Origin of the sequence: Sphaerimonospora mesophila, from assembly GCF_001417795.1 — a bacterium.
Lineage (GTDB): Bacteria > Actinomycetota > Actinomycetes > Streptosporangiales > Streptosporangiaceae > Sphaerimonospora > Sphaerimonospora mesophila.
The window spans coordinates 201,752-258,715 of sequence record NZ_BCBX01000037.1; the positions used below are offsets into that span (position 1 = coordinate 201,752).

General features: G+C 68.4%; 52 protein-coding genes, 2 tRNA genes and 2 pseudogenes (2 of these 56 only partly in view). 27 read left to right on the forward strand and 29 right to left on the reverse strand.

The window, feature by feature from the left end; translation table 11 throughout:
• A protein-coding gene (locus AP234_RS18665; RefSeq protein WP_055480946.1) for a MarR family transcriptional regulator crosses the window boundary here: on the reverse strand, positions 1-376 show its 5' portion. Its footprint begins 107 nt before the window's first position; only the first 376 of its 483 coding nucleotides appear in the window; the start codon lies at positions 374-376; its stop codon lies beyond the left edge, outside the window.
• A gap of 98 nt (positions 377-474) precedes the next feature.
• Between AP234_RS18665 and AP234_RS18670 the strand changes: the two genes are divergently transcribed.
• On the forward strand, positions 475-1,038 hold the full coding sequence (locus tag AP234_RS18670) for a YceI family protein (RefSeq protein WP_055480947.1): 564 nt from the start codon (positions 475-477) through the stop codon (positions 1,036-1,038).
• A 249-nt stretch (positions 1,039-1,287) separates the two neighbouring features.
• Positions 1,288-1,377 (forward strand) — tRNA-Ser (locus tag AP234_RS18675).
• Positions 1,378-1,440: 63 nt separating this feature from the next.
• Here the strand turns inward: AP234_RS18675 and AP234_RS38720 are convergent.
• The 5 genes and pseudogenes from AP234_RS38720 to AP234_RS18695 form a co-directional block, all read right to left on the reverse strand.
• Positions 1,441-1,611: pseudogene (locus AP234_RS38720) on the reverse strand (cell division protein FtsK); the annotation flags it as partial.
• A gap of 153 nt (positions 1,612-1,764) precedes the next feature.
• Complete coding sequence (locus AP234_RS18680; protein ID WP_055481056.1) at positions 1,765-2,175, reverse strand: Rid family hydrolase; 411 nt, start codon at positions 2,173-2,175, stop codon at positions 1,765-1,767.
• 421 nt (positions 2,176-2,596) lie between these two features.
• Positions 2,597-2,977, reverse strand: a complete 381-nt coding sequence (locus tag AP234_RS18685; RefSeq protein WP_055480948.1) for a bleomycin resistance protein — start codon at positions 2,975-2,977, stop codon at positions 2,597-2,599.
• A gap of 191 nt (positions 2,978-3,168) precedes the next feature.
• Complete coding sequence (locus tag AP234_RS18690) at positions 3,169-4,500, reverse strand: glycosyltransferase (protein WP_055480949.1); 1,332 nt, start codon at positions 4,498-4,500, stop codon at positions 3,169-3,171.
• Positions 4,493-5,065, reverse strand: a complete 573-nt coding sequence (locus tag AP234_RS18695; RefSeq protein ID WP_055480950.1) for a TetR/AcrR family transcriptional regulator — start codon at positions 5,063-5,065, stop codon at positions 4,493-4,495. Before AP234_RS18695 ends, AP234_RS18690 begins: the two co-directional genes overlap by 8 nt.
• 285 nt (positions 5,066-5,350) lie before the next feature.
• Here AP234_RS18695 and AP234_RS18700 point away from each other — a divergent pair, with 285 nt between their 5' ends.
• The gene (locus tag AP234_RS18700) at positions 5,351-5,812 is read left to right on the forward strand and encodes a hypothetical protein (protein WP_055480951.1); all 462 of its coding nucleotides are present in this window, start codon (positions 5,351-5,353) and stop codon (positions 5,810-5,812) included.
• Between the two features lie 432 nt (positions 5,813-6,244).
• Here the strand turns inward: AP234_RS18700 and AP234_RS18705 are convergent, their stop codons facing one another.
• Together AP234_RS18705 and AP234_RS18710 are read right to left on the reverse strand one after the other, a co-directional pair.
• The gene (locus tag AP234_RS18705) at positions 6,245-6,727 is read right to left on the reverse strand and encodes a hypothetical protein (RefSeq protein ID WP_055480952.1); all 483 of its coding nucleotides are present in this window, start codon (positions 6,725-6,727) and stop codon (positions 6,245-6,247) included.
• 228 nt (positions 6,728-6,955) lie between these two features.
• The gene (locus AP234_RS18710) at positions 6,956-7,504 is read right to left on the reverse strand and encodes a DinB family protein (RefSeq protein ID WP_055480953.1); all 549 of its coding nucleotides are present in this window, start codon (positions 7,502-7,504) and stop codon (positions 6,956-6,958) included.
• 513 nt (positions 7,505-8,017) lie between these two features.
• Here AP234_RS18710 and AP234_RS18715 point away from each other — a divergent pair.
• Positions 8,018-8,893 carry a hypothetical protein gene (locus tag AP234_RS18715; protein WP_055480954.1) on the forward strand — a complete coding sequence of 292 codons (876 nt, stop codon included), beginning with the start codon at positions 8,018-8,020 and terminating at the stop codon, positions 8,891-8,893.
• Here the strand turns inward: AP234_RS18715 and AP234_RS18720 are convergent.
• On the reverse strand, positions 8,890-9,612 hold the full coding sequence (locus tag AP234_RS18720; RefSeq protein WP_055480955.1) for a response regulator: 723 nt from the start codon (positions 9,610-9,612) through the stop codon (positions 8,890-8,892). The genes AP234_RS18715 and AP234_RS18720 overlap by 4 nt on opposite strands.
• On the reverse strand, positions 9,609-10,589 hold the full coding sequence (locus tag AP234_RS18725; RefSeq protein WP_055480956.1) for a histidine kinase: 981 nt from the start codon (positions 10,587-10,589) through the stop codon (positions 9,609-9,611). Before AP234_RS18725 ends, AP234_RS18720 begins: the two co-directional genes overlap by 4 nt.
• A gap of 137 nt (positions 10,590-10,726) precedes the next feature.
• Between AP234_RS18725 and AP234_RS18730 the strand changes: the two genes are divergently transcribed.
• From AP234_RS18730 to AP234_RS18740, 3 genes are all read left to right on the forward strand, one after another.
• On the forward strand, positions 10,727-11,425 hold the full coding sequence (locus AP234_RS18730) for an ABC transporter ATP-binding protein (RefSeq protein ID WP_055480957.1): 699 nt from the start codon (positions 10,727-10,729) through the stop codon (positions 11,423-11,425).
• A complete protein-coding gene (locus AP234_RS18735; protein WP_055480958.1) occupies positions 11,422-13,743 on the forward strand; it encodes an FtsX-like permease family protein in 2,322 nt (773 codons plus the stop codon). Before AP234_RS18730 ends, AP234_RS18735 begins: the two co-directional genes overlap by 4 nt.
• A gap of 195 nt (positions 13,744-13,938) precedes the next feature.
• Positions 13,939-14,472: a DUF4142 domain-containing protein gene (locus AP234_RS18740; RefSeq protein WP_055480959.1), complete on the forward strand. Its 534-nt coding sequence runs from the start codon at positions 13,939-13,941 to the stop codon at positions 14,470-14,472.
• 81 nt (positions 14,473-14,553) lie between these two features.
• On the opposite strand, the gene AP234_RS39225 is transcribed toward AP234_RS18740, so the two are convergent.
• The 3 genes from AP234_RS39225 to AP234_RS18755 form a co-directional block, all read right to left on the reverse strand.
• The gene (locus AP234_RS39225; RefSeq protein ID WP_268778066.1) at positions 14,554-14,685 is read right to left on the reverse strand and encodes a hypothetical protein; all 132 of its coding nucleotides are present in this window, start codon (positions 14,683-14,685) and stop codon (positions 14,554-14,556) included.
• Between the two features lie 143 nt (positions 14,686-14,828).
• Positions 14,829-15,515: a response regulator gene (locus tag AP234_RS18750; protein WP_055481057.1), complete on the reverse strand. Its 687-nt coding sequence runs from the start codon at positions 15,513-15,515 to the stop codon at positions 14,829-14,831.
• Positions 15,512-16,720 (reverse strand): histidine kinase, encoded by a 1,209-nt coding sequence (locus tag AP234_RS18755; RefSeq protein ID WP_055480961.1) that lies wholly within the window; start codon positions 16,718-16,720, stop codon positions 15,512-15,514. The genes AP234_RS18750 and AP234_RS18755 overlap by 4 nt, the downstream gene beginning before the upstream one ends.
• Before the next feature lie 25 nt (positions 16,721-16,745).
• Here AP234_RS18755 and AP234_RS18760 point away from each other — a divergent pair, with 25 nt between their 5' ends.
• Complete coding sequence (locus AP234_RS18760) at positions 16,746-17,411, forward strand: hypothetical protein (RefSeq protein ID WP_235558239.1); 666 nt, start codon at positions 16,746-16,748, stop codon at positions 17,409-17,411.
• Positions 17,412-17,528: 117 nt separating this feature from the next.
• Positions 17,529-17,601, forward strand: a tRNA-Arg gene (locus AP234_RS18765).
• A gap of 61 nt (positions 17,602-17,662) precedes the next feature.
• Here AP234_RS18765 and AP234_RS18770 read toward each other — a convergent pair.
• Positions 17,663-18,001 (reverse strand): annotated as a pseudogene (locus tag AP234_RS18770) (tyrosine-type recombinase/integrase); the annotation flags it as partial.
• A 572-nt stretch (positions 18,002-18,573) separates the two neighbouring features.
• Between AP234_RS18770 and AP234_RS18775 the strand changes: the two are divergent.
• From AP234_RS18775 to AP234_RS38075, 5 genes are all read left to right on the forward strand, one after another.
• Complete coding sequence (locus tag AP234_RS18775; RefSeq protein WP_055480963.1) at positions 18,574-19,110, forward strand: hypothetical protein; 537 nt, start codon at positions 18,574-18,576, stop codon at positions 19,108-19,110.
• Between the two features lie 1,486 nt (positions 19,111-20,596).
• Positions 20,597-21,121, forward strand: a complete 525-nt coding sequence (locus AP234_RS18780) for an Imm21 family immunity protein (protein WP_063842982.1) — start codon at positions 20,597-20,599, stop codon at positions 21,119-21,121.
• Between the two features lie 174 nt (positions 21,122-21,295).
• Positions 21,296-21,538, forward strand: a complete 243-nt coding sequence (locus AP234_RS18785; protein ID WP_055480965.1) for a hypothetical protein — start codon at positions 21,296-21,298, stop codon at positions 21,536-21,538.
• 65 nt (positions 21,539-21,603) lie between these two features.
• A complete protein-coding gene (locus AP234_RS18790) occupies positions 21,604-21,969 on the forward strand; it encodes a hypothetical protein (RefSeq protein WP_152990494.1) in 366 nt (121 codons plus the stop codon).
• 318 nt (positions 21,970-22,287) lie between these two features.
• On the forward strand, positions 22,288-22,815 hold the full coding sequence (locus tag AP234_RS38075) for a GNAT family N-acetyltransferase (RefSeq protein ID WP_055480967.1): 528 nt from the start codon (positions 22,288-22,290) through the stop codon (positions 22,813-22,815).
• A 196-nt stretch (positions 22,816-23,011) separates the two neighbouring features.
• On the opposite strand, the gene AP234_RS18800 is transcribed toward AP234_RS38075, so the two are convergent.
• Together AP234_RS18800 and AP234_RS18805 are read right to left on the reverse strand one after the other, a co-directional pair.
• On the reverse strand, positions 23,012-23,608 hold the full coding sequence (locus AP234_RS18800; protein WP_055480968.1) for a hypothetical protein: 597 nt from the start codon (positions 23,606-23,608) through the stop codon (positions 23,012-23,014).
• 452 nt (positions 23,609-24,060) lie between these two features.
• Positions 24,061-24,639, reverse strand: coding sequence for a histidine phosphatase family protein (locus AP234_RS18805; protein WP_055480969.1), 579 nt, complete (start codon positions 24,637-24,639; stop codon positions 24,061-24,063).
• 107 nt (positions 24,640-24,746) lie between these two features.
• On the opposite strand from AP234_RS18805, the gene AP234_RS18810 reads away from it, so the two are divergent.
• Together AP234_RS18810 and AP234_RS18815 are read left to right on the forward strand one after the other, a co-directional pair.
• Complete coding sequence (locus AP234_RS18810) at positions 24,747-26,603, forward strand: WD40 repeat domain-containing protein (protein ID WP_055480970.1); 1,857 nt, start codon at positions 24,747-24,749, stop codon at positions 26,601-26,603.
• A 117-nt stretch (positions 26,604-26,720) separates the two neighbouring features.
• Positions 26,721-27,116: a nuclear transport factor 2 family protein gene (locus tag AP234_RS18815; protein WP_055480971.1), complete on the forward strand. Its 396-nt coding sequence runs from the start codon at positions 26,721-26,723 to the stop codon at positions 27,114-27,116.
• Between the two features lie 72 nt (positions 27,117-27,188).
• Here AP234_RS18815 and dapA read toward each other — a convergent pair whose 3' ends face one another.
• Positions 27,189-28,088, reverse strand: coding sequence for a 4-hydroxy-tetrahydrodipicolinate synthase (gene dapA / locus AP234_RS18820; protein WP_055480972.1), 900 nt, complete (start codon positions 28,086-28,088; stop codon positions 27,189-27,191).
• 72 nt (positions 28,089-28,160) lie between these two features.
• Here dapA and AP234_RS18825 point away from each other — a divergent pair, with 72 nt between their 5' ends.
• Positions 28,161-29,102: a LysR family transcriptional regulator gene (locus AP234_RS18825; protein WP_055480973.1), complete on the forward strand. Its 942-nt coding sequence runs from the start codon at positions 28,161-28,163 to the stop codon at positions 29,100-29,102.
• A gap of 4 nt (positions 29,103-29,106) precedes the next feature.
• Here the strand turns inward: AP234_RS18825 and AP234_RS18830 are convergent, their stop codons facing one another.
• From AP234_RS18830 to AP234_RS39230, 3 genes are all read right to left on the reverse strand, one after another.
• The gene (locus tag AP234_RS18830; RefSeq protein WP_235558241.1) at positions 29,107-29,493 is read right to left on the reverse strand and encodes a signal peptidase I; all 387 of its coding nucleotides are present in this window, start codon (positions 29,491-29,493) and stop codon (positions 29,107-29,109) included.
• Between the two features lie 126 nt (positions 29,494-29,619).
• Positions 29,620-30,543: a CDP-alcohol phosphatidyltransferase family protein gene (locus tag AP234_RS18835; RefSeq protein ID WP_055480975.1), complete on the reverse strand. Its 924-nt coding sequence runs from the start codon at positions 30,541-30,543 to the stop codon at positions 29,620-29,622.
• Positions 30,544-30,638: 95 nt separating this feature from the next.
• The gene (locus AP234_RS39230; RefSeq protein ID WP_268778067.1) at positions 30,639-30,767 is read right to left on the reverse strand and encodes a hypothetical protein; all 129 of its coding nucleotides are present in this window, start codon (positions 30,765-30,767) and stop codon (positions 30,639-30,641) included.
• A gap of 305 nt (positions 30,768-31,072) precedes the next feature.
• Here AP234_RS39230 and AP234_RS18840 point away from each other — a divergent pair, with 305 nt between their 5' ends.
• Entirely contained in the window at positions 31,073-31,693 is a 621-nt protein-coding gene (locus AP234_RS18840; RefSeq protein ID WP_055480976.1) for a hypothetical protein, read from the forward strand.
• A gap of 63 nt (positions 31,694-31,756) precedes the next feature.
• Here the strand turns inward: AP234_RS18840 and AP234_RS18845 are convergent, their stop codons facing one another.
• From AP234_RS18845 to AP234_RS18855, 3 genes are all read right to left on the reverse strand, one after another.
• Entirely contained in the window at positions 31,757-36,253 is a 4,497-nt protein-coding gene (locus tag AP234_RS18845; protein WP_055480977.1) for a cation-translocating P-type ATPase, read from the reverse strand.
• 413 nt (positions 36,254-36,666) lie between these two features.
• Positions 36,667-37,530: an SAM-dependent methyltransferase gene (locus AP234_RS18850; protein ID WP_063842983.1), complete on the reverse strand. Its 864-nt coding sequence runs from the start codon at positions 37,528-37,530 to the stop codon at positions 36,667-36,669.
• 156 nt (positions 37,531-37,686) lie between these two features.
• Positions 37,687-38,892 (reverse strand): ROK family protein, encoded by a 1,206-nt coding sequence (locus AP234_RS18855; RefSeq protein ID WP_055480978.1) that lies wholly within the window; start codon positions 38,890-38,892, stop codon positions 37,687-37,689.
• Between the two features lie 75 nt (positions 38,893-38,967).
• Between AP234_RS18855 and xylA the strand changes: the two genes are divergently transcribed.
• From xylA to AP234_RS18880, 5 genes are all read left to right on the forward strand, one after another.
• A complete protein-coding gene (gene xylA, locus AP234_RS18860) occupies positions 38,968-40,113 on the forward strand; it encodes a xylose isomerase (protein WP_055480979.1) in 1,146 nt (381 codons plus the stop codon).
• A gap of 11 nt (positions 40,114-40,124) precedes the next feature.
• Entirely contained in the window at positions 40,125-41,513 is a 1,389-nt protein-coding gene (gene xylB / locus AP234_RS18865; RefSeq protein WP_055480980.1) for a xylulokinase, read from the forward strand.
• A gap of 156 nt (positions 41,514-41,669) precedes the next feature.
• Complete coding sequence (locus AP234_RS18870; protein WP_063842984.1) at positions 41,670-42,497, forward strand: DUF998 domain-containing protein; 828 nt, start codon at positions 41,670-41,672, stop codon at positions 42,495-42,497.
• 127 nt (positions 42,498-42,624) lie between these two features.
• On the forward strand, positions 42,625-43,173 hold the full coding sequence (locus tag AP234_RS18875; RefSeq protein ID WP_055480981.1) for a TetR/AcrR family transcriptional regulator: 549 nt from the start codon (positions 42,625-42,627) through the stop codon (positions 43,171-43,173).
• A gap of 27 nt (positions 43,174-43,200) precedes the next feature.
• The gene (locus AP234_RS18880) at positions 43,201-45,360 is read left to right on the forward strand and encodes an MMPL family transporter (protein ID WP_055480982.1); all 2,160 of its coding nucleotides are present in this window, start codon (positions 43,201-43,203) and stop codon (positions 45,358-45,360) included.
• 54 nt (positions 45,361-45,414) lie between these two features.
• Here the strand turns inward: AP234_RS18880 and AP234_RS18885 are convergent, their stop codons facing one another.
• Together AP234_RS18885 and AP234_RS18890 are read right to left on the reverse strand one after the other, a co-directional pair.
• Positions 45,415-45,858: a hypothetical protein gene (locus AP234_RS18885; protein WP_055480983.1), complete on the reverse strand. Its 444-nt coding sequence runs from the start codon at positions 45,856-45,858 to the stop codon at positions 45,415-45,417.
• Entirely contained in the window at positions 45,855-47,597 is a 1,743-nt protein-coding gene (locus tag AP234_RS18890; RefSeq protein WP_055480984.1) for a DUF4407 domain-containing protein, read from the reverse strand. Before AP234_RS18890 ends, AP234_RS18885 begins: the two co-directional genes overlap by 4 nt.
• A 1,235-nt stretch (positions 47,598-48,832) precedes the next feature.
• On the opposite strand from AP234_RS18890, the gene AP234_RS18900 reads away from it, so the two are divergent.
• Positions 48,833-50,962, forward strand: a complete 2,130-nt coding sequence (locus AP234_RS18900; RefSeq protein ID WP_268778070.1) for an HNH endonuclease — start codon at positions 48,833-48,835, stop codon at positions 50,960-50,962.
• On the opposite strand, the gene AP234_RS18905 is transcribed toward AP234_RS18900, so the two are convergent.
• The 4 genes from AP234_RS18905 to AP234_RS18920 are packed head-to-tail and all read right to left on the reverse strand — an operon-like array spanning position 50,934 to position 54,867.
• Positions 50,934-51,509 (reverse strand): GTP-binding protein, encoded by a 576-nt coding sequence (locus AP234_RS18905; protein ID WP_055480987.1) that lies wholly within the window; start codon positions 51,507-51,509, stop codon positions 50,934-50,936. The two genes, AP234_RS18900 and AP234_RS18905, sit on opposite strands and share 29 nt — an antisense overlap.
• On the reverse strand, positions 51,490-51,858 hold the full coding sequence (locus AP234_RS18910) for a DUF742 domain-containing protein (protein ID WP_055480988.1): 369 nt from the start codon (positions 51,856-51,858) through the stop codon (positions 51,490-51,492). Before AP234_RS18910 ends, AP234_RS18905 begins: the two co-directional genes overlap by 20 nt.
• A 13-nt stretch (positions 51,859-51,871) precedes the next feature.
• Positions 51,872-52,279, reverse strand: a complete 408-nt coding sequence (locus AP234_RS18915; protein WP_055480989.1) for a roadblock/LC7 domain-containing protein — start codon at positions 52,277-52,279, stop codon at positions 51,872-51,874.
• Complete coding sequence (locus AP234_RS18920; RefSeq protein WP_160330468.1) at positions 52,276-54,867, reverse strand: nitrate- and nitrite sensing domain-containing protein; 2,592 nt, start codon at positions 54,865-54,867, stop codon at positions 52,276-52,278. The genes AP234_RS18915 and AP234_RS18920 overlap by 4 nt, the downstream gene beginning before the upstream one ends.
• Positions 54,868-55,051: 184 nt before the next feature.
• Here AP234_RS18920 and AP234_RS18925 point away from each other — a divergent pair, with 184 nt between their 5' ends.
• The 3 genes from AP234_RS18925 to AP234_RS18935 form a co-directional block, all read left to right on the forward strand.
• Positions 55,052-55,867 carry an SDR family NAD(P)-dependent oxidoreductase gene (locus tag AP234_RS18925; RefSeq protein WP_055480991.1) on the forward strand — a complete coding sequence of 272 codons (816 nt, stop codon included), beginning with the start codon at positions 55,052-55,054 and terminating at the stop codon, positions 55,865-55,867.
• Between the two features lie 237 nt (positions 55,868-56,104).
• On the forward strand, positions 56,105-56,305 hold the full coding sequence (locus AP234_RS18930) for a hypothetical protein (protein ID WP_055480992.1): 201 nt from the start codon (positions 56,105-56,107) through the stop codon (positions 56,303-56,305).
• Between the two features lie 41 nt (positions 56,306-56,346).
• Positions 56,347-56,964 carry the 5' end (the start) of an SPFH domain-containing protein gene (locus tag AP234_RS18935; protein ID WP_055480993.1) on the forward strand. 870 nt of this gene lie beyond the right edge of the window, so the window shows 618 of its 1,488 coding nt (coding positions 1-618); the start codon lies at positions 56,347-56,349; the stop codon falls past the right edge of the window.

Below are 56,964 nucleotides of genomic sequence, written 5' to 3' on the forward strand. Positions count from 1 at the left end.
ACAGGCCGGTGAACCAGGTCTCGATGTCATCGAGGTGCTGGGGGAGCAGCCGCTGCAGACGGGCCGCGCCGGCCTCGGTCAGGGCGGCGTACGACGCCCGGCGGTCGCTGGCGCACGCGTGGCGGGCGACCAGACCTTCGCGTTCGAGACGGTCGACCACGCGCGTGATGCCGCTGGTGGACAGGGACGTCTGCGCGGCGAGGTCGCTCATCCGCAGCCGCTGCTCGGGCGAGCGGGCCAGCCGGATGAGAGTCTCGAAGTCGACCTCGGAGATTCCGGCTTCGGCGAAGGTGCGGCTGGTCTTGCTGCTCAGCCCGGTGAACACCTCCGCCAGCAGGCCCATCGCCGTGAGGCGGGGGTCATCGAAAGGGTCCATGGTCGAAGTCTAGGACAGATAGTTGACGCGGGGAATAGTTGTGCTGTAGATATTTGTTGCAGAAGACATCCGCACGGCAACTACCCTGGAGGGCAGCCATGAGCGTTCGTGAGTGGGAAGGCATCAAGATCCCCGTTCCCGGTGAGTTCGAGCTGGACCTTGCCCACACGCGAGTCGGCTTCGTCGTCAAGCACATGATGGTCAGCAAGGTCCGCGGTCACTTCGGCGGGTTCGAAGGCAAGATCGTGATCGCGGAGAATCCGCTGGAGTCGACCGTCGAAGCCGTGCTCAAGACCGCCACCATCGACACCGGCGTCGCCGACCGCGACACGCACCTGCGGAGCGATGACTTCCTCTCGGCCGACAAGTTCCCCGAGATCACCTTCCGCGGCAAGCGGATCAAGGACCACTCCGGTGACGAGTTCACCATCGTCGGCGACCTGACCATTCGCGAGGTGACCAAGGAGGTCGAGCTCAAGGTCGAGTTCACCGGCGCCGCGACCAACCCCTGGGGTCAGGAGATCTTCGGTTTCTCCGCCGAGACCGACATCGACCGCGAGGAGTTCGGCCTGACCTGGAACCAGGCCCTGGAGGCCGGTGGTGTCCTGGTCGGCAAGAAGGTCAAAATCGAGATCGAGGGCGAGGCCGTCCGCAAGGCCTGAGCCGTACCGCAGGCATGGCTCGGCCGTCATTCACAGGTTGCACACAGCCCTTATCCACACCTTGTGGATAAGGGCTGTGCATGAAGCTGGGGACAACCTGTGTGTCGGTGGACACGGCAGGCCCTGCCTGCGCATATCGTCTAGGTGAGAGGTTCACGACACGTGCCGGTCCCACCGGCGAACCCGGTCGCGATTCCGCTTTGCCGCGTTGCGCGATCGCCGGTACGCTGTCCTGAGCAACTCCACCGGGGAGGCTTCGCCTAGTCAGGTCTATGGCGCCGCACTGCTAATGCGGTTTGGGTTTACCGCCCATCCGGGGTTCAAATCCCCGAGCCTCCGCACTTCAGAGCCCCTCTCGCCGATCGCGGCGGGAGGGGCTTTCTGATCTCCAGATCCGTGAGGGCGGATGCTCATGACCTCCTTGCGCGGGTCCTGAAGCGCGGCCATGATCCCAACGCCGACCGCCCGCCCTTGGGTCGTCAGCGTGGCCAACGCCGCCGTGATGCGCTGGCGAAGATGCTTGTCCGGCTGGTAGGCGGTGAGGAACGCCACCTCGTCGACGATCACAATGATCAAGTGGCGGCGACCCGGCGCGCCGGGCGTGCGGCCTAGGGGCCGGTCCCGACGCGCGGGCAGGACTCCGGGCCGTCACCGTATGCCGGCCATGCCGCTCGGGCCATGCGGCCCGCTCATGGTCACGCCGCCGCCCAGACGCGGCCTTACTGCTCAGGAATCAAGCACGGCGGCGACGGCTTCGATCTCAACGAGCTGGTCGTCGTAACCAAGCACGGTGACTCCCATCAAGGTGCTCGGAACGTCATGGTCACCGAACGAGTCCCGGACTACCTTCCAGGCAGCCACCAAATCCTCCCGCCGGGTGGACGCGACGAGAACCCTTGTGCTGATGACGTCCTGCAATGATGCGCCAGAGGCAGTGAGAGCCGCCTGCATGTTCTCGACGGCTTTCGCCGCTTGGCCTGCGTAGCTCCCAATCGCTGCGGTCGAGCCGTCCTCGTTCAGGGGACACGCTCCGGCGAGGAAGATGAGCCGTGACTCGGCAGGCGCCGTGGCTGCATAAGCATACTCGGCGACGTCGGACAGAGAGGCGGCGCGGATCAAAGTGATGGCGCTAGGCATGGTCACTCAGTTCCTTTCAGATCGGGTGAAGATCGACCATCCTGACATGGGCGTCCTGACTGCCGCCTCCTATTTCCGCAGGCCAAGCCGCCCGTACCTCGCGGTCCTCCCATGGTCATGCCGCCGCACAGATACAGCCCTGTGATCGCCACTGCGTGGCCGGACGCCATGTGGTCGGCAGGCTTTGATCACGCCGGTCTGGAGGTCGACGAAGGACCAGCGGAGGCCGAGCGCCTCGCCCTGGCGGATGCCGAGAGCCAGGGCCACCGATCAGCGGGCCGCGCTCGGGCCGCCCGCCGTACACTGCATCAGCACACCCAAGCCGCCCGTACGGACCAGAGGCGCCACCGCCCGACCGGACACGCCTTCAGTTGTCAGCCTGCTCCGAGATTCGGTGTAACTCCGCAGCGTGGGGGTCCACTTACGTGATCAGATCAGGGCATGGCGAGCCGACGCGATGCAGTGTTCCGTCAGGGTCGACGTAGCCGAACTCTCTGAGTCCGTATGGAGTGTCCTGCGGCTCTCCGAGGCGGCCAGTGACGTCTGCTGCGACCCATTCGGCGTACAGGGCATCGGCGTCTGAGACATAGAGGTAAACGACAGCAGCAGTGCGGGCAGGATCGTGCTCGTGCCACTCAGTGAGATGGAGCGTAACCGACCCCCGAGCGACGAACCCGTATCCAGGGTCCTCTTCGGATTGCCGCACCGAAAACCCCAGGTGACGGTAACGCTCGAGTGCGACGGCCAGATCACGGACGGGGATCACAGGCGCCACGGTCTCGAAGACAACCTTGCTGTCCATGGCCTCTCCTACGGCTGTCGGCATGGAAAATCGATGCGAGGCTATGCGGTGGCCCTGACAGTTTCACGGGTGGCCGAGGTATTTCTTAGCGCCTCCGGCGGGGGCCTCCGGCTCCGGGATGCGCGAGATCCCGGAGAGCGCGGGGCCGCGGTGGCTGAGGTGGAGACCCGCGCATCCGGCGGCCGGTGAGCTCAGTTCGACAACGTCCGTGCTGGTCCGGATGGTCCGGCCGGGTCGTGCCCAGGAGCACCCTCGTTCCTGCCGGTCGTGCGCTCGGCGAGGGCCTCGAGTTCGGCGACCGCTCGGTCGGTGGCCGTCTCGGCGGCGATCTCGGTCGCCAGCCGCTGCGCTTCTCGCTGGTAGGACGAGCCGTGGAGGACTCGGTCGACCGCGCGTGCGATGGTGCGGGGTGCGGCGCCCTTGCCCACGGTGATCCCGGCTCCGGCGAGTTCGATGCGCCGTGCCACCTCGAGTTGGTCGCGCCCCAGCGGTACGCAGACCAGGGGAACACCGGCGGCCAGGGACTTGACGACTGTTCCGTGGCCGGCGTGTGTGATCGTCACTGCGGCGTGGCGCAGCGCGGTGCTGTGCGGTACCCCTGCGGTGACGAGGACATTGCCGGGTGCGCGGACCGTCGCCGGGTCCACCGCCGGGCCGGTCGTCAGCAGTCCACGCACCGGCAGCGTGCCGAGGGCTTCGGCGATCCGCTCGAGCAGGTTGCGCTGGTTCATGAACGTCGAGCTCAGGCTGACCAATGCCAGTGGTGCGTCACCCTCTGGCAGCTTCAGCTCCCCGGCCCAGGCAGGGTCATCGAGCCGTGGGCCGACGTGGCGCACGTGGGAGGGGAAGCGCCGGCCAGGGTAGTCGAGCGCACGGGGGGACAGTACGAGGAACCGGTCGACACGGCCGAATGCGTCGATGACCGAGTCCACCGGCGACAGGCCGTTGCCGACGCGGGCGGCGTTGAGCGCGGGTAGTCCCTTCGCCCACGGTTTGACGATCAGCTTCGCCATGATCCGATCGCGGAGGTGCCCCAGCGCCCCGGTGGCCGGTGCGAATCCCGGACCGAATGGTGGTGCTCCTGGGGCGGGTAACGGATAGAGGGTCGTCGCGAGCGAGGCCACGGGGATCCCGGCGACTTCGCCGGCGGTGAGCGCGCCCAGCAGCGTGGAGTCGGCGACCAGCACGTCGGCCGGACGGGCGCGCAGTTCGGCCAGGGTGTCTCGGGCATAGTCGGCCGCGGGTCCACAGACGATGCGGTCTCGCAGCCGCGCGAACGCGCCTATCGGCGTACGAGCCTCGAAGTCCTTGAGAACGTCCTTGGCCGGATCGGCGGTGTCGCCCTGGGGCGCCGTCGTCCACGCGATCGGCTCCGTACAGCCGGCGGCGACCTCGTCGTACAGCGACCTGTCGGCCAGCACTCGGACGCCGTGGCCGCGTTCACGCAGGGCACGGGCGACCGAGAGGGTGGGCGGCACCGCTCCGCCGCCGGACCAGGTGGCGAACAGGAAGTTTTTACTCATGGTTCCTCTTGTGCGGATCGATCGAGGTCAGCAAGTCGCGCATGGCACGTTCGGCGTCCTCGCGCGACATCCCCAGGTCACACCGCCACAGCTTCCACAGGTAGACGTCCGTGGCGGCGTAGAGCAGGGCCAGCGCGTGCTCGCGTGCGGGGCCCCGGGCCGGGAGGCGGTCGGCGAATACCTGCTCCAGCCATGCCCGATGCTGGCTGCGCGCGTGGGCGACCGCACGGGTGATCGCCGGGACACGGTCGGCTTGCGCGATCCAGAGCACGTTGGCGTCGCCGTGCCGTTCGTAGTCCTCGAACAGCGCGGTCACGATCGCCTGTACATCACCCGTCGGCGCCTGACGGGCGACCGCCGTTTGAGATGCCAGCCAGTCGGCGACGGCATCGGCGAGCCCGTCCTTGCCGTCGAAGTGATTGACGATGGTCTGCACCGACACACCCGCCTCGTCGGCGATGTGCTGCAGCGTGACGTCGTCGTACCAGCGCTGCATCCAGAGCGCGGCCGCGGCTTCGAGGATGCGCGCTCGTGTGGCCTCCACAGCGGCGGCCCGGGCACCCATACGGTACGAGCGCCTGACCCTACTTTCCATGGAGTCATATCTATATTCAATTTATCACAAGGTCAAGCTAAAGTTGAGGCGCTCGCGATCCGGCCAGACAGTGCCGGTGATCGCACCCATGTGAGCTCGCCGTGACGATCGGCCGGATCGGGGAGTGGGAGTTCGAGGACTACGAGGGGCGACGCTCCGGTTCTGAGCGGCTTCGGAGTGAGCGATGTGCTCCGGCCACCCGGCGGGAGATCAGGTGGGCGGAGACTTGCGCGCCGAGCATGAGAAAGTGAGCCCGTGGTCGACCCCCCTGGACTTATCAACCACTGGCTCGCGGTGTGGGAGTTGAACGGCTTTCTGGCCCGTCAGCCCGAGCAGGGCGAAGGACGGCGAACGTGGGCGGAGACGGCCATGTACGCGCTCGACAGGGCGGAAGCCGCAGGCCTGGACGCGATCACCGCCAATGTGAGCCGCTTCCACCTGCGTGCAGATCTGATCGACGACCTCGGCCCTACAGGGGCGCCCCTTTGGAACGCGGACGCATTGGCAGCGGACATTCTGGCGGCCCTCCCCCTGCGAAGGGAACAGGCCGCAGGGTTGGCCGCCAACTGGCGACAGCGGGCCCGATCAGAGATCTTGGCGCTCCGTCAATGCAAGAACCTGCTCGTGCCGGCTCAGAGCATCCGTGGTCACCTGTCCGAGACGCCGACGGTGAGAGAACTTGACGAATGGCTGGCTCTTCGGGAGCGACTTCCCTAGCCGATCGAAGAGCGCAGGTGCTTGCCTCCCCGATGTGCCATCAGCGACCCATCGACCAAGGTGAACAGGGCCCGACCACGGCCATTCATGACCGACTTGCGCTTGGCGCTCGGCACGACAGGCGTGGTTATGTAGCGCTGGGGGTGACCCTACGGGCTCCCGGGCTCGATTTGGAGGAGACGACCTGGTCTGCCAGGTCCGCCTTCGTCCTCGAAGCGGGGGGGAATCGGCGCGGCTTGCCGCTGATCTCGGCCACGTCCTCCGGATATGGCCACCTGGGTTTACCCCATCCGGGCTTCGAATTCGCCGCCGCACTTCAGAGCCCCTCTCGCCGGGGATGGCCAGAGGGGCTCAGTTCGCATTGGGATCGACACTGGGGGCGACCGTACGGTCACCGGGAAATGCCGAAGTCCCGGTTAAGGCTGACCGCGGTCAGTTGTAGGGGTTGTCGTACGTGCCGCTGCTCTTGGTACGCATCTGATAATTGTTACCGGGACCGAACCATCCTCCGGTCACGTCGAACCGGATGTTGCGGACAGTGCTACCGAAGTTCGCCTCTGTGTTGTACACGTACGTCTGCTGGCATCCCGCAACGGATGTCGTGCCGGTCTGGACCGGCCAGACCGTGCTCGTGCCATTGACGATGATCTTGAAGGAGGGTGCGGGGTAGGCGTGCTGCCAGCACAGGCGCAGCGAGTACCGGTACTTCGTGTTTCCGTTGTCGAACGCCAGGGTGCCGTCCAGGCGAGCCAGCTGTGTCGCGTTGCCGTCGTTGGAGACCAACTGCACGTAGACCGGGTTGTCCGGGCCGTATGCGGCGTGCGCCGGGGTGAGCGGCAGGAGCGTGGTGGCCAGCGCGGAAATGGCGATGGCGGTCGACGTCGTCAGGCGACGTACTTTCGAGCGTACGGCCAAGTCACACCTCATCCGTTTTGGGACTTTTGAGCACCCAGAGGTTATTTTTGGCGCGACGAACCTGTCTAGCACGGGGATTAATGGGCCCAATACGGCCCGGTCTTATATAAGGGAAGGGAACGTCTTTTGGGCATGCCGCGTGCGGCTACCAGGGCAGAGAAGACGAACCGTAGATCCAAATCCCGGCGTGGTCGGCTGAAAATTTCAGGAAGTGCGAGGCCCGCCGCGTCAACCCCGATCCGCACCGCGCAGAAGACGCAGCGATCCGATCTCCGAGGCGTTCTTCATAAGCTCGACGTTCACCCAGGCGAGCACATGTCCCAGGGTGAGTGATCCGTCGGCGAACCAGCCGCTTCGTGTGGTGGAATCCAGCTCCGCCCGGCTCAGCGACTTCAGTGCATCGGCCCACTGATCGCGACATTCGTTCAGCCATATGGTGGCCGATTTCACATCTCCGGGCCACGGTGTCATCGATGCGGCCTCCGACCAATCGAATTCAGCGGTCGCCGCATCGGAATGCCCGAAGCATTGCTTATAAGCAGTGCTCCACCAGAGGCCGATGTGCCACATCACCCACCCGATGGTCGGCACCGGGATCGGTTCCGGCTCAGGGACGGCCCAGTCGGCCGCCCACGTCCCGTCCGTCTTCCGACGGACGTTCCAGCAGTTCGACACCGGCTCCCACAAGGCTTCCTCATCGGTCACCTGCTCCAGATGCAGAGACAGCAGCGACCAGGACACATTCAGCTGCCAGCGGAGCCGGTCGAGTTCGGACATGCCGAAACCCTAGTGCCCCTCCCGCCGATCTTTGCCCCGTCGCGTCGTCCAGGGCGGCACCTCGCGGCGTTGGAGTCGTCGCTCGTAGCTCCGCTACTCAGCTCCTCCTCCGCCTTGCGATGCATCACCCTGGCCGCCGCTCCTTCCGGGCAAACCTTGGCGGTCGCGGCACTAGCTCCGGGCGGCCATGCCGGCGATTGATTGTCACCGCGGGCCTGGTCAGGGGCCTTCGTGCCGTACGAACTGCCGCGGCATCGACGGCCCCGGCCTTGTCGTCGGTGTCGTTTCCGGCGCCGAGCGATCGCGGCTTCAGGAAATCGTGGCTTCAGGAAGGTGCGCAACCGGACGACGGAAAGGGCGCGGGCTGTCGGCCGGACGACGGAAAGCGGGCTGCCGACCGGAGGATGGAAAGGGCGCGGGCCGTCGGCCGGACGACGGAAAAGGAGAGGGCTGTCAACCGGATGCCTTCACGCACCGTCTTCCCTGTGGTCATCCCTCACCACAGGAGTCGTCTTGGGAATCCGCTCGATTCTCTCTGCGGCCGTCCTCTGCGGCGGCCTGGCGATGCTCTGCCAGCCGGCGCAGGCCGCCGTCTCGGAGTCGCGACAGGGTGCGGTCGTCGCCACCGACATCGTGGATTATCGGTGCAGGCACACCGGCACGGCCGAGGAACAGGACATCAAGGTCAAGGTCGCGCTGACGATGCCGCTCGATGTCACGACGGGCAAGCAGATGACCATCGGCTGGCACGGGACCTATGTCGACGACTCGACCGCGTTGCGGGTGCCCACCACGGGGCTGGCAGGCGGCACAAAGCTCTATGCGTACGCATCCATCAGCGGGGTCGCCCAGCTGACCTCCGCAACCGGAGTGGGTGAACTCGCTCAGCTCACCCCGGGTGAGAACATTTCCCTGCCGACGGCCGAGGTCCCCCTGAAGACCAAATCGGCCAACGCGGGCACCGCGACCGTGCGGCCGGCCGCCATCAACTTCGGGACCGTGCCCACAGAGCCGTCGATCGAGTGTGAGGTGCAGAACGCCGACGCTCTGATGACCTACGACCTCATCATCGCCGCGGCGAATGATCAGCCCGCCGATACCGATGCCGATTCCGACGCCGGACCCGACACCGGTTCCGATACCGATACCGATGCGTCCTCGGACCCCCCGATTCAGGAGACCACCGCCGACACGGCGAACGACACCACGAACGGGACGACGGGAAACGGCAAGGTGCGCACGACCCCGGCGGGTGGGGTCGCGACCGGTGGCGGCGGTGAAGCGGGCCCCGATGGGCGAGTGCTCGTATGGACCGGCCTCCTGCTCACCCTCACGGCCTCGTCCGGACTCGTGCTGCGCCGCCGTCGCCTCGGCCGGGGACGACCCTAGGACCGGTCACCGGTACGGACGAGTCCGGTCTCATAGGCGATGATGACGGCCTGAGCGCGGTCGCGTAGGCCGAGTTTGGCGAAGATGCGGGCGACATGGGTCTTCACCGTGGCTTCGCTCAGCGTCAGCGCCTCGGCCAACTCGGCGTTGGACAGGCCACGCCCCAGCAGGGTCAGCACCTCGATCTCCCGGGGTGTCAGGTCGGCGAGATCGGCGGGGACGGCAGACGACGCGGATATGGGCCCGCGGACCCGGTCGGGGGCGGCGAAGCGCTCCACCAGCCGCCGGGTGATCGATGGAGCGAGCAGGGCGTCGCCGGTGTTGACCAGGCGCACGGAGGCGGCCAGGTGCTCGGGCGTGATGTCCTTCAGGAGGAAGCCGCTGGCACCGAGGGCAAGCGCGTCATAGACGTAGCGGTCGAGGTCGAAGGTGGTCAGCATGAGCACCCGGCGGTGCGGCCCCTGTGCCAGGATCCGCCGGGCGGCCTCCAGCCCGTCCATGTTCGGCATGCGAATGTCCATGAGCACGACATCCGGGCTCAGCTTCCGCGCCGCCGCCACGGCCTCCAGTCCGTCGGCCGCCTCGCCCACCACCTCGATGCCGCGCATGGTGAGGATCAGCCGGAAGCCGGTGCGGATGAGGGCCTGGTCGTCGGCGATCAGCACGCGGGGTCCGGGCTCGGGGTTCGGCGCGGGCGGGCCGGGTTCGGGCGTGGTCACGGCGAGCCCGGCGAATGATGGTGACGGACGAGCGACCCGGTCAGGGGAATGCGCGCGCGGACCCGGTAGCCGCCGCCGAGACGGCGCCTGGCGTCCATGTTCCCGCCATAGAGCGCGACACGTTCCCGCAGCCCCAACAGTCCCCTGCCCGTTCCGCCATCGGGCTCGCTTCCGTCGGGGCCGGACTCGCCGTTCCAAACGGGATGCCGTATGGGATGCCGTACGTGATTCCGTACGGCGCCGCTGTCTCCTGGCACGCCATGTTCGTCCGCCTGCCCGAGCGGATCGCTCCTGAGCACGCTCGGGCCGGTGTTCAGCACCTCCACGCGCACGTGGTGCTCGGCGTAGCGGATCGTCACCTCGGCCTTCGCCCCCGCCGCATGCTTGAGCACGTTGGTCAGCGCCTCCTGCACGATGCGGTACGCCGTCGCGTCGATGCCCGGTGGCAGCGGCCGAGGCTCGCCCAAGACGCGCATCTCCACCGGCAGCCCGGCGAAGGCGAACCGGTCGACCAGCGTGTTCAGGCCGCTCAGGCTGGGTGACGGCGCGAGATCGGCGGCGAAGGGGGAACGGTCGCCATGTGGTGGGTCATCGCCGCTCGGTGAGGGAGTGAGCAGGCCCAGCAGGTGCCGCAGCTCCGTCATCGCGGCGCGGCCCGCGCCCTCGACCGCCCTGAGCGCCGCCTCGGTTTCGTCCGGCATGGTGGACAGCACCTCGCGGGCCGCGCCGGCCTGCACCACCATGAGGCTCACGTTGTGGCTCACGATGTCGTGCAGTTCCCTGGCGATCCTGGCCCGCTCAGCGTCGACGGCCGTCCTGGCCGCCCGCTGCCGCTCGATCTCCAGGAGCCTGCCGCGCTCCTCGATGGCCGCGCGGTACCGCCGAAGGGAACGCAGGAGGAGCAGTCCCAGCCAGACCGTGCTCGCGGACGGCGCCACGACCGCGATGATCAAGCCGTACGTCCAGACCGAACCCACGTCTCCACGGTCGCAGACCGCAGGGCGATCCGCATCACTCCCGCGGACCAGAGGCCTACATCCGCAGGATGACAAGGGACCGATGTTGCATCCGGGGAAGGACGTCAGCGCGCTTGTCCCGCTTATAGCTTCCCCACATGGCAACGGAAGGTGAAGTCGTCGTACGGCTCGAGCGACTACGCAAGCACTACGGCGAGACGGTGGCACTCGACGATGTCTCTCTCGAGATCCGGGCCGGTGAGGCGGTCGCGGTGATGGGCCCTTCGGGCTGCGGCAAGTCGACGCTGCTCAACATGATCGCCGGGCTGGACCGTCCCACGTCCGGGAGCGTCACCGTCCACGGCGAGGAGCTTTCGACGCTGAGTGAGACGCGGCTGGCGCTGTTCAGGCGGCATCGGATCGGGATGGTCTTCCAGTTCTTCAACCTGATCGACGACCTGTCCGCGCTCGACAACGTCGCGCTGGCCGCTCAGCTCACCGGTACGTCCGCTGCGCATGCCCGCAGGCGGGCGCTCGACCTGCTGGACGAGCTCGGCATCGCCGACCGCGCGGACCTGTACCCCGCAGTGCTGAGCGGTGGGGAGCGTCAGCGGGTCGCCGTCGCCAGGGCCCTGATGAACAGGCCGGCCGTGCTGTTGGCCGACGAGCCTACGGGGGCGCTGGACAGCCATACCGGTGAGCAGGTGATGGACCTGCTGCTCGACCTCCACCAGCTCGGCCAGACGCTGCTGCTGGTGACCCACGACGAGCGGCTGGCTCAGCGGTGCGCGAGCCGGGTGATCGCGATCGAGGACGGACGGGTGACCGGCGAGCGTGCCATGGAACAGAGCGCATGAGAGCGGTGTGGCGGGTCGCGGTCGCGGCTGCGCGGCGGCGACGGTTGCAGAGCACGGTCCTGGCCGTGGTCGTCATGTGCTCGACCGTGGCGATCGTGGTGGCGCTGGGCCTGCTCGAAGCCGCGTCGGCACCCTTCGATCGGACCTTCGCCGAGCAGCGGGGCGCGCACGTCGTGGCCGCGTTCGACCGGGCCGCGGTCTCCGACGATCGGCTCGTCCAGACGGTGGAGAAGCAGACCTCCGAGGACGAACCGGCTGTCGAGGCCGTGGCCGGACCGTTCGGCCAGGCCGTCATCACAGTCGCCGACATCGGCCAGGCTCTGCCGCCCGGCCCCCTCACGGTGGTCGGCCGCGCCGATCCCGGCGGGCCCGTGGATCGGGTCGATCTCTGGGCGGGCCGTTGGGCCGGCAAACCGGGGGAGATCGTGGTGAGCCGCCCGGCCGAACCCTTCTTCCGTGAGCTGCTGGGCGCCACGGTCCAGGCCGAAGGGGGCCCCAGGCTCACCATCGTCGGCCTGGCCTCCAGCGTCAGCAGGACAGCCGAGGCGTGGGTCACGCCTGACCAGGTCCAGGCCATGAGCCCCAAGATCACCCAAATGCTCTACCGCTTCACGGAAGCGGACACCGACGACGATCTCCAAAAGGCCATGACGGGGATGACGTCGGGCCTGCCCGGTTCCGCCCTGCTCGACTGGCAGTCGTACCTGGTGGTCAAACAAGACGTCGCGCGTACGGCCTCCGCCTACCTGCCCTTTCTGACCGGATTCGGCATCCTGGGCCTGATGGTGGCCGTCCTCATCGTCGGGAATGTCGTCAGCGGCGCCGTCGTGGCGGGTCAGCGGCACATCGGCATGCTCAAGTCGCTCGGGTTCACCCCCAATCAGGTCGTCGCGGCGTATTTGACCATGGTCCTGCTGCCGGGGTTCGCCGGTTGCCTCGTCGGCACGGTCCTCGGCGGCTTGGCGGCACAGCCCCTGCTGCGGCTGGTGTTCCAGGGCGTGGGATCCACCATCGGCCTCGGCGTAGGCGTATGGGCGTACGCGGTGACGTTGCTCGGCGTGCCGGCCGTGGTCGTTCTGGCCGCGCTCATCCCGGCCTCGCGGGCACACCGGCTGTCGGCGGCACAGGCGATCAGCGCGGGCAGCGCGCCACGTCCGGGGCGCGGCCGGCGGGTGCAGCGCCTGCTGTCGGGCGCGAGGCTGCCGCGCTCTGTCAGCCTGGGCCTGGGCCTGCCGTTCGCGCGTCCCGGCCGCTCGGCGTTGACACTGGCGGCCGTCATCATCGGGGTGGCGACGGTGGCGCTCGCCTCCGGTCTGTTCCGTACGATGACCGCCTACGGGGACACGGCGCAGCGGGTCGGGCATGTCCACACAGTGATCCATGTCGGGCGGCCGGACCAGACCGAGCCGAAGCTGGACGACGCCGGGATCGAGGCTCTGCTGCGCTCCCAGCCCGGCGTGAGGTATGTGACCGCGGACGCCTGGATCGACATTCACCTGGCCGGCCGACCAGGCCGGATCATGGCCCAGTTCCTGCGCGGCGACGCCGAGACCCGGGGTGACGTGCTCGTGGCCGGGCGCTATCTGTCGGGGCCGGGCGAGGTCGTCGCCCCCTCGGCGTTCCTGAGCAGGTTCGGGCTCGAGGTAGGCGACCGTCTCACGCTCGCGCTCGGCGAAGCGCACACCTCGGCCACCATCGTGGGTGAGGCCATGGACACCTCGAATAATCTGATCATGGTGAGCTGGCCGACGCTGACCGCCCTCGACCCGGACAAGAGGCCCACACAGTACGAGGTTCGGCTCGCCCAGGGCATGGACGTCGAGAAGTTCAACGCCGCGGTGAAGACGGCGGAGCCGGGGCTGTACCCGGCCACGAAGTCGCAGATCGACGAGAGCGGCGTGGCCATCACCACCTCGACATCGATCTTCACGTTGCTCTTGGGGATGGTCGCGATGCTGGGCGTCTTCAACACCGTGGTGCTCAGCACGCACGAACGCCGCCGTGATCTGGCCGTGCTCAAGTCGATCGGGATGACCCCTCGTCAGGTGACCGTGATGATGGTGACGTCCATGGCGGCATTGGGCGCGTTCGGCGGTCTGCTCGGCGTCCCGATGGGGATGGCCGCGCACCGGGTGATCGTCCTGGCCATGCTCGACGCCGTGGGGCTCACGGCCCCCGCCTTCCTGCTCGACGTCTGGCAGGTCGCGGAGCTGATCTTGCTCATGCCGGCCGGTGTGGCGATGGCAACGCTCGGCGCGTTCGTCCCGGCCCGCTCGGCGGCCAGGATGACCATTGTCGACGCTCTGCACACCGAATGATCCCTGCGCTGTTGATCTCGTAGCTGTTGATCTCGTACGGAACCCGTCGGTGGGGGCCGGAGGTGATGGAGTGGCCGGACCCGGGCGAGAGTGACATTTGGTGGGGTATGGGGCTTATGTCAGAGAACGGCCGGATCGGCTGGGCAACCGGCTTGCCGGTGCTCCGGCCGTCCGGGAGAGATTCCGGGGGGTCTCATGGTGAGACGACTCGTCATCCTGCCGACCATCGCCGCTGCGACGTTCGCGACCGCGGCAGCGGGCTTCGCCGCCGCGCCGCCGGACGTCAACGATCAGGATCGGGGGTTCCTGACCGCGCTCCACCAGGGAAACCTGGCGGAGATCCAGGCGGGGAAGGTCGCCGAACGGCAGGCCCACAGCGAGGAGGTCCGAGAGATGGGGGAGGCACTGATCCACGACCACAGGATGCTGGACGAAAAGGTCAAGCAGGTCGCCGGTGACGTAGGCGTGGGCCTGCCGGGTGCCCCCGGCGCGGCGCAGCAGGCGGAGCTCGAGCGGATCTCCGCCAAGAGCGGGGCCGAGTTCGACCGGGCCTGGGTCGAGGCGGAGATCGTCGAGCATCGAGAGGACCTGGCCGCGGGGGCCAAGGAACTGTCGGAGGGCTCCTCGGAAGAGGTGAAGCGGTTAGCCCGAGACGCCGAACCGATCGTTCGGGAACACCTGGAGGAACTCGAAGAGATCCAGAGCGGTGAGGAGGGTCAGAGCGAGTGACCGGTGCCGCCGGGCGGAGGACCACCCTCGGCCCGGCGGGGCCGTTCGGTCACCCGGCCGGCGGGCCGGGCCTCCGCGATGTCACGTGAACAGCCGCACCAGCAGCCAGACCAACCAGATGATGAGCGCCCAGGAGGCGAGCCCGGCGATCGTCATCGCGATGAGGCCGCGCAGCCGATAACGCTTGCCGCGCGGTTCTGGTCGCTGCTTCACGTGTCCTCCGGCGGTAGCGCGCGCGGCCGCCATCGCCCGCGTCCGGAGCGTCATCGTAGCCCGCCGGTCCGCCATCGCTCCGGGTTCTCGGCGGTCCCTTATACCTTCCGTTTACCAACGTCATCCGACCGTGCCGGTCGGGGTCACCGGTGGTGATCGCCGGAGCCGGCATCGGGCGGGAACTCCCGAGCCATGATCGCCGCCTGCACCCGGCTGCGCAGGCCGAGTTTGGCGAGCAGGCGGCTGACGTGCGTCTTCGCCGTACCCTCCGCCATGCCCAGCGCACGGGCGATCTCCGCGTTGGACAGTCCCCGGCCGATGTGGACGAGCACCTCGCGCTCACGCGCGGTCAGGTTCCCGTACGGCTCCGGCCGGGCCGTGGGCGCCCCTGCCGACGCGGGCGGCGTGGCCGGAGCGGGCAGGGCGGCGAACGCCTCGATCATCCTCCGGGTGACCGAGGGGGAGATCAGTCCGTCGCCGCGTGCGACGATCCGTACGGCCTCGATGAGCGCGTCGGCGTCGGTGTTCTTGAGCAGGAAGCCGGCCGCCCCGGCACGTAGCGCGCCGAAGACGTACTCGTCCAGGTCGAACGTGGTGAGGATGACCACGTCGGCCACGCCGCGCAGCTTCCGGGTGGCGGCGATGCCGTCGAGTCGCGGCATCCGGATGTCCATCAGCACTATGTCGGGGCGAAGCCGCCCGGCCAGCTCGACGGCCTCCACCCCGTCCGACGCCTCCGCGACGACCTCGATGTCCGGCGTCCCGCCCAGGACCAGCACGACCCCGGCTCGTACGGCCGCGTGATCGTCGGCGACCAGTACGCGGATCACGCCGCTGATCCCGTCGCTGATCCCGTCGGCAGCGCGGCTCCCGTCGGAAGTTCGGCCCGCACCCGCCACCGGGTCTCCCCGGACGGCCCGGCCTCCATCGGCCCGGCGTCGAACGAGCCGCTGACCAGGGTGGTGCGCTCCCGCATGCCGACGAGGCCGGCCCCCGAGCCCGGCAGGGCGGAAAGGCTGTCGCGATTCACCGGATTCTCCACGAGCAGCACCACGTGATCACAGGCGTACTCGATCACCACCTCCGTGTCGGCGGTGCCGTGTTTGAGCGCGTTGGTGAGCGCCTCCTGCAGGATCCGGTAGGCGGCGAGATCGATGGCGGGCGGCAGGGCACGCGACGTGCCGCGGACGGTGAGCCGCGCCCTGACCCCCGTACGTTCGATCAGGTCGGCGGCGTCCGCCAGCCGCCGCCGGATCGGCTCGGCCTCCTCGCCTTCGCCGTCATGGCGCAGCAGTCCGATCATCGTGCGCATCTCCGCCATCCCCTGGACGCTGTTCTCCCTGATCGACTTCATGACTTTCCGTACCGCCGCCGCGTCCAGGTCCTGGCGTGCCAGCAGCGCGGACGACTGGATGGCGATCGCGCTGAAGTGATTGGAGACCAGGTCATGCAGTTCCCGGGCCATCCGGGAGCGCTCGCCGGCGATCGCGGACCGCCGGTCGAGCTCGGCGAGCCGGGCCACCTGCTCGGCGCGCTCGTGTTCCGCCGCGGCCTGGTCGCGGTGCTGTCTGATGATGTTCGCCGTGGTGACGGGGATGACTCCGATCAGCGCCGCCTGCACCAGCAGCACCGCGAGGGCTCGCCAGTCCCAGGTGACGAACCAGGCGGCCGCGCCGGCGACCACCGCCCCCGCCGAGGTGATCCAGAGCAGCACCCGGCCCAGTGGGCGTGGGCCGTACAGCGCGGCGGCATAGAGATTGTCGGTGAAGACCAGGATCGTCCCGAGCGAGGGCCCGAGCACGATGTCGAGGGCCATGCCCGTGACCCCCAGCGCGAGCGTGACCACCGGCGCGCGCCGCCGTACGACCACGCCGGCGCAGGTGAGGGCGAGCGGCAGAACCAGAAGGGCGAGCGGGTGGCCGTGGTCGAACAGCGCGCCGGCGGCCAGGAGCACCAGGCCCATGACGAAGGCCGCCGCGGCCAGCAGCGCCTCCTGCCTGGCAGGGGACCAGCTGAGAGGGGACGAAGGAGTCATCAAGGCGATTCCATCATTCGCCGAGGTGCGGTACGTCGTCCCGGGGGTGGGGCGGGCGCGTACATCGAAAGGCATACGCGAGATCGTCGCCGGTGACGATGTGTGCGGCGGCGGCGAGCGCGAGTGTTGTAGCGGAGGTGCCTCGTTCGTGCTCGTCTTCATCATCGGTTGTGAGATCGGTTTCTGGGTGCTGCTCGCGCTCGGTCTGGCGCTGCGCTATCTGGTGCGCGCCCGCCGGGCGAGCGATATCGCGCTGCTGAGCGTTCCGCTCGTGGACGTGGTCCTGCTCGTCGCGACCGTGATCGACCTGCGGTCGTCGGAGACCGTCGCCACCTGGCAGCACGGACTGGCGGCCGCCTATCTCGGGTACATGGTGGTCTTCGGTCACCGTACGATCCGCTGGGCCGACGCGTGGGTCGGCCACCGATTCGGCGACGGGCCGCCCCCGCGCAGGCCGCCCTCGGGTGGCATGGCCCGTGCGCGGTATGAGTGGGCGTTCTGGTTCCGGATCTTGATCGCGTACGGTGTGACCTGCGGCTTGCTGGTCGCCGCGATCTGGATGGTGGGGGATCCGGCCAGGACGGCGGCGTTGTCCGACTTCATGATCGGCGTCGCCAAAGTGACGTTGATCGCGCTGATCTGGCCGGTCAGCTACACGATCTGGCCCAAGAAGGAGGTGAAGGGATCATGAGCCCTGGGTGTGCGCCCTTGGGGAGGAGGCGGGTGAACTATTGGCGCGAGCAGGGGTACGAGGTCTGGTAGAGTTACCTCCGTTGCCGAACCGCAGATGAGCGGTGGTGACGACCAAGCGGCCGTAGCTCAATGGATAGAGCATCTGACTACGGATCAGAAGGTTAGGGGTTCGAGTCCTCTCGGCCGCGCACATCATAGAAGGCCCGTGACCAGGGAAAACCTGGCAGCGGGCCTTAGTGTTTTTGGGCTTCACGCGGTCTCTTCCGTGTCTGTGGGAGCCACCTTGGGAGCCACCCGCTTCCGTTGCCCCAGCAGAGCACCGGTAATGGCCTCTGCCGCCGCTCGTTTGTCGCCCTCCATGAGGTGCCCGTACACGTCCTTGGTGATCGCGATGCTCGCGTGTCCGAGGACGTCGGAGACGACGTGAAGCGGCGTCCCTTGCGCCAGCATGAGCGAGGCCCCCGAGTGTCGGAGTTCGTGTGGGTGCCAGTGCCCGAGCCCCGCCTTTTGGGCGAGCTTGGAGAACAGGTGCGAGAAGGTGTCCGGGTTGGATGGATTGCCGAAAGCAGTGGGGAAGATCAACCCGTGCTCGGTCCACTGCGCGCCGGCCTGGAGGCGTTCCGCGTTGTGCGCGCTCCTTGTGACGCTTCAGCGCGTCTACCAGTTCGGGAGTGAGGGAGAGGGTACGCCGTGACCTCTTGGTCTTCAGTTCGTTGATCACGAGCTTGGTCTTCCGGGCCGCATCCGGGTCCCGGTTCTTGATTCGCTTCACGGCATGGGTGGATGCGGAGAGTCCTGGCGTTCGGGTCGAATCCGCTCCACATGAGCCCGAGCGCTTCGCCGCGACGTAGGCCGAACACGAGGGCCAGGAGCACGAGCACGCCCATCCGATGCTCGGCGACCTCGTGGAGAAGCTTGCGCGCCTCGTCGATCGTCAGCGTCCGGCCCTCATCCGTCCGGATGCGTGGAGGCATCGAGAGGACGCCGCTGGTTGCACTTCGTGTTGCATTACGGGACCGTCCAGGTCGGTTCAAGATGGACCGCACAGGCCCGCTGACCTGCATTGAACTGTCCGGAATCATGATCGGCCGAGCTTTTGATCCGCGTGTAGGACGGCAGAGGCGCTCGACCGCTCACACTCATCCAGGACCGCTGAGATCATGGACATCATGCTCTCGCTCAAGATGAACGACGCTGCGGTCCAGATGCTGGGACTGCTGAACGGGCTGGCAGCGATCGAGCCGCCGGGCGGCCTGGCATCGGGTCTTCTGGAACGCGCGGAGCGCGGCATCGTCCGCCGTGGGAAGGTTTTGACCTGGGCCACCTCGGTTGGAGGAGCCGAAGGCGCACCCTCGTTCTTCAACGACCTCACTGCCTGGGAGTGCGCCGACAGTTCTTTCCACCTGGAGGACTTCGTCCCGGTCGAGGTTGCCACCGTCAACGGCGCGCCGGTCATCACTGAGGATGACCAGCGGATCCTGCTCCTTCACGGTGTCGCGTTCGCGCTGAAGTTTTGCCAGCTTGTGTACGCCCTCGACCCGCCCAGCCCGGTGCGTTGCATCATCGGCGCGAACGAGACCAACGCCACGTTCAGATTCCACGCGATTCGTCCGGGGGAGCACTGGAATGCCCCCGACCTGGACAGCTACCGATTTGACAAGATGATCGTGGTGGATGTCGAACCGACCAACGGCTGACGGGCGTCGGGCTTTGACTGTCATCGACTCGGTCCAGAGAAGCTCCGAGGAAAGGCTCAGGCGCTCACCAAGCAGGTATGTGGACGGGCTTGCTGGAGGAATCACCACGAGGAGTATTGGCGGCTCGCCTGGCCGCTCGCATGGCGGCTTCTGGGAGCCACCTTGGGAGCCACCCAGGTAGACGATCACGAGCTGAGCCGGACGGATCTGAACAGCCACAGTCCCGAGGAGCAGCACGGCGAACGGATCTGAACGACCGTGGATGTCGTTTGGGGACCTACGGATCAGAAGGTTAGGGGTTCGAGTCCTCTCGGCCGCGCACAGCTCAAAGGCCCATTCCGATCATCGGAACGGGCCTTTTTATCTCCGTACAGCAGTGCGGTACAGCAACGTCCTCAGCCGCCGCCGTCCAGACGTTGATTCAGCCGGTCAAGCCGCCGCCCCACAGGCGTCGGTGGCACGGCGCGTCCGGTCCCGGCCGGGCATGCGGCCTCTTCTGGGCCGGTCCCGGCCGCGCCGCCGCCGGCCGCGCGCGATGGGCAGGGGCTTGACCGCCGTAGCGACCGAATCGCAGCGCGTACAGGGCTGAGGTCTCTTTCTTGACTCTGGCGGGATCCCCGGCCCCGAGGTGATCGCGGAAAGTCAAGGTTCGTGGGTGGCCGGGAGCCCTGATCGCCTCGCTCGCCATCGACCCAGGCAAGCCGAGCAAACCTACGGCTCAAGCCCAGCCGTGACCGATGGCATCAGGGCGCGGGGCGCATGTGGGGCCCTAACCTAACCTTGTGCCCGTGGGCAGAAGCGATACGTCGCAAGAGGCGTACTCGGCGGCTACCGGATCTGGGATAACAAGGCCCGCCGCTGGTGGGGTGACCTGTACGAACTCTGCCCCGACGATCTCCTCAACGAATTGAACGGCGAGAAAAGCAGCGAGAAGATCACCGTGCTACTACGGCAGTACCGCGCCCAGAAGCGATAGCCGGAGCGGAAACCGAGCACTAACTGTGTGGCAGCGCTGACGAGCGGGGGCAACGGACCTTGAAGGCCGAGTCGAGGGCACTTTCAGGGCACACGGTCCGAGAAACGGCGCGAAACGCTGAAAGCCAGTGAAAGGCAAAAGCGCAGGTCACAGGGCCGAGCGGAACATGGCCGCTGATCAGGCCAGGGCGTCAGGCAGAACTACGACTTGTGACCGGACCCAACTGGCAGCCCAGCGACGTTGCCCCTACGAGCAGTGTCGGGAACTTGCTTCGCGTCACAGTCCTCGAAGCCGACAGCTTGGATCCGGCGCTGATCTACCAGCGGGTGGCGGCGATCACGTCACCATCGAGGCACCTGACAGCACCGGATGGTGTCCGGCGATCAAGAGCGGTGCGCCTCACCGTGGTTCGCATCGAAGGAGTGACGGCCTTGGAACGCGCGTTGCTGTACACGCGTTGCTATACAGCAGCGCGTACGGCAACACCGCCGACTGCGTACGCTCGCCGGCGTGACCGCAAAAGACGCAAAGCGAGGGGGAAGCGCTGCCCTCACATGGGTAGGCACGCTGGGTGGACCGCACATCCTCGTCCCACAGTCAGTGTGCCCCCATTGGAAGGGCGCTCCCCCGGACTATCCCGATCAAGAAGGGGACTACGGCCGCGCTTGCTCCGTACAGGGGTACATAGGCTTGATCGATGTCGATTCGGCTCAAGCCCTGGTTTTCGGCGACGAGCCGGGCGCCACGGCGTTCCTCCCCGAACGGAATGCCCTCGTTCGCTGGATCGGCGCGGATTCGGAGGACGACATGGTGGAGGCGGCTATCGAGGTCATCGAGACAGAGTCAGTTCCAGACGATGAGGAGCTGACGTGGACCGTCGATGAGCGGCTGGTCCTTTTCGACGCCGTCCACGGTTATGAGTACATCGCCGAAGAGGATCACCTACTGATCGACCTCGCCCCCGGCCCGTACACCGTTCGAGCCGCCTACGTCGAGCACCCGAATGCGCACATGATCCTCGTACGGTTCACCTGAGCCGAGGAGGCGCCGACCTGGTCAGAGTGACTAACCGACTCGTGGAGATCACCGAGGAGGACCAGGTCCACAACGAGGGCGGGACACCCGCCGCCGGCAGATCAGCCGCTCCACCGTTACCCATGCCATCAGCGCAGACGCACCTCTGTGAGCACTCTCATCTACGGTGGCGGCATGGACGAGATCAGCGAACGTCAGGACGGCCGCTATCCCGAGTTGCGCAGGCTCGGCGAAGAAGAGCGGCGAGTGGCACTCGAACTCCAAGAGATCCGCGCACAAATAGCGAGTCTTGTGCAGCAACTCCTACCCCACCACGCCCGCACAGAGAAGATCGACGATGTCGTACGGGTGAGCGGCTACAGCCGCACCCTGATAGATGTCCTCCGGTACAAAGACCACCCCTGGCACCGTCGGTAGCGAGACGTCCCAGGGTAAGGCTCCGCGGGGGCACTCCGGCTCCAGGCAGTTCAGGCGCCCCTACGATGGGTGATCCAGGCGATTCCCAAGCTGACAGTCGGCGCTTTACCCTCATCGCCATGACACCGCCGCGTGAGCCACCTGTGAATGTGGAGCGCGTTCATGACATGCGAGACTTCGCCGCCTACCTGGAGATCATGGCGGATGACTTCGACGCAGACCGCGCCGAGTGCGAAAGGCAAATTCGTGAGGGGAAGCGGTTTATCGAAGGCCGCTGGAGCAGCGTGAACATTGGCGACTTCCTGCGAGCACGGGCCCGATGGCTTCAGGATGGTGGTATCCGTGAAGGTGCCCCGTTCGGGGAAGACATCGATCCTCTGACATGGCAGTCGCTCGCTCTCCAGATCCACGCCGCCCATCTCTACGAGTAGGCCGTTCTGGGAGCCACCCGGGGCGGACGATCACGAACTGAGACGGACGAACCCGAACGAACGGCGCTGCCGCAGAGCAGTCCGGCGAACGATCCTGAACGACACCGGAAATCGTTTGGGCGCCTACGGATCAGAACGTTAGGGGTTCGAGTCCTCTCGGCCTCTCACAGCTCAAATGCCCATTCCGTACAATGGAACGGGCCTTTTTGGGATCCCCGTACAGCATTCCCAGGCTGACAGCGCGGTCCGATTTCCGCCGTCCGCGGGTAACGACCTATCAGCGCAGCACGGTACGGCGGCGCGGGTAGGGTCTTGCTCATGGTGGATTGGGTGCGCCTTCGATTGGACGTCGACGGGTTCGACGACGGGGAATTCGAACCGTACCTGCGGCGGGCGCAGGGGTCGGGCATCGGATTTACGACGATGGCCGAGCTCGGCGACACAGCGGACCACCGGCGCGCGCTCTATGACCTCAACAAGATGTGCTCGGCCGATATCCCTGACCGGGGAGAGTTCTACACGTACGACGCATACGTCGCCCAGCGCATCGACGTGCCCGCCTTCGACCCGGGTGGTGTCATCCTCGCAATCCGCGACGGCGTGTGGATCGGAATGTCCGCGACGTCGTTGCATGCGGACAAGGGGGTCGCGTTCAGCGAGATGACCGGCGTGCTCGCGCCCTATCGCAGGCAGGGTCTGTCGCTGGCGTTGAAGCTGCTGGCGATCCGTTTCGTCCGGTCGTCGGGCTACCGGTGGCTCGCGACGCTCCACCATCCGCGTAACGCGTCCGCGATCGCGATGAACCGGCGTCTTGGCTTCGTCGATCAGACCGACGTGAGGTCATAGGCGGGCAGGGACGACGGCAAAGGGTGGGGCCGGCCGAGCCGATGCCCGGCCAGGCGTCGGGCCACGGCCTCGATCTGGGCGGGCATCGGCTCGGGTGGCCGTCCGCCCCTGCTCGGCGCGCCGGGAGACGGCTTCGGGACGCGTACGAGATCCCCGCTCGTGCCCACCCTGATCGCGGTGATCGCGGACGGAGTGGTCAGCTCCAGGTCGCGTTCTTGAGGATGGCGTTCAGGCCCGGGTGGTCCCACTGGTCGAGGACCAGGATCTTGGACTTGGGCAGGTACCACTCACGCTGGTTGTAGCGCGTCTTCACCTTGGACTTCTTGTCGACGCAGGTCGCCGCCCACCTGTGGTAGTCCGCCCTGTGACCCGGCCCGACCTGTCGCAGCCCCCTGTCCGCGAGCTTCCAGTCGCCCTTGAACAGCTTGTAGCTCTTGGGACAGATGCTGACGTCGGTCGCGGGGTCGAATCCGTACTTCGGGTTGTACGGCTGGAACGTGCGGAGCCCGACCTCTAGGGCCTTCGGGCCCAGCACCCAGAAGCTACGGCACCCCCAGTCGCGGAAACCGTAGTCCTCGGTGCCGAGGGTGGGGCACGAGCCGGTGATGACGCGGACCCAGTCCGCGTGCTTCTTGTCGACCTTCCACGATTTGGGGATCTTGAGGGTCAAACCCTTGCGCAGGTGGATCTGCTTGGTCCCGCTGTCACGCGCGAACGCCGCCGCGGGGGTCGCCAGCGTGGCCGCCAGTACGGTCAGACCGGCCGCCGCAACCGAGATGGTCTTTCTGAGCATGCCCGGAATGCTAGATCCCGCTAGTTGTGGACGACTTGTGACCTGATGTCCAAGAGATTGCCGAACGTGGCGGCGGGTGGAGCGGTCAGTTCCATGTCCCGTTCTCGAGGATCGCGCGCAGCCCGGGCGGCGCCCTTCACGGGCAGCAGAAGAGTACGGATCACCGGCCTGCGTGGAGGGGGCCGGCCCTACCATCGATCAGGGGGATCGGCCGGGCGCAAGGGGGGTCCGTTCTCCATATGCCGCCGTCACACAGGATGCCCCGGTCACACAGGCGTGTACGGCGTCCAGGTGATGACGAACACTGCGACCGGCAGGAGCGGAAAGACCTGCACCAATGCGATGTCCCCTCGGCGATGCCTAGTTCGTCCAGTGGACGATGGGCGCCGAAATCGAGCGGATGCGCGTCGCAGCGGGAGCGGCACCGGAGATCGGCCTCCGTCCCGGAGAGTTCATACCGGGGCGTTCCAGCGGAGCACCACCGGCTCCCCGTGCTCGTGTCCGAGCAGCGAATAGGTGCCGGTGTCCAGCCGGAGATGGCGTCCGTTGGCCGCGGGCAGCCCCAGCCATCGGGCCGCGAGCACGCGGAGCAGGTGGCCGTGTGCGACGACGAGCGCGTCGCCCTCGGTTTGCCGGATCCGGGCGATGACCTTGTCGGCACGCTCGCCGACGTGCTCGACGGTCTCGCCCGGATGGGCCTGGTCCCCCGGGACGATGCCGTCACGCCACACATACCAGCCGGGGTGGGACCGGCGGATCTCGACGGTCGTGATGCCTTCGTATCCGCCGTAATCCCACTCCCACAGGTTCGGATCCACCTCATATGAACTGATTCCGGCGAGCTCGGCCGTACGACGGGCCCGCCGGGCGGGGCTCACCAGGACCAGCGAGAACGAGCGGGCAGCGACCGTCGGAGCCAGAGCCCGAGCCTCCTGCTCGCCGCGCGCCGTCAGCGGCACATCGGTGCGGCCCGTGTGCCGGCCCGCTCTGCTCCACTCTGTCTCTCCATGCCGGAGCAACACGATCTCCATGTCCTCAGTCTCCCCGATGGGCCGTCTTCTTCTGCGAAACGATGACGTCGCGTGGAAGACGACGTAAGGATGTCCCGGAAGCATTTGCCCGACCTCGGGAGGGTCTGGTGCGGTTATCCGGGGTTCGTACGCCCTTACTGCTGATCCTCTGCCTGCTGCTGGCCGGAGCCACCCTGCGGGCCTCGGACAGCGGGCCGCCGAAATGGCCGTACGCATCGAGACCGTGCGCGGAGACGCCCACCACACCCGTCCCCGCCTCGTTCGAACCCCCGGTGATCCTGGGCGGTGACGTGCACACGAACATAACCGCCGTGGCCATCGGGCTGCTGGGATCGCGTCCCGTCGCCATCAGCGCGGGGGAGGAGCGCACCCTGCGCGTGTGGGATCTCCCCGGCCTCGCCCCCATCGGCCGGCCGGTCGAGCTGGATCGGACGATCACAGTGATCGGTGAGTCGGTGTTCGCCGGGCAGCCGCTCAAGGCCACGAGCGACGCCGGCACAGGTCCCGCTGTCGGCCGCATGAACGGCCGCACCGTACGGGTCACCGCCGATGACGAGCTCCACGTGATCGATGCCGCCTCCGGACGGGAGGTCGGGCCGAAGATCGAACTGGGGGAGGACAACGAGGTCAAGGCGCTGCAACTCATCACCCTGAACGGGAGACTCACCGCCGTGATCAATGACACCGGCGGTGACGAGGACGAGGAGCCTGACCCGCTCCGTTTCTGGGACCTCGCGACCGGCAGACGGATCACGGGTATCGACGGTGATTTCACCACCGTACGGAAGACCCGGGTGAATGGGAGAACCGTCCTTCTGGCCGTCGACGGACCCACGGGAAACGTCTCCATCTGGGACGCCGCCTCGCGGAAACGGCTCGGCCTCCTGCCCGCCGGTCGGCCACCCGGAGCCCTCGTCCACCTGGCCGTGGGGGAGTTGGACGGCCGGCCGATCGCGCTGACCGGCGGCGCCGACAATGCCCTTCGGCTCTGGGACCTCACCACCGCCGGGCAACTCGCCGCCACCGCTCCGTCCGGTCATACCGAGACGATCAGGGCGATCACCGTCACCCACGCGAGCGGCCGGACCGTTGCGATCACCAAGGGGGACGACCGCACGATTCAGTGGGATCTGGCCACAAGGCGGCGGATCGATGATGTGCCGCCCAAGACGTACGACTCCATCGAGGACATCCCGCCCGAGCGGCTACGTGACCGCGATGTCCTCCTGGAGGAGTGGCCGGGAGGCGTACGGTTCCGTGATCTCATCGCCTCGAGCCGGAGCGAGACGGACCGCGCCTTCAGCGGCAGGAAGGAGGTGTACGTCACCCGGGTCGGCGGCCGCACCGTGCTGTTCGGCAGGAACAACTTCCGCGGCAAGGGGCGCCGGACCGGGGATGCCCGAGTATGGATCAAGGATGCGTACACGGGCGTCCGGATCGGGGCCCCGGTGAACATCGGCGCCAGAACGCCGCTGTCGCTGACCACCCTGGCCGATATCGACGGCAGGCCGGTGCTCCTCGTCAGCCTGAAACGGCGCACCCGAATCCTCGACTTCCGAACGGGACGTCTCCTCGCCTCGGTGAAGGGGGTCAGCTCCAGCGAGTCTCCGATCGCCGTCGGCCATGTGCGATGCACGACCGGAGTCCTCACCGAGCGCGGCGGTGACACCGTTCACTTCTGGGATCTGCGGACCGGACGGAGGCTCACGCCGCCCCTCCGCGGGCACACCGCACGCGTCCACCGGATCCTGTCCGGACGGCTCGGTGATATCCCGATCGCCGTGACCGCCACCTACCAGGGCGAGATCCGGGTGTGGAACCTGGTCGACGGACGGCAGATCGGTGACCCGCTCAAGGTGCGGGGGAGCCTCGACGACGTGACTCTCGGCTATGTGAACGGGCACACCGTCCTGCTCGCCGGCGGACGGGCGGAACAGGTTCTGATGTGGGATCTGAGCGCGTAGGCCGTCGCGCACTCGTCCGGACGGTAGTCACGTCGTCTCACGTCACGTCACCGGAATTTGTCGGAGGCGGTCTGTATCGTCGGGCGGCAAGCTCGATCCGATCACTCAGGGAGCGTCGTGGACATTCTGGAAGCCGCGCTGAGCTGGACGAACGCATGGACGGTCGGATGGGCGCGGCAGGATGTCGAGCTCATCGTCGAGCGTCAGGCCGAGGACGGCGTCCATTGGTCGCAGCCCTTCCGTCCCCCTCACCGCGGGCGTCCCGGACTCAGAGAGTATCTGGAGGACGTGTTCGCCTCGGAGGTCGAGCCGACGCAGGCCAGGTTCGCCCCGCCCCTGGTGAACGGTGACCAGGCCGCGGCGGAGTACTGGGCGCTGTGCCACTACGAAGACGGGCCGCTGATCATCTCGGGATGCACGCTGCTGAGGTTCAACGAGGAAGGCCTGGTCGCCGAGTCCCGGGACTACTCGTTCGTGGTTCCCGGAGAACATCCCTTCCCCTTCGATTGGTGATCTTTCCACCCGGTAAGCCGGCGAGCCGGTGAGACGGCGAGGTCGCGACGGCCACCGGTGAGGTCGCGACGGCTACAGGCCGAGGGCGTCGAGCGCCCCCAGCGCGGCGGAGACCGATGCCGAGCCTGCGGGCAGCAGGGGCAGCCGGACGGCGGGGGTGGGGATGCGCCCCCGGGCGTGCAGCACGCCTTTGACGACGGTGGGATTCGGCTCCGTGAACAGCGCGGCCGACAGGACGGCGAGGCGATGGCCGAGGTCACGGGCGTGAGCCGCGTCGCCCATGTGCCAGGACCGGACGAGTTCGGCGAAACGGGCGGTGGCCAGATGAGCCGAGGCGAGGATGCCCCCATGGGCGCCCATGGCCAGCAGCGGTGAGACGAGAACGTCGTCCCCGGCCAGTACGGCGAAGCCGGCGGGCGGATCGGCCATCAGGTCGGCGGTGGAAGCGGTGATCGCCCCGATCGCGTACTTCACCCCGACGACGCCCGGCAGCGCGGCGAGCCTTCGCAGTGTCTCCGCGCTCAACTCCTGTCCGGTCCGATAGGGGATGTGATAGATCACCAGCGGAACCGGACTGTCGGCCGCCAACTCCGTGAAGTGCGCGATCACTCCGGCCTCGGAGGGCCGGGTGAAATACGGGACCAGGGTGAGTGCGGCCACCGCCTCGGGCACCCTTCTGAGCGCGGCCAGTGCCTCGCGGCTCGAGGCGGTGTCGTTGCTCCCGGCCCCCACGATCAGCGGTGCGCCGCCCTCGCGGCAGACCCGGGCCACCACATCGACGACCGAACGCTTCTCTTCCGCTGTGAGCGTCGCTACCTCGGCGGTGGTGCCGAGCGCGACGAGACCGGTGGCCCCCTCGTCGAGGAGTTCGTGAGCCAGTCGCTCCAGGGCATTGAGCGCGACCTCGCCCGTACCCGTGAAGGGCGTGATCAATGGGATGTACACCCCTCGGGGCGGCGTGCTGTTTTCCATGATCTGAATGATCGGCCGGTCGTCCGTACCACGTCCATCTGGAAATACCGACGTCGCTCTTAAGCTGGGCTAATGATCAACTTGCATCAATTGCGCCTGCTTCGGGAGTTGGCGCACCGAGGAACGATCGCCTCCGTGGCAGAAGCGTTGGCCTACAGCCCCTCCGCCGTCTCCCAGCAGTTGTCGCTGTTGGAACGCAAGACGGGCGTGGTCCTGCTGGAACGCAGGGGCCGGCGCGTGGCCCTGACGGCGGCGGGGGCCAATCTGGCACATCACGCCGAGATCATTTTCGCGCAACTGGAGGTGGCTCAGTCGGAACTGGCGGGCAGCAAGGGGATGAGCGGCCCGCTACGCATCGGCATCTACCCGTCGGCGGCACGCGTCATGGCCGCGGACATCCTCACCGCCCTCCGCGGCATGCACCCGAACCTTACGTTATGGGTGCAGGAGATCGACCCTGCGCATGCCCCGGACGCCCTCCGCGCCGGTCAACTGGACCTGGCACTTGTGCACTCCTACGATCATCTTCCGCCCTCCCCCGAGCCGGGAATTCAAAGCAGGTCGATTTTCGTCGAGGAGGTTTATCTGGCGGCACCCGGCGACCCCTCGGCTCTCGGATGGAAGGTGGAGGCCGTCGATGACCCGGTGGGGAAATGGCGACACGTGCCGTGGATTCTTCCCACGTCCGGGACCCTCTGCCACAGGATGGTGATGCGGCTGTGTGAGGAGAGCGGCTTCCACGCCGACTCGTGGCATCGAGTCGACGACTACGACACCGCCCTTGGTCTGGTCGCGGCGGGAGTGGGCGTCGTCGTGGTGCCCCAGCTCAGCGCGCTGCGGCCCCCATCGGGCACGTCGCTGACATCGCTTCCGCTGCGGCGGCGAAGCGCCGTCGCGTTCCGCGGAGGTTCCGCGGCCCATCCCGCGGTCGACGCCTTCACCACCGCGTTGCGTGAGGCTCTGCCCGTCGGGCTCGCGGCGGTGAATCGGCAGACCGAAGAGATCACGTCCTGACCGGTCACGGCTCCCGCGTGGCCGGAACCGCGTAGCCGGGGATGGACGGCCAGCGTACGGTGAGCACCACCGACTCCTCTTCTGCGTACCAGGAGTGATCGACGCCCTGCCCCCACACCACGTAGTCGCCCTGCTCGGTCAGCAGCACACTGCGTCCCGGCAGCTCCACCCGGAAACGGCCGCTGATCAGCACGAGCAGCGCCGTACGTTTCTCCCCGGTGACCCACTCGGCGCGCTCGTCGCCCCGTGGATGCACTCCCCACTTGATCTCGACGTCTTCGCTGTGCCGGAGGTCGTCGACCGGCTTGAAGTGTCCGAGGAGCCAGCCACGGTCGCCCGCCGCGTCGATGCCCGCGTTGCCCACGTACACGTGCTCCACCGGGCTACCCACCGGGCGCTCCATCGAGCCTTTCACCGAGCCTTTCACCGAGTTCTCCGCCACGAGCCGTGACGCTAACACGCGCTGACACACGCTGAGACGGTGCTCGCATGGTGCTGGCACGGCGGACGTGATCGGTCAGGCGTCGATCATGTGAGGGGGCCGCTTCGCCCGGATATCGGCGAGCGCGCGGGTGAAGTCACGTGACGACAGCCAGAGCTTGTACATGATGGCGGCCTCGAAGGCGAGCAGCGGCACCGCCGCGCAGACCGTGACCACGCCGATCATGATCGGGGAGATGAGACCGAGCAGCGGGCCGACGATGAACACCGCCATCTGGAACTCGATGCCGCTCACCAGGTGCGTACGGACGCGACGCGCGCGCAGCCACGTGCGGAAGGGGACGTACCACGCATAGCGCGAATGGAACTCCACCTGCAGGTCGACGGCCTCGGCCGTACGGGCATGGGTCTCGTCGGAGCGCGAGTCGAGGCCCAGGTCCGGATCGTCGCGCAGCGGGGGCTCCGCCGGAGACCGCGGCGGGGCGACCTCGTCGTACGCCGTCCGGAGCGTGCGGCGCATCTGCCGCCGCACCTTCGTCACCTGGAGCGCGTCGACGTAGCGCAGCATGTCGAGGAAGACGACCCCGATGCCGAGGAGCAGGTAGAGGTCCTGGCCGGTCGCCCGATATTGCCCCCACATCAGGGCGAGGGCGCAGGCGAACACGCGGATCCGGTCGAAGACGTAGTCGAGCCAGCCGCCCAGGACGGTCCCCGTGCCCTTGAGCCGGGCGATCTTGCCGTCCACGCAGTCGAGGACGAAGCTCAGGTGATAGAGAACGGCGCCGGCGACCAGCCACACCGGGTCCGCCGTCAGGAAACACCCGGCCGATCCCAGGCCGAGGAGGAACGCTCCCCAGGTGATCTGGTTGGGGCTGATCGAGGTCCGGTTGGCGATGGCGACCACCAGTCGGCTCGCCAGTGGGTCCACAAGGAAGACCGTCCACCAGGCGTCCCGCGCCTTGTAGGTCCGCGACCGAACATCTTCCAAGGTGAACTTCATGCAGACAACCTTCTAAATTTATTCGTGTTTCCAGGCGCAAGCGGTGAATGTCCGCAATATGGTGCCTGTCCCTTTTGTGTACGGACTCTGAAGTGTCACATTTCGTCGTCGTCGTCGACGTCGTCCATGGGATCCCACCCGTTCTCCAGTTCGTCGTCCCAGTTCAGTGCGTGCGAGTCGTCTCCCGGATGGGGGTCGTCGTCGGTCGCGAAAAACGTCGCCAAATGTCCTAAAAGCGGCTTAACCATCGGATTTTACCTCGCGGCTGACTGGAACTCTTGGCAATGCTTGGTGACCCATGCTTATTAACCCATGGAATTCCGTCGTCCGCACCCGATTCTCCGCCCCCCGGGGATCGCGGATGATGGTGTGGCGATCTTCGCGATCGTGACACCATTCGCTCTTCTGGAATGAGCGATGAAGAGCTTTGACCCGACATTCATCGTGTACGCCGTGATCAGCGAGGATGTGCCGCTTATCGTCTTGTCGTCACCATTTTCTTCAGCGTCCACGACCTCGGGGAAGTCTGATGCTCGTCTGTACGGCTGCGGCCAGTCTCATCGCCGTCCTCCTCGCCGGGCCGCCGCCCGCGCCGTCCACACAGGCCGGTCCGAATCCGGCCCGGGCCGGAGGTCTCCGTCCGGCCGGGGCCGTGCTTCCGGTCGGCAACAGACTCCCGCTCGGCAACAGACCCCCGGTGGCCGGCGGTCCGGGGCGCAGCGAGCCCAAGGCTCGCCACATCGTGACGATGGGCAAGGACGGGGTGCGGAAGGAGATCGTCGTCGTCCCGCTGCCGATCGACGCCAGCGGGATGCCGGCCGGGCCGGTGCAGATCCCCGACCTCGGCTTCCAGAACTTCCAGACGACCTCGACGGTGCCGCGGCACAAGGGCGGGCGTAAGACCGCTCCCCAGTGGCGCGACCGGAACTGGGACAGGGCGTGGGAGCAGCGGCGCGAACACAACGGCGAGCACCGGCCACGCGCCAAGCGCGACCGCCGCCATCAGGCGGAGACGGCGAACCCGAAGGCGAAGCGTCAGGCGAAGCATCGCTCCAAGGCACAGCATCATTCCAAGGCACAGCATCATTCCAAGGCACAGCAGCACACGAAGGCACAGCAGCGCTCGAAAGCACGTCGCCGTCCCCGGTGAAGTCCCCGGTGAAGTCACAGGTGAGGTCACAGGTGAACGCGGCGCAGCTCCCGGTGGCGCCCGTCAGGCGGAGGCCAGCCGCGCCCCTTCGGCCACCGGGAAACCCATCGCCGGAGCAGCCGGGACGGGGGTGGTCGTGCGCGCCGGGGCGCCGGCCGCCGCCCGGCTGCGCCCCTGTACGGCCGCGCCGATGGCCGTCGCCGCGATGGCGCTGCCGAGGCCGATGGTCCAGCCCACCGGCCCGAGGGGCCGGCAGCCGAAGAAGGAGCTGACCACGGGGACGGAGACGATCAACCCCAGGACGGCCAGGGACGACAGCGCGGCCACCGTGACGAGCCTGTCCCGGCCGCCGCCCACCAGCGTCTGCATGAGCTGCGCCGCCACGAGCGCGACCAGGCCGATCGTGTCGGCCCGCCCCCGTGTGCCGGTCACCCGGCCCGCCAGCCACGCCGCCGTGGCCGCGCTCGCCGTGACGACGGCGCGCAGATAGATGTCGCGGGTCAGCGACGCCCCCAGGGACGCCTCTGGCCCCTCGGCCAGCAGCCGCTCCGGATCGGTAGCGGCCGGCGGCCGTACGGCGACCGCCATGGCGGGCACCATGTCGGTGAGCAGGTTGACCAGCAGGAGCTGGCGGGCGTTCAGCGCGCTGCGCCCGGCGAGCAGACTGGACCCGACGGTGAAGAGGATCTCCCCGATGTTGCCGCCGAGGAGGATGCTCAGCGAGTCGCGCACCGAGCCCCACATGGCCCGGCCCTCGACGATCGCGTCCACGATGGTCTCGATCCGGTCGTCGGTGACCACGAGATCGGCCGCGCCCCGGGCGGCGGGGGTGGCCTGGGAGCCGAGGGCGATGCCCACCTCGGCCATCCGGATCGCCGGGGCGTCGTTGGCGCCGTCACCGGTCACGGCGACGACCTCCCCGGCCTCCCGCAGGCAGTTGACGATCCGTGCCTTGTGCGCGGGGGTGGCCCGGGCGAAGACCGCGACATCGGGCAGCACCTTGGTCAGCGTCTCGTCGTCGATCGCGTCCAGCTCCGGCCCGGTCATGATCCGCCTGCCGTTCAGCGTGTCGAGTTCGACGGCGATGGCCTCGGCGGTGCTCGGATGGTCGCCGGTGACCATGATGATGCGGACCCCGGCCCGGACCAGCCGTCCGACGCTCTGCGCCGCGGTCGCCCGCACCGGGTCGGCCAGGCCGAGGAAGCCCAGGAAGCACAGGTCGTCGATGCGGGACTCGTCGAGGTCGCGCCGGTCGGAGGCGGGGCGCTGCGCGACGGCCAGCACCCGGTAGCCCTGCCGGGCCAGCCGGTCCACCTCCCGCTCCAGCTCCTGCCGGACGCTCTCGTCGCAGGGGACCTCCACCGAGTCCCGCAGCACCTTCGTGCAGTGGGTGAGCACGATCTCGGGGGCGCCCTTCACGCTCAGCAGGTGCCCCCGCTCGGTACGGCCAAGCACGGCGTGATAGCTCCGGCCGGGCTCGAACGGCATCTCCGCGACCCGCTCCCAGGTCGTCAGCCCCTCCGACGGGGTGACACCCAGGCGGCGCGCCCCGTGGAGTACGGCGCGGTCGGTCGGGTGGGCGATCACCCAGTCGGTGTCCGGCCGAGGCCCCGGGCCCCCGGACTCGGACCGAGGGCTCGCCCGGACCGCGGCGGCGAGGACGCGCCGCAGCCGCTCGTCCGGCGTGTCGACCGACTGGCCGATCCATCCGTCCGACAGATACTGCAGGCTGATGCGCCCCTCGGTGAGCGTCCCCGTCTTGTCGAAGCACAGCACGTTGACCCGGCCGAGCGCCTCGATCGTGGACGGGTTGCGCACGAGCGCCGCCCGCTTCGAGAGCCGCCGTGCCGCCGCCAGCTCAGCGACCGTGGCGATGAATGGGAGCCCCTCGGGTACGGCCGCGACCATGAGACTGACGGCGGGCGTCAGCGCCGCGGCCGGGGGCCTGCCGCGGAGCAGATCGACGGCCAGGAGCAGGGCCCCGGCCCCGATCGACAGCGGCAGGATCCGCCGGCTCAGCGAACGCAGCCGCAGCTCGACTCCGGTGGGCGGGCTCGGCTCCCGGGCGAGCCGCGCGCTGCGCCCCGCCTCGGTCATGTCACCGGTCGCGACGATCACCGCCCGTCCGCTGCCGGCCGCGACCGTCGTGCCCTGATAAACCATGGAATGGCGGTCGGCGACGGCGGCCGCGACGGTCGGCGCCGCCGTCTTCGTGACGAGCTGCGACTCCCCGGTCAGCGTCGACTCGTCGACCTCCAGGCCCACCGCCTTGATGACGCGTGCGTCGGCGGGTACGGCGTCGCCCGCGCGCAGCTCGATCACGTCGCCGGGGGCGAGATCCTCGGTGCCGGCCTCCACGGTCCCCCCCGGCCGGCGCAGCCGTACGTGGATCGCGCTGGCCTCGGTGAGGTTGTGCAGCGCACGGTCGGCCTTGAAGCGCTGCACCCCGCCGAAGAACGCGTCGATCACCATCACGCTGCTGATCATCACCGCGTCCAGGGCCGAGCCGACGAGCGCGGAGATGCCCGCCCCGGCCGCCAGGGCGGGGGTGAGCGGGTTGACCAGCTCCTCGAGGGTGGCCCTGGTCAGCGAGTGCGGCCTGTCGGCTTCCTCCTCCGGCCGCGCCTCGGCCCGGCGGTGTACGGCTTCCGCCTCGTCGAGCCCGTCCGGCGAGGACCCGAGCCGGGACAGCACCTCCTTCGTGGACATCGCGTGCCAGGGCGTGGCGTCCACGGGCAACGGCGCGGGCAGTCGTCCCGCCGCCCGACCCGACCACTCGCCCAGCACGATGGCGGCCGCGGAGATGACGCCGTTGATCAGGGTCGCCCGGCTCAGCGACTTCGCCTCCGGGCCGACGAACGCGAACAGGCCGCCGACGATCGCGCCGGCGATGCCGAGCCGTACGCCGCTCCTGCTGGTGCTCACCGCGCGGGGCAGACAGGTCAGGAACAGGTGCACACCGTGCGGTTCCCCGGCGACGTCCGCGTCCCATGGCACGAGGCCCTTGGCATCGGTGACGCCGACGCCGATGTCGGCCTGGGCGAGCGCGTGAGACGCCCTTCTGGACACCACGGCGACGCAGTGGCCGGCCGCCTGCAGGTCGTACACATGCCGGGCCAGGTCGTCGCCGCCGGGCAGCGTCCGTCCGATCGCGAGCCGCTGCGCCAGCCCGGCGTCGCCGCCGGCGAGCAGCACGGTGCCCGCGGTCTTGGCTGCCGCGACGATGGCCACGGCGAGTGGGTCGATCTCCCGGGCCAGGCCCACGACGGCGATCGGCGTGCCGTTCCTGCGCACCTCGACGGCGCGCAGCCCGCGTTCGCGCCACGTCGGCGCGGCCGTGGCGAGCCGGTCGGCCGCCTCACCGGCGTCATGCGCATCGGTGACGAGCTCGCCGAGATCGGCCAGCGGCCGTACCGACCAGCCCTCGCCGCTCGTCCAGGAGGCGGACGGGTCGGAGAAATCGATCAGGGTGTAGAGGTGAGAGTACAGCTCGTCGGTGTCCACCCCGTCCACGAGGTGTTCGACCCGGTCGATCGTCCAGGCACCCGTGGTCAGCGCGTCCGCGTCGAGGATCACGGTGTCGACGCGGTCCATCTTGCGCAGCGCCTCGGCGTCGAGGACGACCATGTCGCGTCTGCCCAGTGCGCGGCCGATGGCCCCGGAGAACGCGTCCCTGCTCAGGGCGGCCACCTTGGGGGTGGCGGAGATCAGTACGGCCAGGGCGCGCCGGCCGCCCCGGGTGGCGATCCGGGTGACGCCGTAGGCCGCGACCGCCGCGGGGCTGAGCACGTCCGCGTACCGCTCGATCGGCCCGTGCGGCAGGGGGCAGGGCCGCGGCCGGGTGACCGGCCTGATGTGCCGGTACGCCCCGGGCGTGCGGGCCAGCCGCTCCTCCAGCAGCTCCCAGGCGCACCGCCCGGCTTTGGCCTCCACATAGCGGGCGAGCGAGGCCAGGGACTGCACGACCAGCCCGACGGGCCGCAGCGTGAGAGTCTGGGTGACCAGGCCGGCGGTGGTGAACAGGGCGTTCGCGGGGCCCCGCCCCAGCCGGCGGTCGAGCTCCTCGCGGATGGCCGGGGTGGCGTTCACCAGTTGGACCAGGGCGGGCACGGCCGTGGGGAGCCGCGGCAGCCGTACGGCCCGGGCCGCGAAGATCAGCCCGAGCGCGGTCACACCGGAGGCGAACCGGATCGTCGCGCGGGCGTGCTCCTCGACCAGGCGGACCCGTGACTCGTGCGCGCGTTCCTCCTGCGCGTCGAGCTCCGCGACGATCTCCATCAGCCGGTCCTGGTCGACGGCGTCGGGATCGCACGCCACGAAGACGCAGCCCAGGCGGCCGTTGACCTCGGCGTGTTCGATGCCCGGCAGCGCGCCGAGCAGGTCCTCGAGTCGCTCGGCGGCGCCTTCCGTGCCGGGCCCGCCGATCCCGTTCAGGTCGATGCGCAGTCCGCCCGGGCAGACGACCAGGTCTCGGGGGCAGGGGAAGACGTCTCTGAGGGGCGCGGGCAGGACGCCGCGCAGCAGCGTGGCCGACGTCGTGAGCACCTGGGTCAGGATCATCGTTTCGCTCTCCAGCAGAGGTAACCCGGACAGAAGGACCGGCGGGAATGCCGACAGGGGAAAGCGCCGCCGCTACGCCGTGATCGACGTTTCCGCGGCGGTGTCATCCCGGGTTCCGTCCGGTTGGAGAGCGCGGACGACCTTCGCGGTCGGTCGTCCGATCACTCGGATGCATGCCATGTCCCCTCCTCGCGTGAGTCGGGGGGGTTGTCCGAGCTACGTCGTGTCCGGCGAATCGCGCCCTGCTGCGCGTGGGCGGCATTCGTCGGACGCTCCCTAGCGATCGACTCCTTGGTCACGCCGGAGATGACCCAACTCCGGCGTGTGGTTCATATGGTGTTGTGGCCGTTCCTAGCGCTATGGCCGTTCCTGATACTTTCCGGCATCCACCAGGTGGAAACCCCCACGGAGGATCAGGGGTTGCGGGCCACGCCGCCGACGAAGGTGTGGTAGGTGATGCCCCGCTCGACGGGTTCGTCCGGCTCGGGCCGCCACTCGGCCAGCGGCACCAGGCCGGGGTCGAGCAGCTCCCAGTCCCCGAAATAGGCCAGGATCTCGTCGTGGCCGCGCCACCGGCCGGTGCCCAGGTTCTGGTTGAACAGCTTCTCCGCCTGGTAGGCCTGTGCCGACACCTCGGGACGGGCGGGCCCGGGGTTGTGGAAGTGCGAGATCACCAGGTGGCTCCCGCCGGGCAGCAGGGCGCGCAGCCGCGCGGCGATTCCGCCCGGGTCCTCGTCGTCGTTCAGGTGGTGCAGGATGCCCAGGAGCAGCAGCCCGACAGGCTCGTCGAAGTCGATGAGCCGCCGGATCTCGGGGCGGCTCAGGAGATCTTCCGGTTGGCGGATGTCGCCCTGGATGACCGTGGTGGAGTCGTCCCTGGCGAGCAGTGCCCTGCCGTGGACGAGCACCATGGGGTCGATGTCCGCGTAGACGACTTTTGCGCCGGGGGCGACGGCCTGGGCGACCTCGTGCACGTTGCCCTGGGTGGGCAGCCCGGAGCCGATGTCGAGGAACTGCCGGATGCCGACCTCACCGGCCAGGTGCCGTACGGCCCGCCTGAGGAACCCGCGGTTGGCCCGGGCCGCCGCGGGAGCGTCGGGTGCGATCTTCAGGGCCATCTCCGCCACGTGACGGTCGACCGCGAAGTTGTCCTTGCCTCCGAGCATGAAGTCGTAGACGCGCGAGACGCTCGGTGTGGTGCTGTCGATGCCCGGAACAGGGCGGTCCCGTGCGCCCTCGGAGCGGGTCCGGTCGGTCGCGCCGTCATCGTCGGCCATGGTCGTCCCTCATCTCGCCTCGCCGGGTCGCCGGAGATCATGATAAGTCGGTGACCGTCGGCCTATCTGGAGAATTCGACGAACAGCATGACTGGCGCGGTAAACGGGATTCAGAGCCCGCCAGGCGTCCGGTCAGGGGTACGACGAGGCGTTTCTTCAGGTGTGCAGCGCGGCGGCGGGGTCGGCGATCACCTGCCGGATCACCTGACCGGCGGCGCCCAGCGCGGCGGCCTCCGTGCCGAGCCGGGACACGATGACGGGTGGTACGGCACCGCGCATCTGACCGAGGTGGGCCGCGAGCGTCCCGGTGACCGTGTCGGCGAGCCACGGGAAGAGCCGCGCGAAGATCCCGCCGAGGACGATCGTGTCCGGGTCGACGAGGTTGACCGCCGACGACAGGGCGACACCGAGCGCCCAGCCCGCCCGTTCGCAGGCCGCCAGGGCGCGGGAGTCCGTGGCCTCCAGCAGGGAGATCAGTTCCGCGAGGTCCGCGACGGCCGCGGCGGCGAGCAGGGCGTCCTGTCCGGCGTACCGTTCGAGGCACCCTCTCGCGCCGCAGCGGCAGAGCGGGCCGTCGGGGGACACGGCGACGTGGCCCAGCTCCCCGGCGAAGCCGCGTGCGCCCCGGAACAGCCGACCCTGCACCACCAGGCCGGCCCCGATGCCGATCTCGCCGGAGACGTACAGGAAGTCCGGCGGGCCTGCTCCGAACCACAGCTCGCCGAGCGCGGCCAGGTTGGCCTCGTTCTCCACCAGGACCGGAAGCGGCAGCCGCAGCAGCTCTGCCACCGGCACCTCGCGCCAGCCGAGGTTCGGCGCGTTGTGGACGAAGCCGGTGGACAGGTCCACAGGGCCGGGCACCGCCAGGACGCCGCCGACCACGTGCAGCCCTATGTCCACAGCCTCATCCACAGCCTTGACCACCAAATCGCCTAGTGCCGCGATCACGTCCACAGGCTGGGCGGCACGGTTGTCCACAGCCTGTGTACGGCGCAGCCGTACCGAACGGGCGAGATCGACGACACGCACCGAGAGATAGTCGACGTTGATCTCAAGGCCGATGGCGGCGATCCGGTCGCCGCTGATCCGCACCTCCATCCCCGGCCTGCCGCGTTCGCCGTCCCGCACGGTCCCGGCCTCGACCACGAGTCCGGCCTCGATCAGGTCGGCCACGAGCTTGGACACCGTCGTCTTGGTCAGCCCGGTGATCTCCGCGAGCGCGGCGCGTGTGAGCGAACCACGCGCCTCGACCTCGCCGAGGACGAGCGCGAGGTTGCGCGCACGCATCGCGTCATGCCGTACGGCCCGCCCCGTGGTCTGCCCCGTGGCCCGCCCCGTGGTCTGCCCTGTGGCCTGCGTCATCAGGCTGCCCCCTTGACCTATCCGGCTGCGCGTCCGATATTTAGTCCACAACGTAGACTAAATCGGAGGCGCTCCATGTACACCCCCACTCCCGAGGACCGGTTCACGTTCGGGTTGTGGACCGTCGGCTGGCAGGCGCGCGACCCCTTCGGCGACGCCACCCGGGCTCCGCTTGACCCGGTCGAGACCGTGCACCGTCTCGCCGGGCTCGGTGCGTACGGTGTGACCTTCCACGATGACGACCTCCTCGCCGTCGAGTCCGACCGGGCCAAGGCGATCGAGAGCTTCAAGAAGGCCCTGAGCGAGACCGGCCTCAAGGTGCCCATGGCGACCACCAACCTGTTCACCCACCCCGTGTTCAAGGACGGCGGCTTCACCAGCAACGACCGCGACGTCCGCCGCTACGCGCTGCGGAAGGTCATGCGCAATCTCGACCTCGCCGCCGAACTGGGCGCGACGACCTACGTGTGCTGGGGCGGCAGGGAGGGCTCCGAGTCCGATGCCGCCAAGGACGTCAGGGCCGCTCTCGACCGCTACAAGGAGGCCCTCGACCTCCTCTGTCAGTACGTTATCGACAAGGGCTACGACATCCGCTTCGCCCTGGAGCCGAAGCCGAACGAGCCGCGTGGCGACATCCTGCTGCCGACCATCGGTCACGCCCTCGCCTTCATCAACGGGCTCGAACACCCCGAGCGGGTGGGCCTCAACCCCGAGGTCGGCCACGAGCAGATGGCCGGGCTCAACTTCGTGCACGGCATCGCCCAGGCGTTGTGGCACGGCAAACTGTTCCACATCGACCTGAACGGTCAGAACGGCATCAAGTACGACCAGGACCTGATCTTCGGCCACGGCGACCTGAAGAGCGCGTTCTTCCTGGTCGACCTGCTGGAGAACGGCGGCTACGAGGGCCCCCGCCACTTCGACTACAAGCCGCTCAGGACCGACGACAGCGAGGACGTGTGGGCGTCGGCCGCCGCCAACATGCGGACCTACCTGATCCTCAAGGAGAAGTCCAAGGCGTTCCGTGCCGACCCCGAGGTCCAGGAGGCGCTCGCCGCCAGCCGGGTCGCCGAGCTGGCCCAGCCGACCCTGGCCGAGGGGGAGAGCCTCGACGACCTGATCGCCGAGTCCTTCGACGTGGAGGCGGCGGCCGAGCGCGGCTTCCACTTCACCAGGCTGAACCAGCTCGCCCTGGAGCACCTGCTCGGCGTGCGCGGCTGAGGAGGGGCGTCGTGACGTTGGTCGCCGGGGTCGACTCCTCGACCCAGAGCTGCAAGGTCGTGATCCGCGACGCGGAGAGCGGGGCCCTCGTACGGGAGGGCCGGGCGCGTCATCCCGACGGCACCGAGGTCCACCCCGATCACTGGTGGACGGCCCTTCAGACGGCGATCGAGGAGGCGGGCGGCCTCGACGACGTCGCGGCCCTCGGCGTCGCCGCCCAGCAGCACGGCATGGTCTGCCTCGACGAGGACGGCCAGGTCGTGCGGCCCGCCCTGCTGTGGAACGACACCAGGTCGGCGAAGGCCGCCGCCGACCTGGTGACCGAGCTCGGCGGCCCGGACATGTGGGCCGAGGCCGTCGGCAGCGTCCCGGTGGCCTCGTTCACGGTCACCAAGCTGCGCTGGCTGGCCGAGCACGAGCCCGACAACGTCCGGCGCACGCGCACGGTGTGCCTGCCGCACGACTGGCTCACCTGGCGCCTGGCCGGCCGGCCCGCCGTGATCACGACCGATCGCGGCGACGCCTCCGGCACCGGCTACTGGTCGCCCATCACCGGGACCTACCGGCCCGACCTGCTCGAACTCGCCCTGGGCGGCATCGCCGCCCCCGAGGTGCCCCGCGTGCTGGGCCCGACGGAACAGGCGGGCACGGCACGGGTGGAGACTGCGGGCGATCTGCTGCTGGCCCCCGGCACCGGGGACAACATGGCGGCGTCGCTGGGCGTCGGGATGCGGCCGGGCGACGTCGTCGTCTCGATCGGCACGTCCGGTACGGCCTTCGCCGTCGTGGACACTCCGTACCGCGACGCCTCCGGAGCGGTCGCCGGGTTCGCGGACGCGACGGGGCGTTATCTCCCGCTCGTCTGCACGATGAACGCGGCGAGGGTGCTGGAGGCGACGGCCCGCATGCTCGGCGTCACCTACGACGGGCTCAGCGAGCTCGCCCTGCAGGCTCCGCCCGGTGCCGACGGGCTGGTGCTCGTGCCGTACCTGGAGGGCGAGCGCACCCCGAACCTGCCCGAGGCCACCGGCTCGCTGCACGGGCTCACCCCGTCGACGGCCACCCCGGCGCACCTGGCCAGGGCGGCGGTCGAGGGCATGCTGTGCGGCCTGGCCGACGCCCTCGACGCGCTCGGGCTGGAGCCGGGCCGGGTGCTGCTCATCGGCGGCGGCGCCCGCTCGGAGGCCGTACGCCGCATCGCGCCCACCGTCTTCGGCCGGCCGGTGCTCGTGCCGGAACCGGGGGAGTACGTCGCGGACGGCGCGGCGCGGCAGGCCGCGTGGCTGCTGGCGGGCGGGTCGGAGCCCCCGGCGTGGAAGACGGGCGAGACCGCGAGCTACGAGGCGGAGCCCGCGATCGGTCTACGCGACCGCTACCGGGAGACCGCCGCTCGCGCCTGAGCCGGGACGGCCGCTTCATCGCATTTCAGGGGGTGCGGTGAGGCGGCCGTCTCTTCATCGGCGGATGTGACCCTGAGATGACCCTGACGTGGCATCGGGGATGATTACGCGTTGTCCCGGATACCACCGCCGTGCCGTACGGATGACCATTGGAACATGGTCAAGAGGCTTTATCCCGTGGTCGCCTTCGGCGGCATCCTGATCGCGTCGATCTCGGTCGTCGCGGCTCAGCTGAACGGGACGGCCGCGCTGGATCCGGTCGCGGCGTCGCTCACCGAGCAGGCGGCGGCCGACGGCGGCGTGGTCAGGTGGGCGCTGGGGACGCTCGGCCTGGCCTCGCTGGCGCTGCTCGCCGGGATGCGCGCCGTACGGGCGCCCATCGACGGCTGGCCCGCGCGGCTGATGGGCGTCTGGGCCTGGGTGTTGATCGCCGCGGCGGTCGTGCCAGCGGTACGGCCAGGCCTGACCTGGGTCGCCGGGGCCGGCCGTTTTCTGTCGCTGGTCGCTTTCGTCTGCGTACCGGTGGCGGCGGCGCAGATGGTGGGCCGGTTCGAAGGGGACGAGCGGTGGCGGGGGATCGCTCGTCCCCTCGAATGGCTCGCGCTCGCGGCGGGGCTCGGCCTGGCCGCGCTCACCTATGTGGCTCTTCCCGGACACGGCGTCATGATCGGGCTGGTGGAGCGGCTGCTGCTCACGAGCGAGGTGATGATCTTCGCACTGCTCGCCTGGCAGCTGCTGCGCATGACCTACGGCCCTGCCGTACGGACCCTGTCCGGCAATCTGTCCGGCAGCCTGTCGGTCGGCAGGTTCTCGTACGTGCGCGTCCTGGCCTACCAGGGCTCGCCGTGGTCCAGAAGGCGTGCGAGCCGTACCGAATGGGTGTCGGAATCGAGCCCCCTGATCTCCGTCCAGGCGTCTTCATTGCAGGCGTCTTCATTGCAGGCGTCTTCATTGCAGGCGTCGTCGTGTCAGGTCCGCAGATAGCCAGGTCCGCAGATAGCCGGGGCTGGAGGGTGGGGCCCCGGAGACAGGTGGGCCCGGGGTGACGGTGTGACGGATTGAACTGTCCGATCGGTCAGAACTGGCCGATCGGACAGTTATCGTTGGATCCATGGCACGTTCCGCTACCCCGATGCGCGAGGACATCCTGGAGTCGGCGGCCCGGCTGTTCGCCACCCGAGGGTTTCGCGGCACGTCTCTGCAGGACATCGCCTCGGACGTGGGCTGCGCCAAGGCGTCGTTGCTGTACCACTTCAGGAACAAAGACGCGATCTTGGCTGAGCTGCTCGCGCCGGCGGGGCGGGAGCTGGCCGAGCTCGCTGATCGCCTCGCGCCGCTGGACGGCGACGAGGCCGCCCGGGCGGCGGTCGCCGGTCTCGTCGAGCTGTCGCTCGGCTTCCGGCGGCAGGTCAAGATCCTCCTGCAGGACGTCGACGTCATGATCAACCGTCCGGAGCTGCCGGGTTTGAACGAGAGCATCGAGCGGCTGGTCGATTCGCTGGCCGGCCGTTCCGATGCCCCGGAAGCCCGGGTGCGGGCCTGGATGGCGCTGGTGGCCGTCCCCCTGACGACCGCCACCGGCCTCCCCGTGCCCGATGAGACGCTGCGCGCCGAGCTGACCCGTGGCGCGCTGCGTACGCTCGACCGCCCCCTCGACTGACCTCTCGAGAAAGGGACTCTGTTCCCCATGGCAACCTTGCTGTACCGGCTGGGCCGGTTCTCCTTCCGCAGGCGGGGGCGCGTCGCCGCCGTGTGGCTGCTGTTGCTGGTGCTGCTGGGCGGGGCGGTCGCCGCCTTCAGCGGCTCGACCACCGACAAGTTCGTCATGCCCGGCACCGAGTCGCAGCGGGCTCTGGACGCGCTCGCCAAGGAATTCCCCCAGGCCAGCGGTGCCACCGGCACCATCGTCATCGCCGCGCCCGAGGGCCGGAAGCTGGACCCGGCCGCCGTCGCGCCCGTGATGAAGGAGGCCGCCGAGATCCCCGGTGTCCTCGCGGCCATGGATCCGTTCCAGACCGGCGCTGTCTCCCCGGACGGCCGGTACGCCCTGGTCCAGGTGCAGTTCGAAGGCAGGCTGCAGGACATCACCGAAGCCCAGCGCGAGGCCTACCTGAGGGTCGGATCCGGCGTGAGCGAGCTGCGGGTGGAGCACGGTGGCGAGGTGATGATCACCGCGCCCGAAGTGGGCGGGTCGGAAGGCATCGGCGTCCTGATCGCCGCCGTGGTGCTGATCGTCACCTTCGGCTCGCTGGTGGCCGCCGGCATGACGCTGTTGAACGCGCTGATCGGGGTCGGCGTCGGCATGGCCGGCCTGTACGCGCTCAGCGGCGTCGTCGAGCTCACCTCCGTCACGCCGGTGCTGGCGTTGATGCTCGGCCTGGCCGTCGGCATCGACTATTCGCTCTTCATCACCTCCCGCTACCGCCAGTTCGTGGCCGAGGGCATGGATCCCGGTGAGGCCGCCGGCCGGGCGACCGGCACCGCGGGATCGGCCGTGGTCTTCGCGGGAGCCACCGTGGTGATCGCGCTCGCCGGGCTGTCGATCGTCGGCATCCCGTTCCTGAGCACCATGGGCCTGGCCGCCGCCGGCACCGTGGCCATCGCCGTGCTGGTCGCCATCACCCTGCTGCCCGCCTTCCTGTCGTACGGCGGCGCCCGCGTGCTGCCGCGCAAGCAGCGCAACGGCGGGGGGAACGGCGGGGGTACGGACGCGGACCGCAAGGGCTTCGGTTACACCTGGGGACGGATCGTCACCCGGCTGCGCGTGCCGATCCTGCTGGCCGGGGTCGTCGCCCTGGGCGCGCTGACGCTCCCGGCCCAGGATCTGCGCCTGGCCCTTCCCGACGCAGGCTCCGCGGCTCCTGGCTCCGCCGAGCGCAGGGCGTACGATTTGACCAGCGAAGGGTTCGGCGAGGGATTCAACGCCCGCCTGATCGCCGTGGTCTCCGCCGCCGACGCGCAGGCCACCACGGCGGCAGCGGGTCAGGCCGCCCAGCTGATCCAGCAGACCGAGGGCGTGCTGGCCGTCACTCCGCCGCAGCCCAATGCCACGGGTACGACAGCGCTGCTGACCATCATCCCCAAGGCCGGCCCCACCGACGCGGCCACCGAGAACGCCGTGCACGACATCCGCGCCAAGGTCGCCGCCATCAAGGGCGCGGAGATCGCGGTGACGGGCGCGACAGCCGTCGGCATCGACGTCTCCGACAAGCTCGCCGACGCCATGCCGGTTTACCTGCTGCTGGTGGTCGGCCTGTCGGTGCTGCTGCTGATGCTGGTCTTCCGCTCGATCCTGGTGCCGATCAAGGCGGCGCTGGGCTTCCTGCTCACGGTCGGCTCGACCTTCGGCATCACGGTGGCGATCTTCCAGCAGGGCCACCTCGCCGATCTGGTCGGTCTGGACGTGCCGGGCCCGCTGGTCAGCTTCCTGCCGATCCTGCTGATCGGCATCCTGTTCGGGCTGGCCATGGACTACGAGGTGTTCCTGGTCTCCCGGATGCGCGAGGACTTCGTCCACGGCGACACCGCTCAGCAGGCCACGATCAACGGCATGGGACACAACGCCAGGGTCGTCACCGCCGCCGCGCTGATCATGGCCGCCGTGTTCGGCGGGTTCGTGTTCATGGACGACCCGATCATCAAGTCCATGGGCTTCGCACTGGCCATCGGCGTGCTCATCGACGCCTTCGTGGTCCGCATGACCCTGGTTCCTGCGGTGATGTCCATGCTCGGCCGCGTGGCCTGGTGGCTGCCGCGTCCCCTGGACCGGGTGCTGCCCAACCTCGATGTCGAGGGTGAACGCCTGCGCCGGCACCTCGCGGACGAACAGACACTCGAAGCGGTGTGAAGGGCGACGGGGTGAGGAGCTGAGCCAAGCCGCGGCGGCCGGTCCCGCCAGGCCTCAGACCAACGGAGAAGGGTTGTCCGGGGCCTGTGCCGGCGGCGGATTGATCGCCGAGACGTCCGCCTGAGATTTCGTCGCGGCTTTGGCACCGGCGATGTCGGATCGACGTAGCACGAACATCATGACCAGAGCGAGCAGACTCGGCCCCGTCATCATGGACGCCAGCCATGGTTGGTCGTTCGTCCCGAGGACGACCGCGGCCGCGAGCATGCCGACGGAGATGACGAACCCGGCGACAAGACCGCATATGTACAGCTGGTGCGTGCGACGCTCCTTCGCTTCTCGCCGTTCGGCTTCGAGTCTTGCCATGCGGAAGGCGTGCTCTCGCTGGAGCTCGGGTTCGAGAGCCTTCAGAGCGGCTTGGAGGTGCTCCGACGGAAGCTGCCCCCACTGGAGGGCGATCTCCAGTCCGGTCAGCGGTCGCTCCTGTGCTGACGTCATCTGGCCGCTCCCCCGTCTCCGTCGATCGGACCGGACCTGTGGGCATCGAGACTGTCGGGTGGCGGCCCGAGCCGGTGGAACAGCCGGTCGAGGCCGTTGGCGATGGTCGCGGCCGCGATGGGCGCATGCTGATCGTTCACGACGTTCAGCAGCCCGATAGACGGACTCGACGGTGATAGAACGGCGACGGCGTCCTTCGGATCGGGCGGGATCGCGTCAAGAGGAGGTCGGTACAGCCAGGGAAAGGCCAGGAACGCCTCCTGAGCGGCGCTGTTCCAGGAGTTCCAGGCAAGCATGATCTCCAACGCGGTCTTCTCGTGCCAGGGCGGCCGCTCCTGATCCGTCAGCCCCATCTCCTTGGCCAGACGGCGAAGCTTTTTCGCGTCTGCTCGTGACAGTGGAGGCAATGCTCCGGCATCGACGGCGAGCCTTTCGACAGGTATCCCGCGTACTCGTTTTCCGCGCGGCCGTTCTCTCTCAGGACCTCTCTCAGGACCTCTCTCTGCGCCTCTCCCTGCGCCTCTCCTTGGGCCGGACGTCGCGTCACTCGAGCGGGGCTGTTCCTGGGAGGCGGCCGCCGGGTCTCCGGCGCCGTTGGCGGACTCCACCGTCGTGGGTGTGGTGGTCGGCCTCTGCGTGAAGTCGGGTGTGAGGCTGCCGCGCGCGTCGCGGAACTCGTGCCGCTGGACGAGGGCGAGCACCTTCTCGTAGTTTCCCGGCCGCTGCATCAGCTTGACGGTGACCGGCAGACACTCGATGACCAGGAACAGCAGGAACAGCAGCAGCCGGGTGGCGCTGAGGGCCGGGTCCGTGCCGGTCACCTCGTTGAGCGCCTGAACCCGGATCAGCACGCCGTCGGCGGCGAGGTTCTCCGCGTCGAAGGACGCCCGCAGGTCGGCCTGCCGCTTGAGGGCGGCGTCGAGTTCCGCCCGCGTCTTCGGCAGCGCCTCCTGCGCGTCGGCCAGCCGGGTGGGCTTGGCCGCCTCGTCGTTCTGGGCGAGCTCTTTCTTGCGCTGCTCGATCTGCCGGTTGAGTTGGGCGATGCGCTGCTTGTTCGTCTCGTACGCACGTTTGCTGTACTGGGCGAGCGAACCGTCGGCCGTCTTCGGGCAGGACGGCCCCCCGTAAAGCTGGCACTGCCATTCCTTGTAGTGCCTTTCGGCCTGGTTCTGCTCGTTCGCCCGATCCTGGGTAAGGGCCTTGATCTTCGGGTCCTGCGCGGGATCGGTGGGAACGTAGCCGCCGGAGGCGATGACCTTCTCCAGGTCCGCCACCTCTTCGCGGAGCCGGGCGACGTCCTTGCCCACGTCACCCTGCTTCTGCTGCGCGGCGAACAAGTCGGCACGATGCTGCTTGATCTCCACCATTTGCGCGTCGATTTCGCCCTTGAAAATCTGCAGCACCAACGGAGTGGAGATCACAAAACCGAGCAGTAGCGCCATGAGAAATCGCGGCAGGGCCGTGAACAGGCGGTGGCGGAGCGACGCGTCCGCGTGGAGCGTGCTGACCAGCCATCGGTCGAGGCTCAGGATCGCCAGCCCCCACAGGAGGCTCGCCACGATGGCCAGGAAGAGGTTGACCCCGAGCGCGCTGTTCAGGGCGAACGTCATGGAGACGACCGCGAGGACGCTCGTGGTGAGGACGGCGCCTCCGATGCCCTCGAATTTTCCGTACTCGGTCGGACAGCGTTCCAGAACCTCGGGCCGCGCCCCGGACAGGGCGATCAGAAAACGCCTCACGCTTCTCCTCGTGAATGGAGAGCCCTCGTGGCGCGCCAGTGCGTCACCGGCCCCCTTGACTGCGGCCATCGTAGTTGTTCTGCCGACTATGGAAAGAGGAGTTGCTTCAGTGCCTACAACAAGTTGGCCTATTTCAGGATATGGCCAATTTGGGCGTTTGGGGCTAAATGGAATTAGTGCGACAGTGTTGTCTGATTTTGATCATCCGGTGATGGGGTGAATGCGACTCTTGCGACATCGGGCAGATATGGTGCGGTAGGGCATTTACTTCTCGTAATTTCTTTGAAATTCGTGGATCGAGCTGTTGCTATTCCTGAGTTGTCCATGAAAGAATTACGACAGGCGTTCGAATGATGGAGTCGGAGGAGGGATCGATGAAGCCGACGGCGTGGCAGACGCAGCCTGCGGATCGGCTCGATCCGTCTCTTTCGCTTTCCCATGCCGAGCCCATGCTGGGTCCGCGGTGGTGGGCCGCGGTGAAGGCTGAGGCACAGGCCCGTGCTGCCGCCCGTGCTCGGGGCGGATCGGTGAGCACCGCGCTGTGGTGCGATTGGCCCGACTGGCTTGCCACCGTCCCCGGCCCGCCCTCGGATGCCGCATTCTCAGACGGAGTGGTCGGGAGCGGCGTGTCTCGGAGCGGCGTGCCCGGGAACGGTGTGCGCCCAGGAGAACGTGAAGGCGACACGCGCAGCGGCGGCGTGAGCGCTCCTGTGTCCGCTGGTGCGGCTCGTACGGCCGACGTTCCCCAGGCGCGCATCGATGGCCGTGATCACGATGCTCTTCGGCGTGTCCGGGAGGCTGCGGATGTCCCTTCCGGTGGCTCCTTCAGTGGCTCCTCGAATGGCTTTTCCGATGATGCTCCGGGCGCTTCCGGAGGCGGCAGCTCGGGTGATGCTCCGGGCGCTTTTAGGGGTGGCGTCTCGGGTGATGCTCCCAGCGGTGTCCTGGACGGCCCCGCAGCTGGTGCTTCAAGCGGTCCCGTGGACGGTTCTCCGGGTGACTCCTCAGGTGATCCTTCCGGTGCTGCGACGGTCGGCCCTCCGGGTGATGCTCCCAGTGGTGTCCCGGGCGGTTCCCCGGGTGATGCTTCGGATGCTTTTGAGGGCGGCGCCTCGGGTGTCCCTGCAGAGGGGTCCCCGGGCGGTTTTCCGGGTGGTTCTTCGGGTGGTCTGAGCGGTGCGTGTGCGGCGGATTCCGCGGGCGTGGTCGGGGTTGAGGATCTTTCGTGGCCGTTGGTGAGCCAGGTGCGGGAGGCCGCGCTGGCGTTGGCGGTGACGGCGCTGCCGGGCTCTGCGGAGGTGTGTCTGGCGCAGGTGGAGGAGTTGGCGTTCGCGCGGGATCGGCTGGAGGCGGCGATCGCCCTACGGGCCGCGCGGGTGCACGCGGCCGGGGCGGCCCGCCCGGCCGGGCATGCCTCGACGCGGACGTGGTTGCGGTCGGTGTGCGGGATGAGCCGCCGGACGGCCTACCGCACCGTCGCCCTGGGCGTCGAACTGGCACGCCTGCCCGACGTACGGGCACGGTACGCCGCCGGGAACCTGACCGAGGCGGTGGTGGCGGCGATCTGCGCGGCCACCACCGGGCTCGGTGATGAGGACGCGGCCAAGGCCGAGACGATCCTTGTGGAGCTGGCCGATTGCGCCGGGCCGCAGGAGATCGCCAAAGCGGGACGGTATCTGCGGGCGGTCCTGGACCCCGGCGGGGAGGTCAAGGACGCCGCCGCCGACTACGACGCCCGGTTCCTGCTGTTGCGGGAGACCGAGAGCGGTGGGGTGGAGGGGGAGTTCCGTCTGCCGCGGGAGGCTGCCGCCCGGCTACGGACCCTTTTGGACGCCTACGCCAAACCCACGGCCCAGGGAGATGACCGGCCGCTTCGAGTCCGTAACGCCGACACGCTGATCGCACTTTTGGAGCAGCAGATCACCACCGAACTCCTGGTGTTGATCAACGCCGAATCCCTCCCCGACGACCCCACCCCCCACGACTCCGAACACGGCGCCGCCCCCGGGCAATCCACCCACCACAGCACCACTCCCCGCGACGCCACTCCCGGCGACGCCGCACCTGGCGACGCCGCACCTGGCGACGCCGCACCTGGCGATGTCGCGCCCGAAGACGGCACCTCCGAGGGCACCACGTCCGGTGACACCGTTCCTGATGACGCCACTCCCGGCGGCACCGCGTCTGACGACGTCACTCCCGGCAAGACCGCGCCCGACGACACTGCGCCTGGTGATACCACGCCCGACGGCACCATGGCTGGTGACACCGTGCCCGACAGCACCGTGCCTGATGTCACCGAGGGCACCATGCCCGGCGGCACCATGCCCGAGGGCACCGTGCCTGAGGACACCGCGCCCGGTGACGCCGTCCGGAGCGACGGCCCGGCACATGCGACCGGCAAAGGAACCGGCCCGGAAACCGGCGAGGACGCCGGTAACGACCTCGATCCTGATCACCCTCCCGGCATCGCTTCTGTGCCCGCGCCCGCCCCCGAATCCACTCCCGCTCCCGAGCCTGCTCCTGGATTCTTTCCCGAGGCCGACCGCAGAGACGACCCCGGAGACCCCGGCAGAGGTGACCTCGGCGACCCCGGCGGAGGCGATCCCGGCAGGAGCGATCCCCGTGGGGGCGTGGACCCCCGGGGTGCGACTTCCAGGAGCACAGGCTTCCGCTTCTGGAGCGTCGACGGCGGCTTCGGGGACAGCGGACCCGAGGCCGGGGACTGGCGGTGGCAGTCGGTGCTGCGCACCCTGCCCGGGCTGCTGCTGTCCACCGGACACCTGCTGCCCATCACCGACATCCACCGCCTGGCCCGCACCTCCACCCTCGTCCGCCTGGTGATGAACACCGAGGGGCAGGTCCTGGACATGGGCCGCAAAGTCCGCCTGGCCACCCCCGCCCAACGCCGCGCCATCGCCGCCCGCTACGACACCTGCATGGTGAAAGGCTGCCCCCTCCCCGCGAGCATGTGCCAAGTCGACCACCTCGACAACTGGAGCGAAGGCGGCCACACCGACCTGGCCAGACTCGGCCCCATGTGCCAGCACCACAACCGCGACCGCTACCTGCACCCCGACCGCTACCAACGCCGCAAGATCGGCCCCGACCGCTGGGAGTTCATCTACATCGGCCCCTCCCGTGCTGGGACACGTGGCGTACGGCCTTTCGGGTTCGAGAGGACCGTAGCCAGGACCCCCTCCCCGGTAGGGGAAGGGCGAGCGCATCCTGAGGGGGCCGCACCCCCTGAAGGGCCAGCCCCTGAAGAGGTAGCAGTCCCTGAAGAGACAGGGGCTCCCGAGGGGCGAGGGCTTCGGGGCGAAACGGAGGCGGGGTCTACCGCTGCGCGGCGGTCAGCATCTTGAGTGCGTGTTCGACGAGCGTGACGAGCACGACCTTGGCGGAGGCGCGTCGCCGTACGTCACAGAGCAGCACAGGTACGTCGGGATCGAGGTCGAGAGCGATCCGTACGTCCTCGGGCTCGTGGCTTTCGGCGCCGTCGAAGCAGTTCACGGCGACGATGAAGGGGGTGCCGCGCTGCTCGAAATAGTCGATCGACGGAAAACAGTCCGTGAGGCGACGGGTGTCGGCCAGCACGACAGCCCCCAGGGCGCCGTAAGACAGCTCATCCCACATGAACCAGAAACGTTCCTGGCCGGGCGTGCCGAACAGGTAGACCACCAGGCCTTCCCTGATGGTGATCCGGCCGAAGTCCATCGCCACGGTCGTGGTGGTCTTCCCCTCCACGCCGTCGGTGTCGTCCACGCCGACGCCACGATCGGACAGCACCTCCTCGGTGCGCAGCGGGCGGATCTCACTGATCGCCCCGACCAGCGTGGTCTTTCCGACACCGAATCCGCCGGCCACGAGGATCTTGAGGGCGACCGGCTCCTCAGAGGGCGCGAAGGCCATTGATCACTTCCTTGAGAATGCGCTCGCTGGGCAGCGGCGCCACCTTGACCGGGGACCGTACGTTGATCAGTCCCAGGTCGTGGAGATCCCCGAGTAGTACGCGGACCACGCCGAGCGGCAGGCCCACCTCGGACGCGATGTCCGCCACCGAGGCACCGTGGTCGGCGATCTCCAGGATTCGCCGCTGTTCGGGCCCGATGCTCGAGTCGTCCCCCGTCGGCTCACGGGTGGCGGTAACCATGGCGATCAGATCGAAGTCGTCGCCGGAGGACCGGGTGCGGCCTCCTGTCAGCGCGTACAGCCGGACGAACTGGCCGGCCTCTTCGTCAATCCACTTGGGTTCCGTCATGTGGCCTGCCGTCTCACGGAGAGATCCGCCGGGGGTTCGTCGAGATGTGCTGGCCGACCCGCTTGACGAGCATGGCCATCTCGTACGCGATGTGGCCGACGTCCGCGTCGGAGGCCGCGAGCACGGCCAGGCAGGTGCCCTGACCGGCGGCCGTCACGAACAGGAACGCGGACTCCATCTCGACGATCGTCTGCCGGACCTCGCCGCCTCCGAAGTGCCGTCCCGCACCGCGCGCCAGGCTCTGGAAGCCGGCGGCGACCGCGGACAGGTGCTCCGCGTCCTCTCGGCTCAGCCCCTGGGAGGCCCCAACGACGAGACCGTCGGTGGAGAGGATCACCGCCTGTCGGACGGCGGCGACCCTGCTGATGAGATCGTCGAGCAGCCAGTTGAGTTCGCCGGTCGACGTCGCTTTGCCGGTCATTCGTCACCTTTCTCGCCGTGCGTGTTCCGTGGGTGGTCGCCGGGTGTGCCGTCGTCCGGCTGCTCCGACTCCTCGCGGCCGCGCTGTGCGCCCCGCTGGATCGCGGAGAACATCGCCCTGGCCTCCTCCGGAGAGCGGCTGTCGGGGGCCGCGTCCGGGGTCGGCGCCCCCAGCGGTGGCTGGCCTCGGAGTTGCGGCGCGATGCTGGCCTGGCGCACCCGGCGTGGCAATCCGGCATGCGTGCCGTTCGCGATGGAGCCTCTCACCGGCCGGGAGCCGTTCCCAGTCGATCCATTCTGGCGGAGGTCGTCCGGCTTCAAACCCTTCTGTTCCGGCTCATTGTGCCTGACGGAGGCGTGCTCCGGAACGCCCAAGCCGGAACCCGCCGACTCGAAATCTGCCGAGCCGAAATCCCCAGAGCCGAAATCTCCCGAGGCGAAATCCGCCGACCCGGAACCGGCCCGAGATTCGGGGGCACGGGAGGCAGGGTCGTGGGAGCTCGGTTCGTCCAGGTCATCTCTGATCGCAGAGGGCACGGCCTCGGTCCGCAGCGATGCCGGAGTGAAGAACGGTGAGGACTCGAGGTCGCTCCGCTCCCCGTCGGCGTACTCGTCCCGCCGTTCACCATGGTTCGGCGTGGCTTTCGCGTGCGCGCCGCGGACTCGGCGGCCGCCCGGTGCCTCCACGACATGCGCGGCGGGGGAAAGGGAGGCCGCCGACGCGGACGCGATCGGGACATGCTCGGCCGATCCGCTGATCGCCGGTGTGGTTCTGTCGTCGGCCAGCAGGGCACGCGGGATGAGCACGATCGCGGTCGTTCCGCCGTACGGCGAACCGCGCAGGACCACGTTGATTCCGTACCGGCCGGCGAGCTGACTGACGACGAACAGGCCGAGCCTGTCGCTGTCCGCGGGGTCGAACTCGGGAGGGTCGGCCAGCCGTCTGTTGATCTCGTCGTACTTCTCCGGCTCCAGCCCCAGACCTCGGTCCTCGATCTCGAGCACCAGCCCGTTGGCGACGACCTCGCCGCGCACCTGCACCTTCGTCTGCGGGGGCGAGAAGACCGCCGCGTTCTCCATCAGTTCCGCGATCAGGTGCACGATGTCGGCCACCGAGGCGCCGGTGAGGGACGCGTCCGGCATCGGCATCATCGAGATTCGGGTGTAGTCCTCGACCTCGGAGATCGCGGCGCGTACGACGTCGATGACCGGTACGGGCTTGCGCCAGGCCCGGCCGGGAGCGGAGCCCGAGAGGATGATCAGGCTCTCCGCGTGACGGCGCATCCGGGTCGTCAGATGGTCCAGCCGGAACAGTTCCCGCAGGGCATCCGGATCGTCGGTGCGGCGCTGCATCGTGTCGAGCAGGGTGAGCTGGCGGTGCAGCAGGCCCTGGCTCCGCCGGGCCAGGTTGAGGAAGACCTGGCTGACGCCCTTGCGCAGGTTGGCCTGGCCGACCGCGGCCTCGACGGCGGTCCGCTGCACCGAGGCGAAGGCGTGGGCGACGTCCTCGACCTCGAGTGATCCGCCCGCGCGGATGGGCGGCGCCTCGGCCGCGACGTCGACGTCCTCGCCCTGTTTGAGCTTCGTGACGACTCGCGGCAGCCGTACGTCGGCGAGGTCGAGCGCGGCGTCCCGCAGCTCCGCGAGATCGCGGGCGAGGCGACGGCCGAACCGGACCGAGAAGACGATGGTGATGGAGATCGCGATGAGGCCGAGGCCGCCGGCGATCAGGATGCGGATCATGATCCCGCCCGCGGTGGAGGTGGACTCCACGTTGAGGGCCTCGGTCGCCGAGGCGCGGGCGGAGTCGAGCTCCGAGGTGATGTGCTGGACCGTCGACTGCCACTTGTCCGCTTCAGCGGGCAGGGGGCCACCCGAGCGCACCTGGTTGACGATCAGGTTTTCGAGGTCGGAGAAGCGGGCGAACATCGGGGAGCCGAGCACCCGCTCGTACGGCGTCCGCATCTCGCCGCTCAGGACCGGCCGGTTCTTCCGATAGAGGAAGCGGCGGGTGGCGACCCACTCGCTGAAGGCGTTCTGCTCCTCCTGCGTCAGCCGTTCGCTGACGAGGGCTCCCCGGATCAGGGCATCCTCGCGAGCGATCATCTCGTACGCGTTGCCCATGCCCTGCATCGCGCCGGCCTGCTGGAAGATGGCCAGGTCCGGGACGGAGACGAGCCTCTCGTACAGGATGAACAGCTGGTCCATCAGCCCGTTGTAGCCGTCGATGGCCTGCAGCCGGTTGAACCGGCCCGTCGTGATCGCTTCACGGATGAAGGACAGGCGTTCGAACGAGTCGAGCACTGAGTCGAGGGTGGTGTTGAGCTCGTCGCCGATCGATCCGCGGACGTCCTCGTCGCCGGCCATTCCGACGAACTTGTCGAGCGACTCGGTGGTCTTCTTCTGCTGCGTGCTGAGCTCGGCCGAGTTGTTCTGACCGGAGCTGAGTAACTTGGCGGTGATGGCACGTTCGGCCTGGAGCTGCAGCCCGAGATCGGTGGAGGTGACGCCGAGGGTGTCGTACAGGGTCTTCGCCCTATAAAGGGCTAAACCATCACCAACCGTCAGCTTGAGGACAAACCCCCACATAGCGCTCAGCATCAGGAGGGGGAGGAGCAGCAGCAAAAAGATCTTGAACCGAATCGACCGGTTTCTCGAACCCATGGCCACTCCTGCATTGCTGGAGGCTCGCGCGCATTTGGGGAAAATGCACCTCCGGAAGATCGCACAGAAGGCTAGCACCGATACAGTTCTGGCGCATTGGGAGGATCTGATGAATACTGTGATCACTGGGGCGAGTGCCGGAATCGGTGCAGCTGTCGCCCTTGATCTCGCGAAGCAGGGGCACCAACTTGTGCTCGTCGGTCGGGACCAGAGCAAGCTGGCCGGGGTGGCCGAGCGCGTCGGCTCGATCACCGGGACCCCGGCGGACGTCCTGGTGGCCGACTTCGCCTCCCTCGATCAGGTGCGGCGACTGGCGCGAGAACTGCTCGACCGCTACCAGCGGATCGACGTGCTGATCAACAATGCGGGCGTCATGACCGGTAGGCGCCAGATCACCGAGGACGGCAACGAGTTGATCATGCAGGTCAACCACTTCGCGCCGTTCCTGCTGACGAACCTGCTGATCGACCGGTTGCGGGCGTGCTCGGCCCGGGTCGTCACCACCTCGTCGCGGGCGGCCAGGGCCGGGCGCCTCGATCCCGCCGACCTGTCGCGGGAGCGGCGCCGCTGGAGCGGGTGGCTGCAGTACGCGGATTCCAAGCAGGCCAACGCGTTGTTCACCGTGTCACTGGCCGAGCAGGGCCTGGCCGCGACCTGCCTGCACCCGGGTGTGCTGCGGACCGGGTTCGCGGCGGACACCTTCTATATGCGACTGGTCACCCGCGTGCCCGGCATGTCGGAACCGGTGGAGGCAGGGGCCGCCAGGATCGTGCACCTGGCCACCGATCAGGACGGTGTCGCGCACCCGGGGCGTTACTTCGTCCGCGACCTTCCCGTCGACGTGCCGCGCCGGATGTCCGACCCGGCACTCGCCGAGAGCCTGTGGCAGGCCAGCCTCGACGCCACCGGCCTTGGCCGTACCTGACGGCGGAATCATCGGCAAATCGTTTAAGAACTGATATGGAACCATTATGAGAAGTCGCCCGTTATCTGAACGAGGGCGAATCGTGTACAGCGGGTGCGTCGCGACGGACTCCGGAGGGCTTTCCTCCCGGTGCTGTCGTAACGCGCTAATCCGGGGTAACGTGCGCATTTGCGGTGGACTGCACAATGTGCTCCACGCCGGACCATCGGCTACGGAGCGTGATGACGGGGTGACGGTTTGATCGGCAAGCAGGGCAGGGTCACGGGCAAGATCGGCCCAGGACTTGTCGGCGAGGTGATGGTGCCGGTTCGCGGTGGCGTGGAGGCGTTCTACGCCCATCCCAGCGTGCCGGACGAGGAGATCCCGGTCGGATCGATGGTCGTCGTCGTGGAGTATTCGCCGCCGCGTACGGTCTACGTCGCTCGAGCGTTCGTCTGACCAGGGAGAGTCCCTAACATCCCCCGATCACGGAGGCGTGAATGCCGACGGAATTCCTGTTTCTGGGCGTCGCGATCGTCGTCGTCCTCTTCATCGTCATCCTGCTCTTCAAGGCGGTCTGGCGGGTCGCCGAGCCCAACGAGGCGTTGATCATCTCAGGTCTCGGCGCCAGGACCAAGAACGAGTTCGCGGACAGCCTCGGCTTCAAGATCGTGACCGGCAAGGGCACCGCCGTGCTGCCCGGCTTCCAGACGGCACGTCGCCTCAGACTCGACAGCCGGGCGGCCAACCTGCAGGTGTCCTGCGTCACCCAGCAGGGCATCCCGGTCCAGGTGCGCGGAGTGGTGATCTACAAGGTCGGCGACGACTTCGTGAGCATCGCCAACGCGGCCCGGCGGTTCCTGGACCAGCAGGACTCCATGAACGATGCCATTCACGAGCTGTTCACCGGTCACCTCCGCTCGATCATCGGCAATCTGACCGTCGAGGACCTCATCCTGAACCGCGAGCGCCTCACCAGCGAGACGCGCAGTTCCGCCGCCGACGAGATGAGCAAGCTCGGCCTGGTCGTGGACTCGATGCAGATCCAGGAGATCGACGACGAGACCGGCTACATCCTCAACCTCGGTAAGCCGCACGCCGCGAAGGTGGCCGCGGCG

Excerpts from the sequence above, each read along its gene's own strand:
- AP234_RS18670 (WP_055480947.1), top strand. The coding sequence starts at position 475 with ATGAGCGTTCGTGAGTGGGAAGGCATCAAGATCCCCGTTCCCGGTGAG.
- AP234_RS18680 (WP_055481056.1), bottom strand. The coding sequence starts at position 2,175 with ATGCCTAGCGCCATCACTTTGATCCGCGCCGCCTCTCTGTCCGACGTC.
- AP234_RS18685 (WP_055480948.1), bottom strand. The coding sequence starts at position 2,977 with ATGGACAGCAAGGTTGTCTTCGAGACCGTGGCGCCTGTGATCCCCGTC.
- AP234_RS18690 (WP_055480949.1), bottom strand. The coding sequence starts at position 4,500 with ATGAGTAAAAACTTCCTGTTCGCCACCTGGTCCGGCGGCGGAGCGGTG.
- AP234_RS18695 (WP_055480950.1), bottom strand. The coding sequence starts at position 5,065 with ATGGGTGCCCGGGCCGCCGCTGTGGAGGCCACACGAGCGCGCATCCTC.
- AP234_RS18710 (WP_055480953.1), bottom strand. The coding sequence starts at position 7,504 with ATGTCCGAACTCGACCGGCTCCGCTGGCAGCTGAATGTGTCCTGGTCG.
- AP234_RS18730 (WP_055480957.1), top strand. The coding sequence starts at position 10,727 with ATGGCAACGGAAGGTGAAGTCGTCGTACGGCTCGAGCGACTACGCAAG.
- AP234_RS18735 (WP_055480958.1), top strand. The coding sequence starts at position 11,422 with ATGAGAGCGGTGTGGCGGGTCGCGGTCGCGGCTGCGCGGCGGCGACGG.
- AP234_RS18740 (WP_055480959.1), top strand. The coding sequence starts at position 13,939 with ATGGTGAGACGACTCGTCATCCTGCCGACCATCGCCGCTGCGACGTTC.
- AP234_RS18755 (WP_055480961.1), bottom strand. The coding sequence starts at position 16,720 with ATGACTCCTTCGTCCCCTCTCAGCTGGTCCCCTGCCAGGCAGGAGGCG.
- AP234_RS18775 (WP_055480963.1), top strand. The coding sequence starts at position 18,574 with ATGGACATCATGCTCTCGCTCAAGATGAACGACGCTGCGGTCCAGATG.
- AP234_RS18785 (WP_055480965.1), top strand. The coding sequence starts at position 21,296 with ATGGACGAGATCAGCGAACGTCAGGACGGCCGCTATCCCGAGTTGCGC.
- AP234_RS18790 (WP_152990494.1), top strand. The coding sequence starts at position 21,604 with ATGGGTGATCCAGGCGATTCCCAAGCTGACAGTCGGCGCTTTACCCTC.
- AP234_RS38075 (WP_055480967.1), top strand. The coding sequence starts at position 22,288 with ATGGTGGATTGGGTGCGCCTTCGATTGGACGTCGACGGGTTCGACGAC.
- AP234_RS18800 (WP_055480968.1), bottom strand. The coding sequence starts at position 23,608 with ATGCTCAGAAAGACCATCTCGGTTGCGGCGGCCGGTCTGACCGTACTG.
- AP234_RS18805 (WP_055480969.1), bottom strand. The coding sequence starts at position 24,639 with ATGGAGATCGTGTTGCTCCGGCATGGAGAGACAGAGTGGAGCAGAGCG.
- dapA (WP_055480972.1), bottom strand. The coding sequence starts at position 28,088 with ATGGAAAACAGCACGCCGCCCCGAGGGGTGTACATCCCATTGATCACG.
- AP234_RS18825 (WP_055480973.1), top strand. The coding sequence starts at position 28,161 with ATGATCAACTTGCATCAATTGCGCCTGCTTCGGGAGTTGGCGCACCGA.
- AP234_RS18835 (WP_055480975.1), bottom strand. The coding sequence starts at position 30,543 with ATGAAGTTCACCTTGGAAGATGTTCGGTCGCGGACCTACAAGGCGCGG.
- AP234_RS18840 (WP_055480976.1), top strand. The coding sequence starts at position 31,073 with ATGCTCGTCTGTACGGCTGCGGCCAGTCTCATCGCCGTCCTCCTCGCC.
- AP234_RS18845 (WP_055480977.1), bottom strand. The coding sequence starts at position 36,253 with ATGATCCTGACCCAGGTGCTCACGACGTCGGCCACGCTGCTGCGCGGC.
- AP234_RS18850 (WP_063842983.1), bottom strand. The coding sequence starts at position 37,530 with ATGGCCGACGATGACGGCGCGACCGACCGGACCCGCTCCGAGGGCGCA.
- AP234_RS18855 (WP_055480978.1), bottom strand. The coding sequence starts at position 38,892 with ATGACGCAGGCCACAGGGCAGACCACGGGGCGGGCCACGGGGCAGACC.
- xylA (WP_055480979.1), top strand. The coding sequence starts at position 38,968 with ATGTACACCCCCACTCCCGAGGACCGGTTCACGTTCGGGTTGTGGACC.
- AP234_RS18870 (WP_063842984.1), top strand. The coding sequence starts at position 41,670 with ATGGTCAAGAGGCTTTATCCCGTGGTCGCCTTCGGCGGCATCCTGATC.
- AP234_RS18875 (WP_055480981.1), top strand. The coding sequence starts at position 42,625 with ATGGCACGTTCCGCTACCCCGATGCGCGAGGACATCCTGGAGTCGGCG.
- AP234_RS18880 (WP_055480982.1), top strand. The coding sequence starts at position 43,201 with ATGGCAACCTTGCTGTACCGGCTGGGCCGGTTCTCCTTCCGCAGGCGG.
- AP234_RS18885 (WP_055480983.1), bottom strand. The coding sequence starts at position 45,858 with ATGACGTCAGCACAGGAGCGACCGCTGACCGGACTGGAGATCGCCCTC.
- AP234_RS18905 (WP_055480987.1), bottom strand. The coding sequence starts at position 51,509 with ATGGCCTTCGCGCCCTCTGAGGAGCCGGTCGCCCTCAAGATCCTCGTG.
- AP234_RS18910 (WP_055480988.1), bottom strand. The coding sequence starts at position 51,858 with ATGACGGAACCCAAGTGGATTGACGAAGAGGCCGGCCAGTTCGTCCGG.
- AP234_RS18915 (WP_055480989.1), bottom strand. The coding sequence starts at position 52,279 with ATGACCGGCAAAGCGACGTCGACCGGCGAACTCAACTGGCTGCTCGAC.
- AP234_RS18920 (WP_160330468.1), bottom strand. The coding sequence starts at position 54,867 with ATGTGGGGGTTTGTCCTCAAGCTGACGGTTGGTGATGGTTTAGCCCTT.
- AP234_RS18925 (WP_055480991.1), top strand. The coding sequence starts at position 55,052 with ATGAATACTGTGATCACTGGGGCGAGTGCCGGAATCGGTGCAGCTGTC.